Below are 57,671 nucleotides of genomic sequence, written 5' to 3' on the forward strand. Positions count from 1 at the left end.
TATATAATATGATTTGATTATATCCCATTTACAAATTTAGTACTTTTGTATCATATCAATCTTAATGATATGATCAATATCTGTGGGAATTTCATCAAAGTATAAGGTTATGCCATTCTCATTATGTTTTATCTTAATGTCTTTTCCATTAATTAGTGAAACTGCATTTTTCGCTTTGTAATCATTGATTTGCAAATGTAATGAATTACTGTTTAAGTTTAGTATATGAATATACAATGTGTTATTTTTCATAGTAGTAACACCCCAATCTTGAGGAGGAATTATTCCAGCTGTTGTACCATAAACCGATTCTCCATATTTGCCCAACCATTCGCCAATCTCTTTTAAACGAGAAGCAGCCTCTTCTGGAAAACTTCCGTCAGGACCAGGACCAACATTAAGTAATAGGTTTGCACCCATACCAACATTTCTTAAAAGGAAGTGAATAATATCTTTAGTTGATTTATAGTTGTCATCAACAATATTATACCCCCAGGTATTGTTCATAGTCTGGCACGACTCTAAAGGTAGTTTGCTAACTTGTTGACCTTCAGAATAACCTGCAGTATTTTCTCCAGGAAGATCGCGTTCAAAAATCTGAAAATCTTCACCCTCTTTAATCTCTTTATGATGATTATTAGCAATTAAACAGTGAGGTTGAATTGAGTGAATAAGTCTGTATTGCTCCTCTAATTGCCAATCAAAGTCTGGTTTATCCCATACCCCATCAAACCAAATAGCACCAATTTCTCCATAGTTAGTCAATAACTCAGTTAATTGGTTATTCATAAAAGAGTAGTAACTACTCCAATTCTCTTTTGATTTATCTCTACCACTTTTCTGACCAGTGCCTCCTACAGGGAAATCATCTCTTCCCCAATCAATATGCGAGTAATATAGATGAAGTTTTATTCCTTGTCTATTACACTCCTCTGCAAGTTCTTTAAGAATATCCCTTTTAAAAGGCGTTGCATCAACAATATTGTAATCGGTAAAGTCAGAGTGAAACATCGAAAAGCCATCATGGTGTCTCGAAGTAAAGCATAAATATTTTGCTCCAGACCCCTTTATAATATCAATCCACTCTTTGGCATTAAATTTTGAGGGATAAAAACCTGCGGCAAGTTGCGAATATCTTTTATGTTTAATATCCTGATTTGTCATAACCCACTCTCCGTCGCCCATCATACTATAAATACCCCAATGGATAAAAATTCCAAATTTAGCATCAGCAAACTCTTTTCTGCGTTCTAAATTCTCAGGAGTAGGGGAGTATGGTAACTCTTCGGCTGTAATGTTTAATGATATTATAGCAACTATAAAAAAAACAAATCTTTTAATCATTATTTCTGATTTATATATTTAACCTTATCACAAAGGTACTAATAAGCAACCGAAAAATAAGAAACTTATTCCAATATTTTTTGTGGAAAGTACACATTATAACAGGTTCATATTGGCATAACTTAAAAAAGAATAGTCCACCTCTAATACTTGCCGATACTGGTTGGGACGAGCGTTGATGTTACTTTAAATATAAAAAATGGAGATGAATTACTTCACCTCCATTTTCAGTAATAGTATATCAACTCTATTTTACAATAACTTTATTTACGGTTGAGAAATCATCCTCAATAACTTTTACAATATATATACCGTTTTCAATATCAATAGATGTTGTTCCAATTACCGTAATCGAATTTAATAGTTTGCCCGAAGTTGGAGCATATATATATGCAATACCATTCTCTATGCCTGTAACAACTATTTTATTATCTGTCCCAAATACAGTAACATTAGAGCCCTCAGTATCTTTAATAGAAGTAGAATTGTTGTAAACATTCAACATAAAATCAACAATACCACCACCATTATCCAATATGTTATTAGAATCATCAAAACGGCCACAAGGATCTGTGCTATCCCAATCTAATTTATAACGAATCCTATACAAACCTCCAGCGTCAGCAGGAACAGTAAATGCACCTAAAGCACTTGTACCTTGGTTTGAGCCAGTTGCACCACTGCTTGTAACGCCATTAATGTAGTTGAACGAAACAAGTTCCTCCCAATTACCACTACTACCTACATTAAAAACATAGTTTCTGTCCCAATCAACATATACATATTTGTGCATCCATGAACCATTAAACGAGAGAGTAGGGGTAAGAACATCACCAGCGTAGCAGTTTAGAACTTGGTCTGTGTGGTTCTCATAGATAATGCGATGGGGATCTTGAGATAAACCACTAACACTTATCGAAGAAGAACCAGGATAAGTTGAACCTCTTAAAGAGACCTCAGTAAGGTACCTGTTATCATTGCTTCCATCAGTTCTGTCAGTTCTTCTCAAAGTCTCTGTCGGCTCGCAATACTCTTTTTTATTAGTAGAGACAACAACTTTTGCCCCAGCACTATTTGAGGTAAATGAACCATAATAAATACCATCGTTCTCTTCCATCACAATATCAAAGCCATTCACATTTACATTGTCAAGAAGGTACTCGTCATCAATACTAACAACTATTGAGAAAGTAGCGTCACTTGCAATAATATCTTTATTTGCAAGTTCATTTCCATCCGTATCTGTTATGATAACAGAACATCCACCACCTTTCGAAATATTAAGTTTAGGCTCTGCTGCAGGAAGAGCAGTAGAATTTACTCTAAAAGTAAATAATGTACCACGTTTTCTTGCTTTGCAAGGACCACCACCTAATGAGTTGTGGGCAGGAGCCTCACCTGAGCAAATTCTTATGCCAAAGCAACCAGTTCCAACATTTTCAGGAACAATAATATCGGTTTGCTTATTAGTAACTTGAGAGCCTGGATTGTTAAATAGTTCGTATGCTTCATCACTTCCTTCGCTCCAAGTACCATCCATATTCCAGTCAATATAGGCAATACCTTGAGCCCAAGTTGTGTGCATTGCACCCGAAACAAAAATCTTTATTGTATCTCCAGGACATACGTCAGCAATACACGACTCCGAAAGGTCAGTTATAGAAGCTGATTTAGTAAAGTTAAAGGCTGTAACGCTATTCACCATTACATAACCTTCTGTAATACCATAATGATCTCCATCTCCATTATTTGGAGTGGTGCCTTCACAATATTCGGGGAATTTAGGCTCAACCTTCATTGTAAGTTCAAGATCTTGATTAAGACCTGTAATAGGTAATGGGTTATTTGATGTCATGGTTGCACCATAAGGAATACCATCTTTATACCATTGAACAAACTGATAACCACCTGCAGGTACACAAGTAATATCAACATTTGTACCAGCAGCATATTTGCCATCTGCGTCTGGGGCGGGAGATAAGGTAAATGTTGCAGCTCCAGTTACATTTGATAGAGCTGAAACAGAGAATCTTTCGTTGTCATTTGGAGCAACAGTAATCATAAGGTCATAAGCAATACCTGTACCTACAGCAGAACAAGCATCATCAGCTGTAATTGCACTATCACTTATAATAACCCTTACATATATATTACCCGAAACGGCTGTTTCAGGAACAGCAATAGAAATATTTTCACTATCTTCAATAGCTCCAATAAACTCTTCAGTCTCGAACGAGTGGTTGTTATTCCAATCGGCCCAGGCAGCAATATTTTTGTTGCTAAAGTTTGCATTAGCCTCTTTTATCGCACTTAAATTGAAAGAAGTTAGGCGTTTAGTATTAATACCACCTAAAATAGAGTAACGATAGAAGTTTGCTCCTGGGTCATTAGCCTCGGTAAAGTAATTTAAACTTGTTCCTCCTTGAGGAGTAATTGAAATAGAACTGAACCAGGCATCAGGAGTTGTTCCGGTTGGCTCGCAGAATACAAGTTCTTTAAATTTAGCAATCAAACCTATGCTGAATTCTGCGGAGAATGTAAATTCCTCGCTTTCGCTTAAAATACCACCGGTCTCTTTGCTATACCAACCATCAAACTCATAACCATTATTAGGAGAAGCCAAAGCTGTAACTTTAGTACCATTATTAACTTTAACTTCAGTGCCTTCAATACCTTTAAATCTAATAGCTCCCCATCCGCTTTGACCATCGCTACCTGATATCGTAATAATAGGTCTTTCAACATATTGCGAAATTTCCATAGGAATATTCAATACCATACCATCGGTAACATCATCGCAACTTGCAAATTCAGGTTCAGCAGGAGCATCATCAGGATTGTTAGCCTTGATTCTTATAGCACAAGACGAAACATTAGTTCCTGCAGGAACGGTAATCTCTTTTGAATATTCAATAGTTTTACCATTTACGGTTCCCTCCAAACGACCTAAATATTCGCCATCCGATACAAACTCTTTATCAGCATTGAAATCAACATAAACATCTAAAGCCCAAACTTTATTTGATCTTGAAGAAGATTTTTGAACAATATTCAATGTAAATGGAGAACCTGCTTCAGCAACAATTGCTTGAGAGTTATATTTTGTGTATATATTTTCGGGAACACCATCAAATTCGGCATTGATATTCATTGATGCACCAGTAGTAGAAACTGTCGATATATATCTTGATGTAGTTTTCGTTCCATTTACTTTGCAGTAATCAGTAACCGAGCGAGGATCTGGAGAGTTGCTAATAACAATATCATCAATATAAATATCTAAATCTCCATTGATTCTACCCAATGCACTTTCGCAATCAGGATATAAAACCAAACGGTCAATCTCTAAATTACTTCCTTTAATAGCAAATACAGCATCACTCCATGCATTTGCACGAGATTCTGATTGAGAAAGTTTCTCAAATTGCATAACTTCTGAGCCAGTATTTTTCCCTCTCAAAAGTATTCTACTTGCAACTGGTTTGTGAATAAAAATGTGTACATATTGAGTTTGAGTTGTTAAATTAAATGGACGTTCCAATTTAATTTCAACACCATTCCTATCTCCTGCATAATAGGGCCTTATTACATGTAAAACCTTTTCTGAAGAGTTCATATCATCTAAATAGGGGTTATCAATAACCATTGGGGTATTTGAACATCTACCATCATTAAAAGGAGAATCTTCCCAAGTATCAACAAACTCTATTCCCGAACTTGAGCCGTCCTCAAACGAAGACAACACTATTTGAGCATTTGCCACTGAGGCAAACATCCCTAAAAATAGGACAACTATATAATATTTAAACTTTTTCATATTTGTTATGTTGTTTCGTTATTAATATATTGAGATTCTGCTGATAAGAGGACACTCCTTACTATCAGTGATTTTAATTCTAACTTTTTGAGTAGTAATAGGAGAAGATAATGTTATAATTCTCTTATGACCTATTGTAGTTGTCTCTTCAGTTGTAGATTGTTTAGCCCAACTTGAACCATTCCAAGTATAAACTTCAAACCCTTTTACACGTTGACCTTTTCTAATATATTCACCTAAACGAATATATTTTACCTGTTTTGATGAACCAAGATCAATGTCAATATGTCCTGTTTTCTCTCCATCTTCAAGAGCCCAATATGTTTCAGGATTGTTGTCGGTAACATTAGAAGCCGCAAATTTACCAGAAACAGAACTACTTCTTTCTGCTGATGCTGTAGCGGTTTTATTTAAAGCAAGGTCAGTGCCAAAAGCGTTATCAATAAGAGTCTTGAACTGATGCATTATACTTACTGTTTGATCAGATAGACTTCCTGATTTATTTGGAGGAAAGTTTAGAATAAGATTTGCATTTCTACCCACTGTATGCATATAGATGGTAAATAGTTCTTGAGCCGATTTAAGTTGGCTGTCAGAGAATGTCCAGAACCATCCAGGTCCATTTTTAGCATCAGCCTCACCAGGTAGCCAACGCCATCCGTTTTCTTCTCCATATTCATTACCACTACCATCGCCATTATATCCGTTATCATATAAACTCCAAGAGGTTTCACCAGCCCAACCTTCTTCATTTCCAATCCAGTGGCAGTCTTGATCCCAACCCCATATAGCACAATCGGGTTGAAGATCTTTAATCATTTTAAAAGCGTTAGGAAAGTCGTAATATGTAGCAGCATCTATACTGCGACTCTCTCTTGCACCTCCATAGTATCCGTCTCCACCATTTGCACCATCAAACCACATCTCAAATATATCTCCGTAGTTTGTACAAATTTCACGAATTTGTTCATGGAAAGCCTCAACATATCCAGCACGACCATATTCTGCATGATTTCTATCCCAAGGAGAGATATATGCTCCAAATTTTAGACCCTGTTTTGCACACTCTTCCGAAAGCATTTTAGGTATATCTACATTTCCGTTTGTAGTGGTGTTGTTTTTAGTTGAGTGGTTTGTTGTGTTAGTAAACCAAGTACAGAAACCATCGTGATGTTTACATGTTAGGATAATACCCTTACAGCCTATGTTCTTAATTTCAGTTACCCACTGTTCCACGTTTATGGCAGAAGTAGGACTGAAAGTATTAATACTTTCATCTCCATATCCCCATTCTCTACCAGTAAAGGTGTTAATACCAAAGTGCATAAAGGCGTAAAATTCCATGTCATGCCATTTTAATTGAGTCTCTGTCGGAACAGGGAACACTGGTAAGGGTTCATTTACGTCCGAAGAGATATCACATAGCGTTGTCTGTTGAGCAAACGCACTTCCTGTTGTAAATGCAACAAGAAGAAGTAAAAATAATCTCTTAAAGTTCATAATTACATTTATTTAGATAATATTATTTAATAAGCATAAAAAAACCGTAAAAAACAGTTATTTGTTAGTCAAAAGTATCTTTATTTATCTCATATTCACGCTCTGACGATAAATATAACAAAAAATAAAATACAAAAAACAACCTTTAATTTTATTCACAATACTTTAAGTATTTTTTTGAAATCATCTAATAATTAGCCAACAACAGATATTTAAATAGCATGAGTAATATGTCTTACCTCATAAATATTTTTCATACCTCTTATATCCTCTTCAACGTCTTTAAGTTCGTTAATAGAGTGAACATAGAAAACAATGATACAATCAATAATATCATCTTCGGTAGTACTTTTTATACTTTCAATGCTTAACAGGTTTTTTTGCGATATTTCTGTAATCAAATCCAGTAAGAAGCCATCCCTATTTACCGCTTTAATAAATATAGTAACAGGATATGTCTTTTCAGATGGATATAAACTGACATTCTCAATAATATCGCCTTGTTGTGCGGCAACCGAAATGGCAGTAGGACAGTTACATTTATGAATAGTAACAGTATTATCATCATGTCTGAATCCAATAACCTCATCTCCGGGTAGAGGCTCACAATTAGGACATAAAATATATTGTGTACCCACTTCTCCTTTTTTTGCTTTTTCTCTTCTCAAGTATTGTTTGATATATTGTATAGCCTTGTAGGTTACAACGTGGTCTAACCAAAACTCTTTTGGATGGTGACTTGTTTCTGAACCAATTCTTACTCTGTCACCATGTTGAAGTTTAGTAAATATCGATTTTAATTTATCATTAATTATAGCATATTGAGCATGCTCTCCAATGTTAGAGTGAATTTCATAAGCAAAGTCTAATGCACTTGCACCACTTGGTAAAATAAATTGAGTACCATTTGGAGAGAAAACAACAATATCATCATTGTAGAAAGTTCTGATAACGCTCTCAATACTAAAACCGCTCTCTTTGCCATGGAACGAAATATCTTTAAGAATATCGCGGAATTTTGCAATCCATCCCTCAACACCAGTTTCTCGTTCAACAAGACATCCATAATACGATCTCTCACGCATACTGGTCGATTGAATATGCACCTCCATCCATCTGCCTTCGTTTCCCATAAGTTTGCAGTGGAGGCTATGGTAGCCATTTTCTTTAGGAGTGTCAATATAGTTATTTAAACTACCAGGTTTTTCAATATAAAGGTCGGTAAGTATAGAGTATATTCTCAAAGCCAAACGCTTTTCTGTAAGACCTAACTCTTCCCAATTTTCAAAAGTGATATTAATAACCCTAATATGTTCAACCTCTTTAAAAGATATATTTTTTGAGTGCATTTTACTCCATATAGAATAAACGGTACGTTTATCGCAGTCTATTTGAGCTTTAATGCCGTTCTCTTCAAGTCTCTCTTCAATCTTTCTAATCCATTTTCTGGCAGCAGAAGCATGAGCCTCAGCATAGTTGTCTATCTGTTTCTTTATATCTTCATATTCATGAGGCGAACGATATTGAAGACTTAAATTCTCCAACTCCGATTTAACCTTATACAAACCAAGACGATTTGCAAGTGGAGCATAAAAGTAGTCGGTTTCACCAGCAATCTTAATCTGTTTTTCAGGTTTCATTGATTTAAGCGTACGCATATTATGCAAGCGGTCAGAAAGTTTAATCAACAATGCACGAATATCGTAATGTATTGAGTTTAACATCTGTTGAAAATTATCAACCTGTTTCGAAGTCTCATACTTATCCCTCTTCTTTTTGGTAAGTACGTCAACCAAAAAGGCAATATCACTGCCAAACCCTGCTTTAATCTCCTCAATAGTATGGTTGGTATCCTCAACTACATCGTGTAGTAGGGCTGCAATAATAGGATTAACACCCAATTTCAACTCATCACAAACAATTGAAGCAACAGCCAGAGGGTGAGTAATGTATGGGTCTCCTGCTTTTCTTTTTTGGTTAATATGGGCCATCTCAGCAAATGCAAAACCTTTGCGAATAAGGCTCATCTCTTCCTCTGAAAAACGTTTAGCAGCATTGGCAAAGAATGTATCTCTTTGATTCCTTACCATATCTCTATATTTCTCGTAACATTCCATATATATAATTGTTATATTCCTATTTTGTATTAATATTGCTCTTCGTCAATTATAAAATTTAAGAAATCGTTTAGAGGTTTGGTGTAACTAAAATACTTACATACCTTATCAATCCAATCTTTTTCAAAAAAGAATTTATCTGGCATATATTTTACCACTCCAAAATCTTTAAGTTTAAGTAACTCAGGATATTCAAAACTCTTATCAAAACCCAAAGGAAGTTTTTTTAAAGAGTTCTCAAAATTCAAACCGCCAAAACATTCAATAAAATTTTTATCATTAATAATATCTCTAAATTCCTCTATATTATCGTAAATGGCACGTCTCTCGGCCTTCAAAAGAGCAGAAGAAGGAAACCATAAACCTGCACATATCATAGATTTGCCAGGTTCAATATGCAGATAGTATCCTGCTCTATCAAGTTTTTTCCCAAACTTTGTCATAAAAGCACCAAAGTTTGTTTTGTATGGAGTCTTGTCAAAAGAGAATCTCATGTCTCTATATATTCTATAAACGCAACGTTCCACCGACAAGCCTTTTAATTCATCATCAAACGCACTCATATTTGACAGAAGAACTCTTATATCATTCTCAAATTCAGTTTTAATATTAACAAATCGGTGCTTGTTTAGAGCAAACCATTCACGATTATTGTTAATAGACAATTCAGATAAAAATTTAAAAGTATCATTATTCATTCTCTTGCGTTTATATATAACTGACCGAAAATCAATCAAGTAAATAAGAGTATAATGTTAGTGCTGTTATAAAACAAAAAACATTAACCCATTTTACAAAATGTGCAGTAAAGATAAATAAAAATTTTTTTTAAAATTATTACCAACACAACATATTTTTTTGAAAATTGATTATCTTATAGTAACTTCGCACGGAATTTAATAAAAGCACTTAATTGATAGATAATTTCAGTTAATAGAAAAACACAATATGGAAGAACAATTAAAAGATTCTCTCCCTGAAAACGCGTTTAGGGAGTTAAACAAAGGCGAAGAGTATAAACCTGTAATGTCGCCTGACAAAAATTACAGAGAAGTTACTCCATGGTCAGTAACGTGGGGAATTTTAATGGCAATACTCTTTTCAGCAGCGGCTGCATATCTTGGATTAAAAGTAGGACAAGTATTTGAAGCAGCAATACCCATTGCCATAATTGCCGTAGGATTATCAAAAGCGACAAAACGTAAAAATGCTTTAGGCGAGAATGTCCTAATTCAATCAATTGGAGCATGCTCAGGAAATGTAGTAGCAGGAGCAATATTTACATTACCAGCACTCTATATGCTCGATTTGGATGCCTCTTTTATGCAAATATTCTTAAGTTCACTATTAGGAGGAATTTTAGGAATACTATTCTTAATTCCATTTAGAAAATACTTTGTTTCTGATATGCACGGAAAATATCCTTTCCCCGAAGCAACAGCAACAACACAAATATTAATCTCAGGACAAAAGAAAGGGAACCAAGCAAAACCTCTTATAATAGCGGGATTAATAGGAGGATTGTATGACTTTATATTATCAACATTTGGATGGTGGAGCGAAGTTTTGACAACTCGAGTACTGCCTTTTGGTGAGGTTATAGCAGATAAAGCAAAAGCCGTATTTAAAATAAATACAGGAGCAGCAGTATTAGGATTAGGTTACATAGTAGGACTAAAATACTGTACAATAATCTGTGCAGGTTCAATATTTGTATGGTTTATCTTGATACCTGGAATGGGATGGCTGTTTGGAGATGTAATGCTATCAACAGGAGTAGCCGAAGCGATTAAACCTTTAGGCGCAATGTCGCCAGAGGAGTTATTCTCAAACTATGCACGATACATTGGTATCGGAGGTATAGCAATGGCAGGATTAATTGGAATTATAAAATCGTGGGGAGTGATCAAAGGTGCAGTGTCATTGGCAGGTCGTGAATTAAAAGGAAAAACAACACAAGTTGCAGTTGCTGTAAAACGTACCGACCGTGACCTGTCAATGAAGTTCATTGTAATATCAGCAATAATTACTCTTATAGCAATGTTATTGTTCTTCTATTTTGGAATAATAAGCAATCCACTTCAAGCAATAATAGCCTTTATAGTGGTAGCGGTAATAGCATTCCTATTTACAACAGTAGCCGCAAATGCAATAGCCATTGTAGGAACAAACCCAGTATCAGGAATGACTTTGATGACACTTGTAATATCATCAGTAATATTGGTTGCCGTTGGTCTTAATGGCGAAAAAGGAATGTTGGCTGCCTTGATAATTGGAGGAGTAGTATGTACCGCACTATCAACTGCAGGAGGATTTGTAACTGACCTTAAAATAGGATATTGGTTAGGCTCAACACCACGAAAGCAAGAGAGTTGGAAATTCCTTGGAACACTTGTTTCGGCTGTAACAGTAGGTGGCGTAATAATGATATTAGATAAAACATACGGATGGACAGGCGAAGGAGCATTAGTTGCACCTCAGGCAAATGCAATGAAAGCCGTAATTGAGCCAATGATGTCGGGGCAAGGAGCGCCATGGTTGCTTTATGGAATAGGAGCAGCAATAGCACTATTATTGACATTCCTTAAAGTACCAGCGTTGGCATTTGCGTTAGGAATGTTCATTCCTTTAGAGTTGAACACTCCACTTGTAGTAGGAGGATTAATAAGTTGGTTTGTAAGCACACGTTCAAAGGATAGCGAACTAAACAAAGCACGACAAGAAAGAGGAACACTGCTTGCATCAGGATTTATAGCAGGAGGAGCATTAATGGGAGTAATAAGTGCTGCAATGAAATTTGGAGGATTTGAGTACACAACACCTGTTGGCGATACACTTGCACAAATCATAGGATTAGTAGTATATATAGCACTAATTGGATACCTTATTTGGGATAGTATGCGTGCAAAAAAAGAGGAAGCATAAGCTATCAATATAAATGAATAAAGTAATAGAAAATATAAAAAAACTTTGCCCCCTCTCCGATAAAACAATATCGGAGTTGGAGGCAAAAGTTGTAAAATGCCACTTCCCTAAAAGACACAAATTAGTAGAGGCTGGAGTATTTACGCACTATGCCTACTTTATAGAAAAGGGTATGACACGTTCATATTGGATGGTTGAAGGCGATGAGATAACCACATCATTCTCTTTTGAAGGCTCAATAGTATTCAGTATGGATGAACTCTATTACGGAAAGCGAAGTGAGGAGTATGTAGAAACGCTCGAAGAGTGTGAAGCATATCGTATCTCATTAACAGACCTAATGCACCTATGGAATACAAATATGGAGTTGTGTATATGGTCGCGAATAATACACCAAAACGAATATCGCCGTCTGCATCGCAGCCATAAAGATAGATTAACATTACCTGCCAAAGAACGATATGAGTCGTTTATTAAGCAATTCCCTAATGTAATAGAGCGTACAAACCTAACATATGTAGCCTCATATTTGGGAATAACACTATCTACACTCAGCCGATTGAGAGCAAGAAAATAATTTGATTTATATCAAATTTATTCTCATATAACACTATTAATTTTGCGGTTTAAACCAAAACAAACAAAACTATGCAAACAAAAGTAGTGGCATCACAAAACTTTGCTGATACCAAACCTCATTACGAACTACTCGATGGCTTACGCGGAGTAGCAGCCATAATGGTTCTAATATATCATATATTTGAAGGCTTTGCCTTTGCCGAAGGAGTGAACGGAGCAGGAGACGGAATAATCCGCACGCTCAATCATGGGCATATAGCGGTCGATTTCTTTTTCATTCTATCAGGATTTGTAATCAGTTATGCATACGACGACCGCTGGAATAAGATGACCTTAGGCGGATTCTTTAAACGACGTTTAATACGTCTGCACCCAATGATTGTAATGGGAGCAATAATAGGAGTAGTTGCCTTTGCTTGTGAAGGATTTAAAACATGGACAGGCGAGACAACTCCAATAGGTTGGGTAATGTTAGCAATGCTCCTAACAATGTTTATGATACCAGCCGTACCGGGAGCATCGTACGAGGTTAGAGGAAACGGCGAAATGTTCCCACTCAACGGGCCCTCTTGGTCGCTATTCTTTGAGTATATAGGCAATATACTATATGCGCTCATCATTCGCCGTTTATCAACAAAACTACTAACATTATTAGTAGTGGTGTTAGGTGTTTTGCATGCATGGTTTTATGTGTTTGACATATCACAATATAACTGCGTAGGAGTAGGGTGGACAATAGATGCCATAAACTTCTGGGGCGGACTACTAAGAATGTTATTCCCTTTTACGGTTGGAATGTTACTTGCACGCACGTTCCGTCCACGTAAAATAAGAGGAGCATTTTGGATTTGTAGCATACTGTTAGTAGTAATATTTGCACTACCATTTATCGAACTAAAACCTGAACTTGTCAGCCTTAACGCGCTATACGAAGTATTATGTATAGCATTCATATTTCCCTTCATAGTATGGATGGGAGCGTGTGGAGGAACAACCGATAACTACACAGGCAAAATAAACAAATTCCTTGGCGATATATCATATCCACTCTACATAGTACACTATCCCATAATGTATGTATTCTATAAGTGGTTAATAAAAGAAGAGTACTACTCATTGCAACAAACATGGGTAATGCCATTAATAGTGGTACTCTCAAGCATAGTATTAGCGTATGCAGTCCTAAAACTGTACGATGAACCAGTTCGCCGTTGGTTATCATCAAAACTAATGAAAAAGTAGGTTGTCATTCGTTTATCAGTATCTTAGATATTTTTGTCATCTTAGTTTCACAACCGATGCCCAAATAAAATAGAGTTGCATGATTTGAAGTGCAACTCTATTTTTATATAATATGAATAATTTGCCCAATTAGTTATCCAAATCTCACTGAATTATTTTAGTAATTTACTTTTGAACTTATTTAAAAAACTACAAATAATATCGCAAGTCTCGGGAATACCCAACAGCGAAGAGTCAATAGAAAGATGATACGATTTGCCATCTCCCCAAGTCTTATCGGTAAAGAAATTATAATATGCCGCTCTCTGTTTGTCATGACGCTTAACAATAGCGGTAGCCTCACGTTCGCTAATCTTGTCACGCGACATAACACGTTCAACCCTTGCCTCCAACGGAGCATGTAAGAAAATATTGATACAGTTAGGGAAATCTCTAAGAACGTAGTCGGCACACCTGCCCACAATAACACAATTACCCTTCTCGCCAATCATCTGGATAACATCCGATTGGCATTTGAAGATATGTTCGCTCGACATAGAACTATTACCATTGTCGCCCAAACCAAACGAAAACCAGTTGCTTGTCAAAATATTGGGAATAGAAAACAGCTCCTTCTCATCAGCCTGTTCAAAACAACTACAATCCAGACCGCTAACCTTAGCAGCCTCATTCATAAGTTCCTTGTCGTAATATTCAAAACCTAAACGTTTAGCAAGCTCCTTGCCAATAACTCTGCCGCCACTACCAAACTGGCGACCTATTGTAATAATAAACTTCTCAGCCATAAAAAAGAGAATAAAAAACTAAACTAAATCACAACATTGCAGTCAAAGAAAAAAACAATGTTATAATCAACCGCTAAAATAAGAAATAAAATTCAAAACCATTCTTAAAAAGCAAAAAAAATAAGTTATCTTCGCAAATTGAATATGAATAAAAACAGAAACAAAATAGTTAGAGTTGTAAAAAGCATTATAATAATCATAATGCTCACAATTACACTGCCCGTAACAGCACAACTCAATACCGACCGAGTAATGAACATCGGTCGCAATGCACTCTATTTCGAAGATTACATATTAGCCATACAATACTTCAATCAAGTAATTAAGGTAAAGCCCTATATGGCAGAGCCATATTTCTTGCGAGGAGCAGCAAAATTAAGTCTCGAAGATTACAAAGGAGCCGAAGAAGATTGCTCAATATGTATCGATTACAACCCCTTTATAATAGGAGCATACCATGTAAGAGGAGTAGCCCGACAAAATTTAGGCAACAACCAAGGAGCAATAGAAGACTACAACAAAGCATTGGAGTATATGCCCGAAGACAAAACCTTCCTCTTGAACAAAGCCATAGCACAAGCTGAAGAGAAGCAATACACACAAGCCGACAGCACCTATGCCAAACTCATAGAGTTGCATCCCAACTATTATAACGCCTATATGAGCAGAAGCCAATATCGCGTACAAAATGCCGATACACTTGGAGCATTAGCCGATGTAGAGCGAGCACTCGAAATCGACAAATACACCTCCTATGCCTATGCACAACGAGCAATGCTTTCATTTATGATCGGAAAAGACAAAGAGGCGTCAATTGCAGATATGGATAAAGCCATAAAGATAGATCCTGCAATTCTGTCATACTACATAAATCGAGCAGTGATGCGATACCACATAAACGATTTACGAGGCTCAATGGCAGACTACAATCATGTAGTAGAAAAAGAACCATCAAACACATTGGCACTCTATAACAGAGGACTGTTAAGAATGCAAGTAGGAGAGTATAACGATGCAATAGAAGACTTCACAAGCCTGCTAAAAGTACGTCCCAACGACATATTTGCAGTATACAACCGCGCAATGTTGTACGACCGTCTATCAATGTATCGCAAAGCAGTAAAAGACTATACCGTGGTAATAGAAGAGTATCCCAACTATGCTCCAGTATATTTTGCACGTTCCGAAGCACTTCGAAAACTTGGAGATATAAAAGGCGGAAAAAAAGACTTTGACAAGGCGATGCAGTTAGAAGAGGAGGCAAAAAACAATGCCACACAAGCCGATACAACCCTGCAAGAAACCGAAAAGGTCAGACGCGAATCAGACAAAAATATAAACAAATTCAACCGACTATTAGTATCCGATGACACCACAATAAAAACTGGATACCAAAGCAACATACGCGGAAGAGTACAAGACAACAAATACAAACTAAAAATAGAACCTCAATTCACACTGACATATTACGAACAACCCTCGCAGTTAAATCTTCCAAAAAAATATTATAGAGAGCTCGATGAACTAAACCGAGCAAGAATACTACCACGACAACTAAAACTAACAAATCATGAGTCAAGTTTAGACTCCCTAAAGATAGCACGACATTTTGCATCCATTGCCGATAACACAAAACTTATCGACATAAACCCAAACAATGCCGTACCATATATGTCGCGAGCAATAGACTTTATGTTAATACAAGACTTTAATGGAGCAATAGAAGACCTGACACGCATAACCTCGGCAAGTAGCGATTTCATATTTGCCTACTTCCTGCGAGCAGTAGTACGATACAAACGCATCGAATACATGCTATCATCAAGCACACTACAAACAATGCCAGGCGCGCACATAGGCGACAATATGCTCTCTGCACCCACGTTAAACAACAAAGCCATAACATTAGAGTACGAGATGGTATTACGCGATTACGACAAAGTAATAGCCATTGATCCCACATTCCCATACTCATACTATAACAGAGCAAACATACGATGTGAACAAAAAGACTTTACAGGAGCATTAGAAGACTACACAAAAGCCATACAACTAAACCCAGACTTTGCCGAAGCCTATTTCAACAGAGCCTTGGTATATACCTATGTAGGGCAGAATGACAAAGCCATCACAGACCTAAGCAAAGCAGGCGAATTAGGAATGGTTCCGGCCTATAATGTCATAAAGTTAATATCAGAGAATTAACTATATATACTCAAAAATAAATAAACCATAAAAGAGTAGTAAAAAACTTACAAAAAACTATTGTTAATCACAAAAAAATTACTACCTTTGTCCCCGATTTTACGAAAGAGTAAAAAATTATGTTAAACCAATAAATTGTGAATGGATAATAACCGACAAACAAACAACCCAAAACCTATCAAAGGACGTCCACAAAAGAAGGACGAGTTAAAAGACGCATATCGTATAAACGAAAAGATAACAGCCAAAGAAGTCCGATTAGTTGGCGATAACGTAGAACAAGGTGTTTATTCAATTTACGATGCAAGAGCAATTGCCGAAGAGCAAGAACTCGATTTGGTTGAAATTTCGCCCAATGCAGCACCACCGGTATGTAGAGTAATAGACTTCCAAAAATTCCTCTACCAACAAAAGAAACGTGCAAAAGAGCAAAAAGCGAAAGCAGCAAAAGTTGAAATAAAAGAGATCAGATTCGGACCACAAACCGATGATCACGATTACAACTTTAAACTAAAACACGCAATGGAGTTCCTAAAAGAAGGAGCAAAAGTAAAAGCGTATGTATTCTTTAAAGGACGTTCAATCCTATTTAAGGAGCAAGGAGAAGTATTACTACTTCGTTTTGTAAACGACCTTGAAGAGTATGGAAAACTAGAGCAGATGCCACGTCTCGAAGGAAAGAGAATGATAATTATGCTCAGTCCAAAAAAGAAATAAAAAAATGCCACAAGGCAGAAAATTAATAAATAACTAAAAAACAAAACAATGCCAAAGACTAAAACTAATTCCGGTGCCAAAAAGAGGTTTGCCCTTACCGGATCAGGAAAGATCAAGAGAAAACACGCTTTCAAAAGTCACATCTTAACAAAGAAGACTAAAAAGCAAAAACGTAACCTAACACACTTCACAACAGTTGCAAAAGCTGATGAGAAGAACATCAAAAAGTTACTTTGTATCTCTTAACAAAAACAATTAATTAAACGGAGAAATCCAAATTATTAACCGAATGTATTAGCACAAAGATTATCGAAACAGGTGATAACGCTAACATTCAAAAAACAGTAGAAAATTATGCCACGTTCAGTAAATCATGTAGCATCAAGAGCAAAAAGAAAGAAAATTTTGAAATTGACCAGAGGTTATTTCGGAGCACGTAAAAACGTTTGGACAGTAGCAAAAAATACATGGGAAAAAGGTCTTACCTATGCTTACCGCGACCGTAAAGACAAAAAAGGAAACTTCCGTTCATTGTGGATACAACGTATCAACGCTGCAGCACGCCTTGAAGGAATGTCTTACTCAAAACTAATGGGAGCAATACACAAAGCAGGTATCGAAATCAACCGCAAAGTATTAGCAGACTTAGCATTGAACAATCCCGCAGCTTTCAAAGCAATTGTTGACAAAGTAAAAAACGCATAATAATTTAAAGCGTAGAACAAATAAAAACTCCTAACTTCGGTTAGGAGTTTTTTTTGTATAGTTTCAGCTATCAGTTGTTAGTTGCCTTAGTTATCCTAATAATCCTAAATAACCAATCAAAAGCAGTAGGGACGTGGTCTGCTACGTCCGTAAAGAGTACCAAAAGCAATCCATGTCCGCAGAAAAGAGTATCTAAGAAAAGTAGGGACGAGGCCTGCCACGTCCGCAAAGAGTACCAAAAGCAATCCATGTCCGCAGAAAAGAGTATCTAAGAAAAGTAGGGACGAGGCCTGCCACGTCCGCAAAGAGTATCAAAAGCAATCCATGTCCGCCGAAAAGAGTATCTAAGAAAAGTAGGGACGAGGCCTGCCACGTCCGTAAATCTTAGCCACATAGACATTCTCATTCCTAATTAAGAAACCTGTATTTCTTGATTTTGCTCACGCTCAACAATACTCAAATAAATTTGCTATTGTATTTGCTTAACTGCAAAATTCCTAATTACAAATCCCCTAATCCCTCCTCACCATACTTTGGCGAAGGTCCATATTTATTCTCAAAAAACTCGCTATCCTGACAGCAGAAAACAATAAGAACAATATGATAAATATAGGTAACAGCCGTATAAATCATAACGAAAATTGAAAATTTCAATTCATCGGTTACAAAATTATTTGTAGCTATATCATTATCACATACAGAAACATAATTATAAAAAATAACACCCCACAAACTACAAAATAAAATAAAAATACCCGCATCAAGTAAGGCACCAACGCCCCACCACCAACCACTGCGACCAGTATCGTGAAGTCGGCGAATAGTAAGCGGGATAGTAGCAAGCATAAGTAAAGGACTCAAAAATGGCAGAACAGCCGACAGCACAAAAGCAGCCAAGTACGACCACCAAAATTCCGAACGTCTTGAACGCCCTTTACAATCAAAAATCTTACTGGTAGAAGCATTAAGAGCCTCACTGAAACTAAGAGTAGGTTTAACCATAATTATATTAATCAATATTTAAAGAGTCAACACTAATCGCTTTAAGGCGAGAAACGAGCGAATCAGCAACAACATTAAACGCATCCTTGTTAGCCTTGCTGATAGGCTTTTTAGGTTGCGACTTAATAGTCAAAGGATTAATAGGCTTACCATTCTCATGAACCCTAAAATCGAGGTGAGGACCAGTAGAAACACCGGTAGAGCCCACATAACCAATCACCTGTTTCTGTTTAACATAGTCGCCAACCTTAAGACCTTTAGCAAAACCCGAAAGGTGCATATAAGTAGTAACATACACACTATTATGTCTAATTTTCACATAATTACCCCCACCACCTTTCTGGTAAGCCTTAGCAATAACCTTACCACTACCAATAGCATAAACAGGAGTTCCTTTAGGAGCAGCATAATCAACACCATGGTGTGCCCTGTAACGTTTCAGAACAGGATGAAATCGTCTATTAGTAAAACGTGAAGAGATACGATAGTAGTCAAGCGGAGCCTTCAAGAAAGCACCCTCCAAACTATTACCGTCAACATTATAGAACAACTCCTCATTATCCTGTACAAAAGGAATAGCATAAATAGTAGTATCAGCAGTCTTAAACGAAGCCGCCAAAATCCTGAAATTATTCATAGGAGCATCCCCAACAAACTCACCCTCATAAATCAGACGGTACTCGTCACCATTCTGAATACCAAAGAAATCGACCGACCACCCAAAGATATGCGACATCTCCACTGCCAATAAAGGCGAAGTGCCATTCTCCTCCAACGAAACCCACAATGACGAGTTAACCACACCAGCCACCTCACCCTCAATCCACTCCGAAGGATTACATTTGCGAGTAGCACTAAAATTATTCATAAGGTCAAACACCACGTAGTCCCTAATATTCTCCTCATAAACCAAATATCGAGGAGTAACCAACGAATCCCTATCGCAAAGCAACGAACAAACCTCACCAGGACGCAACTTACGAGCATTAAAAACCGAGTCAGGACATTGAGTCATCTTATACACGTCGCTCGCCGAAAATCCCAATCGCATAAGCATATCAGTCAAGGTCTCGTTCTGGCGTAAAGTATCGCACACAACAATAAAGTCCTCAATAGGCAAACCATGCTTAATAACCTTCTCCTTAACAGGAACATCCGACACTTGCTCATCACCCCCTTTGTTGCACGAAGCAAATCCCACAACCAAGAACAATAAAGCAACAATAAAACTATAATATCTCATACGTAATTAAATCAAAAACAATAAAACAATTTTCAACTCCACAAATTTAATAAAAATAAGTTTAATAAAGAGTAGGGGTGGAGATATAATTAAAGAGAACTAAAAGAGTAAAAATAATACATACAGTCAAGAAAATAATAAAACACATAAAAATATATATCCTCCCCCATATTACGGGCATAAAAAATATTTGCAAACAATAAAAAATGAGGTATAACACATAATTATACCCCATACTATACTAAACAATAAAGATAATATATATACTATCTTAAATTAATCCTCCTTTATATGAATCAAAGCGTTTGTTAAAATAGCAACTAACCCTCCAGTAGTAATACCAGAAGAGAATATATTGCGGATAGTCTCAGGCAATTGAGATAAAATCTCGGGAACTAATTCAACACTAAGACCAAAACTAAAACTGATAGCAATAACCAATGTAGCCTTACGATTGATGTTTTGCGAAGCAATGATACGGATACCAGCCGCAGCAACAGTACCAAACATAAGTAAAGTAGCACCACCCAAAACAGGCTCAGGCATCAATGAAAATATTAAACCAATGCCGGGGAATAATCCTAAAATTATTAACATACCTGCAATAAAATACCCCACATATCTGCTGGCAACACCAGTAAGTTGAATCATACCATTGTTTTGAGCAAAAATTGAGTTGGGAAAAGAATTGAAAATACCAGCTATCATAGAGTTAACACCATCAGCCAAAATACCCCCCGAAGCACGCTTCATAAACTTTTCACCCTCAACAGGCTGCCCCGATATAAGCGAATTTGCAGTAATATCGCCGTAAGCCTCAATAGCAGTTATCAAATAAACCAACCCCAACGAAATAATAGCAGAAAAATCAAATGTTACACCATAGCGGAAAGGAACAGGAATATTAATAGAACCAAAATCTTGAATAGCCGAAAAATTCACAATACCCAAAGCCCACGACACAACATATCCCACAACCAATCCAATAACAATAGAACTCATTCTAAGATAGTGGTTGCTACTGCGGTTAAAAAATATTATTATAACAAGAACAAGAGCCGACAATCCCACATGTTCCCATGCACCAAATGTACCAGCAACCTTTGCCGCCTCACCACCACCACAAGCAGTAATACCAACCTTAATTAGGCTCAAACCAATCAACGTTACAACAATACCTGAAACCAATGGCGTAATTATACGGCGCATATATTTAAGAACCCTGCTAACCAAAATCTCAATAACAGAGCCAGCAATAGTAGCACCAAAAATAGCAGGAAGCCCTCCAGTAAGACCTGCAGTAATAATAGGACCTATAAAAGAGAAACTTGTACCTTGAACACATAAAAGTCCACAACCAATACCACCCACTCTTCTACATTGAATAAACGTAGCAATACCCGATACAAACAATGACATAGAAACCAAAAAACCAGTAGTCTCCAAATCAATATTCAACGCCCCGGCAATAATAAGAGGAGGAGTGATTATAGCAACAAATATAGCCAATAGGTGCTGTAACGCAGCAAAAAAAGTATCGTATATAGGAGGACGATCCTCAAGTCCATAAATTAGACCATTAGGAGCATTGCTTGAAGAAGCATCAGACTGTTTCCCATCCATAACAGATATTAAATCTCTTTAAATTTAATTTCACAATTATCCAAACTTTCAATAATAGCCAACGACTCCACATGGATGCCAGTTTTACGTAGTATCTCACCACCTTTCTGAAAATCCTTTTCAATAAGGAATCCCATACCAACCAATTCAGCACCCGCCTGATTTACAAGGTCAATCATACCTTTGCCTGCATTACCATTTGCAAGAAAGTCATCAATAAATAAAACTTTGTCGCCAGGTTGTAAATAATCTTTACTAACACAAATAGTATAATTTTTATTTTTGGTGAACGAGAATACCTCTGTAACCAGCATATTCTCCATAGTAGAAGGTTTGCGTTTCTTTGCAAAAACAACCGGAAGTTCCAACAAATACCCAACCATTATAGCGGGAGCAATACCGCTGGCCTCAACCGTAAGAATTTTATTGATTTTAGTACTTGCAAAACGGCGAACAAATTCAACAGCCATAGACTTCATTAGAATAGGATCCATCTGATGATTAATAAAATTATCCACTTTCAAGATTCCACCTGGTAGGCAAAGCCCATCCTTCACTATCCTTTCTTTTAATGCTTTCATTTTGCTAAATGTGATTAATCTATTTCAAGAACTGCAAAGTTACGATTTTTTAGTGATTTTTTATAATATATTACAGCAAGAAATATCCTAATAGTCTTCTCTTGATTGTTGGCAATGGTATGATATCTACAATAGTAGAAATTATTATGTCTTAATAGACGAATAATTTTTTGCGTTTGCGATAAAACGATCTACAATAGTAGAAATTATTATGTCTTAATAGACAGGGTTGTTGTTTTCCATTGTTATTTATGTATCTACAATAGTAGAAATTATATGTCTTAATAGACATGGCTACGACAATATGAGTGATGTTGAATCTACAATAGTAGAAATTATTATGTCTTAATAGACCGAAATTCGTCAAGAATTGTATCCTGCATATCTACAATAGTAGAAATTATAATGTCTTAATAGACTTCATGGTCCTCACGAATACCCTTACGATCTACAATAGTAGAAATTATTATGTCTTAATAGACCAATTGAGGGATTGACCCTCTGTTATTTATCTACAATAGTAGAAATTATTATGTCTTAATAGACGTAACCAGTTGCCACCTCCGAAGCCACCATCTACAATAGTAGAAATTATTATGTCTTAATAGACATGCTTCGTCCTGAGCCAAAAGAAAATATCTACAATAGTAGAAATTATTATGTCTTAATAGACTTCTTTAAAGTTCCTCTTCGTATTCTATGATCTACAATAGTAGAAATTATTATGTCTTAATAGACTTCCCGCAAGTTATTTACCTCTAGAACAATCTACAATAGTAGAAATTATTATGTCTTAATAGACCGTATATAATGTTGCCTTGTCGTAGTCCTTATCTACAATAGTAGAAATTATTATGTCTTAATAGACACATAAGTTGATGATTGTATGTTTTGGCGAATCTACAATAGTAGAAATTATTATGTCTTAATAGACTAACATTGTGTCCTATCTTTATATCTAATCTACAATAGTAGAAATTATTATGTCTTAATAGACTTATGAAGGTGGTGCAGACAATTATGTATAATCTACAATAGTAGAAATTATTATGTCTTAATAGACTGCCAATTTTAACATTTATAATTATGTATTAATCTACAATAGTAGAAATTATTATGTCTTAATAGACTCTTGATGGGTATGTTTTTACTAACTACATCTACAATAGTAGAAATTATTATGTCTTAATAGACTTAGAATTATAGTAGTTTTCTAATAATATATCTACAATAGTAGAAATTATTATGTCTTAATAGACTGAGTATTATATTAAACGTGATTTTGAATCTACAATAGTAGAAATTATTATGTCTTAATAGACACTTCTCTACCTGTACCATAGTCTTGCCAATCTACAATAGTAGAAATTATTATGTCTTAATAGACCTTTATCAAAATCTATCAAACCGCTATCATCTACAATAGTAGAAATTATTATGTCTTAATAGACAACATTGAATTTAACAGAAAATGAGGTTATCTACAATAGTAGAAATTATTATGTCTTAATAGACTTGAACGCTTCCAAGGTTACAGGTCGTTTATCTACAATAGTAGAAATTATTATGTCTTAATAGACTCATAAGCATCTGTATTCGGCTCGCATAATCTACAATAGTAGAAATTATTATGTCTTAATAGACTATCAGTATTTTCTTGATAATTATGATTTTTTATCTACAATAGTAGAAATTATTATGTCTTAATAGACGAATTTAAATTAACTGTTAAACTGCTTAAATCTACAATAGTAGAAATTATTATGTCTTAATAGACAATTTATCAAGTAGTTTAACTATTAATTATCTACAATAGTAGAAATTATTATGTCTTAATAGACAAATACAACCACAATTACCAGATTTAAAATCTACAATAGTAGAAATTATTATGTCTTAATAGACTATTAAGTTCAAACTTGCTTCTCCCGCATCTACAATAGTAGAAATTATTATGTCTTAATAGACACTAAACTTTTACAAATATACATATAATACTTTATATTAACAAGTTACAATTTAAAATAATATCCTGTAATTACCTCCCCTTTTAGTGCTTATATACTTAAAGTATTGAAAGCCAGTGTGGAATTATTCTACCAATAAAAAATTTCTACTTAGGTTTGTGTTTAAATTAAAATCTATAAAAAAACAATATCTTTATCACGATGAATAGCATTGCCATATTTTGTTATAGCATTATCGTAAACATCAAATATTACAACACTATCATCTATTGAGAAATGTTTTGCATAAGCCTCTATTTTTAATTTAAGGTTATTAATTAGGCGTTTAGTATTGTTCATTTCATACACTGAGTATTGCAAACGAACAGCTCCTTGCTTAGTCAGCATTTTAGAGAATCTTGTACGTATTTTGTCATCAGCAATATCGTAACTTATTATAATCATTTTAACTTAAAAGTAGGATAGTGTTGTACGGATTTACATCCCATAAAACATCTATAATATTGTTGTATATATTTGAAGAAATTGGTTTTGTATTTAATAAGCTCATTATAAAAAACACGATAATATTCAGGACATTTCTCATGATGTAATTGGTATATGTGTTTATTTTTAATAAAATCCCTTTCCTTAAATTGTCCTCTATTGAAAGCTAATAAAATTGTGTGGTCAATAATGCATCTAAATGGTTCAATCAAATCGCAAATTAATGATTTCCTTTTAAACCATAGACGATGATATATACCTACATATAAATCAAAACCGAACATTCTTAGAAAACATTCCATATAATTAAACAAAATAGTATAGCCAATATCTAATGTTAGGTTGATTATATCACTTTTTATTCGGGGATGTCTTCCTTGCCAATTTAGAGATTGGAAATATGCAGAAAAATAGCATTTTGAGATAATACCTTCTAAACCCATTAGTTTTTCGTAGATATCTATATCATCAATTGAATTAATTGCTGCATCACACTGAGAAATTGCTTCAGTTGTTAGATTATCTTTTTTTCGTGTTTTAATTAGGTTTATACGCTGATTGATAATTTTATTACAAACAATATGTTTTGCAATGTCAATATTGTTTGTCGGATATTCAAATTGTTTCTTCCTTAATAAATAATTCGCTTCTGCAGAATTTGACCATACAAAAATAGGTCGTAAGTTACTCTTCATAACAACTAATGCAACACCATATTTTTTACATTTGTCAATAAGTGGTGTTGTAATAGATATATGTCCAATTATGAATATTGCAAGAATCTTTTGAAATGGAAATTTTGTGAGAGTCTTATGTTTTTCTTCGTTAATCTCCTCTAACATTAGTTCTCCATTGCAAACCCTTAATCTGCGTTCACTTTCAATGCAATTAATAACAAAAATTGTTCTAACCTCTATATCTTTATGAGTAAACATTATCTTCTATAGTTTTGTCGCAAAGATTTGAATATATACAATGCTGACACTTGTTTGAATTTATAGTAAATTTAGTTGTGCATGGTAAGTATGAACGAAATTTCTCAATAAAAGATATTAACTCTAGTTTATCATTATTATTTGGTAAAGGTTGATATATCATTTTATTTGTACTTATTTCGTAAAATGCAATTGAATCAACTCTATATCCCATTTCAATCATGCAATAATATTCTGCCCATAATTGATATAATTGACCTCTGAATATCCGTTTTAAATTGTTTTTTCGTTCAATTAGTAAGTGTCTATCACCTTTGTAAATATCTATTATCCCAGTTAAACCTAATTCCTCAGATATAACAGGAAGTGACATTATATCATCTTTCCGAGTAGAAGAAGTCTTATTATTAGTAGCATTATGAGCATTACTTCCAGATATTTGAGGTGTTGCTTTGTATATATCTTCATTCGTATCCATATATACAGAATGTAGATATATGGAATACGGACAAAAGATAAAGTCATTTAACATTGATATTGATATATAGTTATTCATTTGCAATTAGACATTTAGATACGGTTTGCTTTGAGCAAATTCTAACCATTCCTTGTTACTGATTGCTAACTTGATATCCTTTAAGTTGTCTGATGTTTTAATCTGTCGAACTATCCATAGTCCTTTTCTTGCAATATTGTAAGCTCCATTGGCATCGGCATTCTGTGGTAATGAATTATCACATATTTCACTATTATAAAAAGTGCCATTAATATCAGCAACAGGTGATTGTAAATAATCAATATCGCTACCTATTTTGCTATTCCTTATTTGAAGAGTTAATTTAAATAGGTGTAATAATTCTTTAAAGAATTTTGCGTCATTCTGTTTAGAAATTTCTTCTTTAATATTTGAACTTATTGAAATTCCTTTATTTTTAAACAAAATTTTAAATTCATCATTTAGAACTATTTCTCTACTACTCCAATTTGAATTCTTAGTTTTATCGCGTGTTGTTTCAATACGGTTACCAACAGAGCATATTCTCCACTGCGTGCGAGATCCTTCATACTTTAATGGGCTAAAATTACTATAGTCACAAATAAATTCGAACCAATCCATCTCTTCGTTATATTGTATCACATCAAACTTGTTGAAAAATTCTTTTGCTTTATTTATTGTTTCATAGCGTGTATCAAATAGATTAACGAAACCTGTTACTGGATCTATTTTACTAGTATTCCATGCTGGGACATAGTATATGAACCCGTTCTGTTTCCCGATTCTCTTAAAACTCTCAAATTTGTTTGTTAGTTGGTATGCATTGAGTATGCCTCCTGGTTCTTCGGCTTGTCTTTTCTTATCTGCAAGATAATTGAGTTTGTCAATGAGCTTTTTTTCAAATTGTTGATATACAGATGACTCAACCTTCTGCCTTCCTCGTTTGAATCCCTGATTAAGATCTTCAAGAACAATTATAGCATTGTACTTAATCATAAGTTCTGAAATCTTATGAATTACTTGACTCAAATATCCCTCTTTTAATTCTTTGATGTTTTCAATAGTTTGCCAACTTTGACGCGATTTAACTCTATCATCTTCGCGTTTTGTTAAAATGTTATGATAATTGGTTACATATCGGTTTCCGTTGTACTCATTGATGATTTCGTTTAGAGAATATTGTTCCTTGATATTTCCTTTAATATCTATAACTGAAAGATAAAGCAGATGACGTTCTCCACGATCTATTCCTATGATGTGTAAGTCTTCTGCCTGTTTTATATATTCATTTACTAATTGGTTAATATTGTTGTTTCCAATACTCTTAAAATTCATAGTAATTGGAACATGGAATTGGAATTTATTTACCGTATAACGTTTATTCTTAATAAGATCATATGCAAATGTGCTCTCTTTCTTTGTATTTAATTCATTTTTATTTGATATTGATTGGTTAGCAGCATGAGTAGGTCGTACACAATCAATACTTGACTTTCTAAAAAAGACTTCTGCTTCACCATTGAGTTTGTACACAACATTAGAAATATTACGTTCATCGAAGAGCATCTTCCAGTAGAGCGTATGTAAATTAGGAGTACCTTTGCTGTATGGAGAAAAGTCTTTATTGTAGATTTGAAAGAGATATATCTTTTCTTCATTGACTAAGTCATTAATATAGTCTACAGATACATTTCTGAAAGAAATATTATATAGATATAGGTTTATTTCTTTATAAAATTCATCTACTGATGTATAAGATTTAATTTTACTTTCTGAGCAAAAGGAAGAAATATCATAAACTAATGTGCTTTTATAATGTAACAAAAATCGTAGACAGAAACGGATCCAATTTGATAAAGCTTCTTTATATCCTTTTTCATCTCTTGTTTGTCTTAAGTAGCCTATCTGAAATTTCTTATTGCCATTGTACAATACGTTGTTTAAATCATACTCATCTTTGGTTATTGTAAATTCCGAACTGAAAACATCTTTTTTTATAATGTAAGGAGAGGTGTGAGTTGAAAAGTGAGTTTTTACCTCATTTAATTGTGTTGTACATTTAGGGACCATTGTTGTTAAGTCTTTGAAATATTTATATTCCAACTTCTCAAAGCATTCGCCAGTGTTAGGAGTATTTTTTACATTAAAAACCTTATTATGTTTCTTGTCCATAATAGCAAGGTAATATAATCCATCTTTACGTAGTATAATTGTAGTGTTATCTTCTTCCTTGTTTAAGTCCCAACCCTTCATAAGGGAAGAGTTTTTAAAGTTTAATTTTATTTTTTCCGTAGAGTATGGTTTTTGTGTTATATAGTTGCGGACCTTATTGTATAATGGTGTAATTTTATCAAGTTCCATCCATAATGCGGTAAACTCTCCATAAAACTTATCATCTTTCTCCGCCTCTGTACCATCACCCAATAAAGGCTTTACAAAATGTTGTAAGGCTTTGATAGTATCAAGTAGATTCTTTATTTTATCTACACTCTCTTTATCTTGAACTAATTTTTTATCTGTTGGATATGGCGTATTTAATATATCTTTTGCCTCATCATAAGCTTTCTGAATCTGTATAAATAGATTTTCCTTATGTAAGGTTTCTGTATTTACTGCTCCCATTGTAGCAAAATAGTCCTGGATATTATTACTATTATCGTTATCATATGCCTGTATACTTTGGTTTATTTGGGCAATAGATATGCTCCCTTGTGATTTAAATACTTTATCTAAACGCTCTTTATAGTTTTCATCTGTTTCTTTCTTAGTTTTCTTAGGTATAGTCCGTTTTAATTCATCCATTAAAGCTTTAGATATTAACCCATAGTCTCCAAAAATCTTTTGAGAAATATCTGTCATTTGTTGATTATTTCTAATGTATACTTTATCAAGGTTATAGTTTTCAAGAGATTGTAATAGATGCTTTAATGAATGTTCTTCCTCTTTTTGAGAATTGAGTACTTGCTCCTCCAACTCTTGATACGCTTTTTGTATTGCTTCGAGAACTTTCTCATCCGATTCGAATTGTTCGGGTAACCACGAGATAGCATTTCGGTCACTTAGGATTTGTTTATATAGAGGTTTTAATTTTGGTAAACGCATTGTCTTGTTTTTTTGTTGTTGATTGTAGAGATTAATATATTCATTTAATCCCTTAATCTTTATATTACTTTCCTCTATAGTTTTACCTCCGATAATTGCATTGTATATATCTATCTGTTTCTGTGTTAGTAATGTACTATAGTAGTCAAGTTTGAATATTTCGCATATCTTTGTTACATTGAGATATTCTTTAAACTCGCTATATAGTGTGCCGAATTGTTCTGCTATGGGAGATTCTTTTAATTTTTCAAACACAGAAATGTTATCTACGAATCTCGGTAGATTCTCATGAATAAGTCTATATGCAATAGCAGTAGACTTATTTTCTGAAGAATACATATTTTTCCTATTTTCATGAAAACCTATAAAGTATGTAGTAAAATCTTTAAACTCTTCAATAAGTTTCTTTTCTTCATCCTTAGCAAATGAAATAAGATCTGTCCTTATAAGTTCTTTCTTGTCAATACGCTTAAACCTTTCATCGGTAGTAAATCTATCAACTATTTGCTTGCGAAGGTTTTTGCATACCTCATCAAATATTTTCTTTTGTATGTCATCTTTAGATTTACATGTATATATATTATAAAATTCCTCTAAAGAATTTTTCTTACCTTCGCTATTGCATGTCAATTTAAAGTTTGTAAGAACGTCTTCAATAAATGCCTTATGGTACTCATCTAATATTTTCTTAACAGTTATATAACTATTTGCTCGATGTTGATCTTCTTCAAGAATTCCGCTTTTGATAATTGAATTTAATGTCTTGCCAACAGGAATTAACTCAAAACGTAAGGTTTTTGATAAAGGATAAACCTTTGTAAAATCTTCAAATTTTTTAAATGTTTTCATAATTATATAAGTTTATTGTTAAATATATCAACATAAGTTTAAAATACTTTTTCAAATTTAATGTTTTTATTTTATTAATATAAGATAAATTAAAAATCAAGTTATCTTTATATAATTATTTATTTCTAAATAAAATTATTGTTAAAGTTAAAAACAATCTCGGGATTTCCCGAGATTGTGAAACTGCTCTCGAGAGCAGTTTTAAAGTCAAAGTTTCATTTTCACAACTACCAGAATATATCAAAACACCTATTTATTAACTTAAGAAAATGATAAAAAGAACAATTAAAAGCAAACAAAAATATTAAACTTTGACTTTAATATATATAACTATCCTATATATTTATTTAATAAATTTCTATACATTACTATTTAGAGTATTACTTAAATCATTTGCAACAATATCAATCCTCAATTTCAGCACCTCGCATATTGCCAATAGACTTCTTAAAGAACAGAGTTTACCATGCTCAATATTAACCATACTATTTTGAGTTATCCCTGCCTTTTCAGCAACATAACTCTTTGTAAAGCCCAACTCCTTACGTCTCTTTTTTAAACAATATGCTATCCTCTCCATACATTAAACTAATAACTGATAACCGACTATTCTCCCCATCTGTCACCCCCACCGGTAATTTGTCCGAAAACATTTAGCAGAAGTACTGCTATTACAATTGCTGCAAATAACATACTATAAATCTCCTCCTTTACCTAATACAGCATCTAAAAATAAGAGTGCTAAACCAATGTAGATTAATATTTCAAACATAACTAACAACTAATAACTATTTTTAGTAGTCCATCTTACAAACTATACCAACAACACAATGAACAACTATTACTCCTACAATTGCAAATAAAGCTCCCATAATTACCTCCTTTTTAATCTGTTTAATTAACTTTTAAATATTATTTAAATATTGTTTTGTTCTCTTTTCTGATACAAAAGTAGTAGGGTGTATATGCCAAATCGTGGCACAAGTAAAAAATAAAACAAAAAAAATGAGAAAAACTTTTGTTTCCCTCATTAAATTATGAATTATTTATATTTGTTGGCAGATTTAACAAGCGAATGTTTGTTAACTAACATCTAACAACTACACATAGGGCGGTTGAGCTTACAAAGCCGACAACTAACAACTTTTCCCTTTTTTCTTAAAGAATGGTCTCTTCTTTCCTTTGTATTTATAGTTTTTAAACTTCTTGGGTTTGTTTACCGAAGGGGTATATTCAGGAACTTCGCCTAACTCTTGGGGTAGAGCAATCTTTTCAACCTCACGCTCAAGAAAACGCTCAATCTTGCCAAACTTATCTTGTTCCTCTTTCGATATAAAAGTAATAGCTTCTCCCTCGGCATTTGCTCTTGCAGTTCTACCTATACGATGAATATAATCCTCAGGATCGTGCGGAACATCGTAGTTAATAACCAATCCAATGTCTGTAATATCAATACCTCTCGAAACAATATCGGTAGCCACAAGAATTGAAACTTTCCCATTCTTAAAGTCAAGCATCACCTCATCGCGTTCGCTCTGTTCAAGGTCTGAGTGCATAGCCCTTACATTATATTTCATACGTTTAAGGCGGTGAGCAAGGTCTTTAACTTTAATCTTTGAAGATGAAAATATAATGGTTTTACTCTCAACGGGGGTAGAGAATATATGTTCAATCAATCCAATCTTTTGAGGCTCATAGCAAACGTATGCCATCTGTTTAATAGCCTCGTTAGGTTTCGAGATTGCAATATTAATTTCAGCAGGATTGTTCAGTATATTTTTTGCCAATGTTCTAATTTTAACAGGCATAGTTGCCGAAAATAACAGAGTTTGTCGCTTCTTGGGTAGGTATTTCGATATTTTCATAATATCATCATAGAACCCCATATCCAACATCCTGTCAGCCTCGTCCAATACTAAATACTCAACACTATCAAGTGATATTTTGCTATTAATAAGATGCGAAATCATTCTACCGGGAGTAGCAATTATAACATCGGCACCTTTGTTAAAAGCCCTAAGTTGTTGATCCCATTGAGCACCGTCGCCACCACCCGATACCGATAGGGTAGAAATTGGCATAAAGTACGAGAAACCTTCAAACTGCATATCAATTTGTGATGCTAATTCGCGTGTTGGAGCAATAATAATAGCCCTTACTGCATCCTTGTCTCCCTCAACCTTATGCCTCATAATTAGGTTTAACAGAGGTAGAATATATGCAGCAGTTTTTCCAGTACCAGTTTGAGCACATGCAATAATATCACGTCCCTCCAATACCACAGGAATAGTTTGCTCTTGTATAGGTGTAGCCTCAATAAAGTTCATGGCATCAAGTCCATCAAGAACTTCAGGCTCAAGGTCTAAATCCTCAAATCTCATTTTGTATATTAAATGTCAAAATAGTTATACAAACACCAAAATTACAAAAAATATCTAATATTTTTAAACTAAATATCCTGCCCAACTATATACATTCAATTAAAAATATTATTTTTGCGTAATATAAAATAATTAAAGATGAAAGTAACAGAGTTAATCACGAATAGTCCACAAACAACATTCTCGTTTGAAGTGTTACCACCATTAAAAGGTAACGGAATTGAGAAAGTGTTTAAAACAATTGATCGACTTCGTGAATTTAATCCTAAATATATCAATATAACCACTCATCGTAGTGAGTATATTTATAAGGAGGCTGAAGGTGGTTTGTTTCAGAGAATAGCAGTTCGCACACGTCCTGGAACAGTAGCCCTTGCTGCGGCCATCCAACACAAGTACGATATTACAGCAGTACCACATATAATATGTAGTGGATTTTCAAAAGCAGAAATAGAGTATTCGTTAATTGACCTAAACTTTTTAGGAATACACAACTTACTATTGTTACGTGGTGATAAGGCAAAGCACGAAGCACGTTTCATTCCTGAACCAGACGGACACTCTCACGCAATAGAGTTACAAAGTCAGGTAAACGATTTTAATAAAGGATTTTTTATTGATGGCTCACAGGCGGTAATAAATACACCTTTCTCGTACGGAGTTGCAGGTTACCCTGAAAAACACGATGAAGCACCTAATATTGATCAAGATCTTAAACGTCTAAAAGATAAGGTTGATAATGGAGCAGATTATGTAGTAACACAAATGTTCTTTGACAACTCAAAATATTTTGAGTTTGTTGAACGTTGCCGAGCAATAGGAATAACAGCACCAATCATTCCAGGAATAAAACCCATAGTATTTGCAAGTCAGTTGAATGTATTGCCAAAGGTATTCCATGTTGATTTGCCCGATGCATTAGCCGAAGAGTTAGCAAAATGCAAAGATGATGCAGCAGCAAAACAAGTAGGAGTTGAGTGGTGTACAATGCAGGCAAAAGAGTTAAAGGCAAAAGGAGTACCAAGCATACACTTCTATTCGTTAATGGCAACTGAGAGTGTGGCACAAGTAGCAAAAGCAGTATATTAAAATAAATTAGATGTTTTTTAAGGATATAATAGGACACGAGGAGATAAAGCAGCATTTGTTGCAATCGGTAGCAGAGAATAAAATACCTCATGCTCAACTCTTTTGTGGTCCCGATGGAGTAGGTAAGTTTGCAATGGCAATAGCCTATGCACGATATTTAAATTGTACAGGACGTAAGCCAGGCGATACAGATGCTTGTGGTGAGTGTCCATCGTGCCGACAAATAACCTCGATGATGCATCCCGATATCCACTATGTATTCCCTATATATAAAACATCATCACCTAAACGAGCAATATCAGACGACTATATAAAAGAGTGGCGTAGGATGGTCTCTGAAACAAAATATATCTCTATTGAGGGATGGTTAGAAGAGATAAAGGCTGAAAACTCACAACCTCAAATATATGTAGATGAAAGCCAACAGATAATACGAAAACTCTCATATAAAAGTTTTGAGTCAGAATACAAAGTAATGATAATATGGTTGCCCGAGTTGATGAATGAGCAGTGTGCAAACAAACTCTTAAAGATATTAGAGGAGCCATACGAAAAGACAATATTCTTACTTGTATCAAACCGTCCCGATAAACTGTTGACAACAATCCTGTCGCGAACACAACCAATACACTTCAAGGGATTGCCTCACAATTTAATATCGCAAACTTTGCAAGAGAGATTTTCTGTCGATGCCGAAGCCGCTGATGCAGTTACCCGATTATCATCAGGAAGTTATCTCCGAGCATTGGAGTTGATGAAGCAAACAGGCGAGAATAAACAATTCTTCGATTTCTTTGTACAGATGATGCGTTTAGCTTACGCACGTAAAATAAAGGAGATGAAGATTTGGAGCGAAGAGGTAGCAAAACTTGGACGCGAAGCAGAAAAACGCTTCTTGCAATATTGTCAGAGGATGATACGCGAGAACTATATATATAATACTCGCATACCATCAATCATATATCTAACGCCCGAAGAGCGAAACTTCTCAACACGTTTCGCCCCATTCATAAACGAGAAGAACGTAATACAGATAATGGAAGAGTTAGGAAGAGCCGAGAGCGACATATCGCGTAATGCAAGTGGAGCAATAGTGTTCTTCGACCTCTCTATAAAAATGATATTATTAATTAAACGAGCAACTTAATATAAATTAAAAATTAGAAATTAGGGATTATCCAAATAATATAAACAATTACCCATTCCTAATTCCTCATTAAATTAAAATGAACAAGGTATCGGACAACCCTTTAAAAAACCGAGATGATATAAGTGGCAGAACAATGCCATTAATAATTGTTACAGCGCTCTTTGTAACACTCTATCTCGTATCAAACATTATGGCAGTAAAAGTAATAGGTATAGCAGACCTATTCTACTTTGATGCAGGAACAATAACCTTTCCACTCGCATATATGTTAGGCGATGTGCTAACCGAAATATGGGGGTATCGTACAGCCAAACGTGTAATATGGATGACATTCTTTTGTAATATACTTATGGTGGTGTGTACCCAAATAGGAGTGTGGTTACCTGCACCTGATCATCTACAAGAGACCACAAATGCCTATAACCATATATTCTCATACGTTCCACGAATAGTATTAGCATCACTCGTTGGCTTCTTGTGTGGCGAACTCTCAAATGCTTGGTTTATGGAGCGAATAAAAAAGTGGACAAACGGGCGTTATCTATGGATACGAACAATAGGAAGTTCGGCAATAGGGTATCTATTTGATTCAGTACCATTCGTACTCATAGCATTCTTAGGAGCGGTAACCACAAGAGAACTGCTCTTGATGATTGCACTGCAATATTTCTTAAAACTATTCATCGAAGCAATATTTGCTACCCCAATGGCGTATGCAGCCATAAGTTATATAAACAAACTATACCTACGCCGATAATGCAACGCTATTCAGTAATAGAAACAAAACTGCCACGAGAATTTATATTGTTGCAGGGTAGGGGATGTGTATGGGAAAAATGCACTTTTTGCGATTATCATACCGATACATCAATAAATCCTTACACCATTAACCGTCCCATATTACAGCAAGTAACAGGCAGATACGGAGTATTAGATATAATAAACTCAGGCTCTGCACCCGAACTCGATACACAAACCATAGAACATATAAAACAGATAGTAAAAGAAAAAAACATACATACCCTATGGTTCGAAGCCCACTATCTATACCGCAACAAGTTAAAAGAGTTTGCACAGCAATTCTATCCGGCACAAGTAAAATTCCGATGTGGAGTAGAGAGTTTTAATGCACCTTTACGCCAGCAGTGGAACAAAGGAATACCATCACATATAACACCAGCAGATATAGCAAAATATTTTAATGGAGTATGTCTTTTATGTTGCACTACAAACGATACAAAAGAGCGAATATTAAATGATATTGCCCTTGCCGATAAATACTTTGAGTATGCAAGTATAAACCTTTTCTGTAATAACACAACAGCAGAACAACGTAACCAAGAACTTGCCTCTTGGTTTATTGCCGAAGTATATCCTATTTTAAAAGATAATCCTAAATTTGAAATTCTGTTAAATAATACTGATCTTGGTGTCGGGTTGTAATAACGTGTAATCTCAATCGTTACTCTCAATTTTATATTTGGTCACATACTATTTGTATGCTCTCAGCACCCTTTCCTGTGATCTTGTATCTGTCATACATATCATCATGGTAGTCGTTATCGTAATGGCTCATATTTTAATATCTTTTATATTGCAATAATACTATATGTTATATGCTAAAACAAGGCATAATTAACAAAAAAGAGACCGACTTCATAACGAAATCGGTCTCTCAAATTATTAACTTATTAAGTTTCCTTACTTAACAACAACTTTGTTTACAGTTGAGTCAACTTTTACAATGTAAATGCCTTTGCTCATTTCAATAGTTGTTTTACCTGAAATAGTTTTATTTACAAGCATAACACCGGTTGTTGAATATACCTCAACTTGTGCATCATCATTGGCCTCAATGCAGATACCATCTTCTACTGCATATATTGAGATTGATTCTACTTCATTCTCTTCAATTCCAATTCCAACAGCAAATAAGGCTTTTATATGAACAGGGCCTGTAACTGGCCACTCAATATCACCATATATGTTATAATTCTCCTCAAGATCAATAGGTTCTCCATTTATCTCTATAAATATATCACCCTTAATTGCGTATGGGAAAATATAAATATAAGAGTCGTACTCAAGGATATCATTTTGGTTATATTGTACACCCATAGGAGTCAATGGTAATTCAAGAGTTCCATTTTGTTCTGCCTCTTCATCGTATGAGTCAGATGACCACACTTCAATATATCCTTCACCCCAAGCATCTGTATCTACTTCGTAGGTCAATTTACAGATAGGATCGCCATATACTGCACTAATTGTAGTAGCCGATGTTACAGTTGTTGTATAACTATGGTTTGTGATATACTCATCGTAAACATTAGTTCCATTAACAAGAAGTTCGTAAAGTTGATTTCCTGTACTCTCTTTTACTGTGATTGTAATCTCCTCACCATTTTTAACCTTACTTCCACTTGCAACAGTGTTATCACCTTGTTTTACAGTAATAGTACCTCCTGCAACTTGATTAATGGTTACTATGTGAGCCAAATCAAAGTTTGCGACATAGGTAACATCCTCTGTTACTGTTACCACAAATGGGTTTTCAGTGCTTACTTGCTCTCCGTCTTTTGACCAATAAGCAAAAATATGAGAGTCATCAGCAGTAGCAGTAAGAGTTGATGTCTTGTTCTCAAATACATTCTCTGGTGAAGCAGTTGCTGTTCCTCCCTCTGCTGCTGTTGCAGTTACAGTATATGTTGGAGGAGCATCGCCTACGTTAAACATAAAGTCGTAGTATCCACCTTGAGTATATTCATCACAAGCTCCATCATAAATATCCATTCCCGCAGCATAGAATACACGCATCAAATACTCACCTTTAGGAGCATCGGCAGAGATTGTAAACTCTTGTGAGATAGGAGTAGTACGATTACGCTCAGCATCAGCATATATAAGCTCTGATTCATCAAGAGTGTAGTCTCCGTTTAAGTCAACAAATATGCGAGTCCAGCCCCAAACAGTATTTTTGTCTGTAATATTCAATGTAATAGTTTGTCCTGCAAATGTAGTAAACAAGTTCTTAACTCGTTTAGTATAACCATTAACATTAGCATCACCTGCAGGGTTAGTCCAGTTTGCATCAACCGAAGCACCCTCTGTCGTAAGAGTAACAATTTGTCCAACATAATTAGTAGATGTACCTTGAGTTGTGTGATTAGGTTTACAATACATCATCAAGTCAAAGTTTGCACAGAAAGTCTTATCGCCCTCTTCGTTATCAATAAATGTAGCTGATTCTGAAATTAAATTACCCTCTTCATCTGTCCAATTAACAAACTCATAGTTAGCATTAGGGGTTGCAATAAGTGTTATTTGACCTTCGGCAGTAACTCCTCCTACCACATCATTAGCTGTAACCGTACCTCCTTCAGCAGGATTTGCAATAACATTAATAGTACGTTCAGCAACAGGATCAGCCTCTTTACCAAATACCTTAAACTCTGTCATTTGGAACCAGTATTGAGAGTCGTTTGTTGAAATTCTCAAACGAACATAACGAGCTTCACTACCTTCGGCATTACAGATATAACGTTTAACATTTGAAGAACCTTCTGTAACATTTGAAATATTTGATTTTGTAAAAGTAGCAACAGAACTCCATGAACCATCTGCTCCGTTTAACGAAGTTTCAATAGTAGCCCCTGTTGGTTGGTCGCCATCAGCAAAGTATAAAGCAATCTCATCAACATTGTAAAGGTTACCCAAGTCTACCATTATATATTTATTAATATATTGAGGACCATCAGACCAGAATTTAGATGTATAACTTCCGTCAATAAGATTTGTGACATAGTATGTTTGATAAGCCGAGAAGTTAGTTGTTATATCAGCAATCTCAATTTGAGCCAATCTCTCTTCTGCAACTTCAAAATTAGCAACCAATTCTAAATCCTCTGTTACATTAATAGTGTATGGGTTCATAGTTGAAACAGTAGAACCATCTTTAGTCCAGCCAATAAACTCATAACCTTCGGCAGCCTCAGCAGTGAAAGTTACAGCTGTTCCTGCAACAACATCAGTAGCCGATACAGTAGCAGTGCCAAATTCTGCATTATTTACACTTGCAGTAATTGAATATGTTTGTGCTTGAGAACCCTCTGTAACATTAATTCCAAAGTTGTGCATTGAACCAGCATAACCAATAACACCAGTTCCGTGAGTACCACACATAGGAGTATCCTCATTCCACGATGTAGCACAATCTACACCATCAGAGATTATACGAACCATTGAAAGACCTAATGCTGCATTTGAAGGAACAGCAATTGTGATAGAACCCTCATCTTCGTTTCCTCCAACACGACCTTCACCGGCATAAACCGCTCTTACATCTTCAAAATCTCCATCACGATTCCAGTCAAAACCAATCCAAACGTTTTTGCTCCATGCTCCATTAGTAAATGAGAAAGTAATCTCTTCTCCTTGAGCAGCACTAAATTGTTTGCTCTCTTGCAAACGGTTGAATGTAGTTGTAGTTGCACTTTGAGTAAGAACCTCGCTACCAGCAACAGAAATAGATAAACCTTGTAAAGAGTGAGAGTGAACGTTATCAACGTTGCTTATCTCGCAATTCTCATTGGTTTTCGAGGTTATATCGCAATACCCTTCAGGGAACTCATTAGCAGGAGTTATATCTCCAGTTGCAGTATATGTAACTGATGTTGAGGTACTCATTAATCTTATACCCTCTTGTGCTGCCACTTTAATCTCGTAATCTCCTGCAGTGTTAGGAGTAAATTTAATTTGTCCGTTAACTGCTTTTTCTGACTCCTCAGTTGGCTGCTCTCCATTAATAGTATAATATAAGTTGTGCCATTCAGGAGCATTAACATTTACAGTAACCTCTGATCCGGTAGCCACGTTACCACCTTCCGAAGTGATAGTAGGAGCAACAGTTACAGCCTCCTCAGAGTGAGTTACAGTACGATATGAGATGTATGGAGTTAAATCCTTTTTAACGGTAATTCCATTAGCATAAGCATCACCAGAATCATCTCCGTAGTTTTTCATCTTCAACTCAACACGGTCAGTATATACATATACCATTAGGGCTTGTATAATACGACGGTCGGCCAATTGTCCATTTTCAAATGAGTTCTCGTAGTAACGCATCGATCCCATAAATGCCGAGAAGAAACTCTTCTCAACAGAAGTTGCATCAGGCTCTTCAGTCTCAACGCTCTTGTCAACAAAAGTCCACATTATATCAGCATCACCACTATATGTAATAGTAGAGTTAGATATAGTTACTTGAGTACCAATCATACGTTGGCCTGTAGAATTTCCTGAATATAACTCATCAGTCAAAGCATAATATAAACCACTCTTTTCTCCAACCATCAAGTAAGTTTTTCCACTTGTAATTGTAGTTACTTGAGTAGCAGTAATATTTGAAGCAGTTGGGTCGGCAACCTCAAATATACGAATTTGCTGACTGCTTGCAGTGTTATCAGTATTACCAGAGAAACGACCATTAGAACCACAGTGAACATACGATTGAGTACCAGTATCATCAGTTGTGGCATTTGATAAATGGAACACAAAAGCACCACTTGTTACTGTAGATGGAGTTATAGTTGCATCCGATGATTGAGTATCGGTAGTAGCAAGGTTAAAAGTGTTGTATCCCAAATATTTTGAAGTGGTGTAATTTTGAATAGAGTAAAGAGGTGTAGATGTGCTTGAGTCAGTACCACCTGAACTTGTACCAGTCCATTTATTACCATCAGTACCATATACTGTAACACGCTCATCTGTTGAAGTGCGGATATATGCCGAGTCAGTTCCGTGGTCGTGACCATACAACATTATAAGATTAGGATATTTCGCTAATGTATTCTTCAACTTTACAGCAAATTCAGGTGTAGTTGAAGAGTATCGGTCCATACCTTTGTTTTTGTTACTTAATCTGTTTGAGTCAGAGAATGGAATGTGAACAAGGAAGAATACTGTTTTGTCTTTGTCTGTTGCATAAATCTCCTCAAGTTTGTTGGCAACCCAATCCACAGACTCAACCGAGTATGCGTATGATGAAGCAGTTTCAAATAGGTATTTACCACCATTCAATACAACAAAGTCAAAACCATTTACCACATAGTGATATGCAGCCAAAAGTTCAAATCCCTCGCCAGTTCCGTTTATTGCTGTTTCATAGAAACAATCCTCAGCAGGCAACGCACCTATATCAGTTTTCATTGGAACATCATAGTAGTCACCAGCATTGTAAGGTTTAGGAATAGCATCGTAGTTTGCAACCTCATACTCGTGGTTACCATTAACATAGATAACAGGAGTTTTTGTGCCGTTAAATGCTCCACGTGAAGCCTCAATTAGCAAATCTTTTGTTACTTGCCAACTTGATTGGGGAATTGTGTTGTTACTTGTGTAGTCTCCTCCAAGAACTATCAAATCAACATTCTCTTCAGTTTTTATCTTGCTAAGAGTTTTTGTTGCAGACTCACGAATACGAATGTTGTTGGGGTCTGTAATAAAGTCTTGTTGAGCGTGTAGGTCAGATACACAAGCAAATGAGAATATAGGCTCCTCTTGTGCCTGAACATTCTCAAAAGGAATTAATGTCAATAATGACATAAAAATTCCCAAAAGTAAAAATCTCTTCATGTTAATTATTAATTGGTTAAAATTGTGGTTATTTTTCTTAAACTATCTATTTTGCAGATATAAAAGATTTGCAAAAATATATAAAATATATGAAAGCATATTTGTTGTTTACCTAAAATCTTTGAATAAATAATTTAAAGAAGTTGGTATTATAAAAAGAGAGAGTATATCAAAAAATTCCGATATACTCTCTCTTATAATGTTTGTGGAGCTGGAGGGGATTGAACCCTCGTCCATACAGGGAAACAATAGGCTTTCTACATGCTTATCTTTGCTTAAATTGTAGGGTACAGACAAGACCAAAGCTACCAATCATATACCTTAGCCTTTAAGATTTCATTTGAGGTGCAAGGCTCACCACAAACTATTTCCGATATAATAGCACCGCTTAAGGGGATAGCTTCGGAACAACAGCATCCGAGCGATGTCTTGTTTCACTACCTTGTAGCGAAATTAAGCCAATCTACTGTACTTCGATTAGGCAGCAAGAGCGTAGTTATTCTCGCCAGTTATAATTTCAAAGGCTCAGATTAAAGAGCAAACCTAAGGAGGCTCTGCATGCTTACATATCACTTCTGCCCGCTGTCAAATCCAGTCAGCCCCGCATTGTATATGTTCATTTCATTGTGCAATTAACATCGCTATGTCAATTGGGGATGCAAAGATATAATAAAATTTCTTATCCCAACAATAGTTGACAATTAAAACTCATTAAATTAGAAAATCCCTAATTAAAGAACTTATGTTCTTTGATTTTGCTCCTACTCTGCAAAGTTTAAATATTCTTATTTTGCTCTCGCTTTTTTGCAGAATTTTTAATTGATGCAAAGCAATTAACTAACAACTCCTCTTCCTATACAACTGCCAACTGTTGAAAATGTTTTGCCAAAGAACGTAACTGCCAGGGGCAACAGAAGAGAGGGGGTTAAGATAGGTGCAGGCTAACCAAATGGCGAGGACGGTGTTTTTTTGTCCTATTGCTTGTCCTGCACTAATTTGGCTATTGTACTTGCTTCCAATATATCTGCCAAAGGCAAATTGAATGACACAGGTAACGAGTCCTGCAAATGCAACGGATAGTTTAATTATTGCATCAGCATCGCTGTTTGCTATCCATCGTATTGTTTGAGAAGTTACTATTGCCAATGCAATAGCCCATATATAAAATGAATATCCGCTATATTTTAATAATTGTGAGTGTACTCTCTTAAAGTATTTGCGTAATACCATTGCCAATATAAATGGTATTATAAGCAGAGGAAATACTTTACTCAATATTTTGCTAAATGCTGGTAAAAACGATAACCCTTCGTGAGGTTCAACAAGAGGGAAGAGGAGGGGTATGATAATTGCTGCCACAATATTTATAATCATTGTGTATGTAACCAATTGACCGGCGTTGCCTCCAAGTTTGCTTGTAATAACCACAGCAGCGGTTGCAGTGGGGCAAATAAGGCATATCATAGCACCTTGCAGTACAATGTTTATCTCCCAACTAAAAATATCCCAAATCAAAAGCAGTGCAATAATTGTACAACTTACACTCTGAAACATTGCAAGTATCATGTGCCACTTATTTGGTATTAACTCTTTGGGATTAGCTTTACAGAACGATAGCAAAAGTTGAATAAATATAAGAGTAGGCATAAGAACTTCCACTGCACTATTAGCCATAGGTTTTAGTGGAGCCATAAACTCTGCTTTTGCAAACAGAAGATACATTCCTGTACCAACAATCATAGCAATAGGCAGAGTCCAATTTTTTATAAATCTTATAATCCTATCCATCTTGAGTAGTATCTCTTAAAAACGAAAGAGAATGATGCAAAATTAATTTTGACTCACTCTCTTTCTAATACATTGTATTATAGTCGTTCTAACAACTAATCTTCTTTCATATTATGGAATACGTTTTGAACATCATCATCTTCTTCAAAACGCTCAATAAGTTTCTCAATAACCTCGCGTTGTTCGTCAGTAACCTCTTTAGTGTCGTTAGGAATTCTCTCAAACTCTGCGCTCTCAATTTCAAAACCGTTGTCCTCTAAATATTTTTGAATATTGTTGAACTCCTCAAAAGGTCCGTAAATCATTATTGAACCTTCATCGCTATCCATCTCATCAACACCAAAGTCGATAAGTTCAAGTTCAAGTTCATCCATCTCAACACCCTCTTTCTCTTTTACTTTGAAAACACTCTTGTGTTCAAACAAGAAAGAAAGAGAACCAGATGTACCAAGAGAACCTCCTGCTTTGTTAAAGTAACTGCGAACATTAGCAACTGTACGAGTAGTGTTGTCTGTTGCAGTCTCAACAACTATTGCAACACCAAAAGGAGCATATCCCTCATATACAACCTCTTTATAGTTGCCCTCATCTTTAGATATTGCTTTTTTAATAGCACGTTCAACATTCTCTTTAGGCATATTTGCAGCCTTTGCATTTTGTATTAATGCACGAAGGCGTGAGTTGGCATCCGGATCAGGACCACCTGCTTTAACAGCCATAGTAATCTCTTTTCCAATTTTGGTAAATGTTCTTGACATATTACCCCAACGTTTCATTTTTCGTGCTTTTCTGTATTCAAACGCTCTTCCCATAGTAGTATTTAATTTAATATTTATCTTAGTTTGGCACCAACTTTGTTTTCAAGGTTGGTAATTATTTTATTCATTACAGCATCAATTTGTTTGTCAGCAAGAGTCTTTTCAGTGTCTTGCAATATAAATGAAACTGCATACGATTTTTTGCCTGCTTCAAGGTTTTTACCCTCATATACATCAAACAACGAAACCTCTTTCAAAAGTTTGCGTTCGCTTTCACGAGCAATCTTTTCAATCTCGCAGAACTTAACCGAAGCATCTACAAGTAGAGCAAGGTCGCGTTTTACGGGAGGGAATTTTGAAAGTTCGCTATAAGTTGTCTTTGTTTTAACGCTCTCTTTGCACAACATAGCAAAGTTGAACTCAGCAAAATAGACCTCGTTGTCAATATCAAATTTGCGAAGAATATTTTTACTTACTATACCTGCTTTACCAAACTCTTTACCTCCTCGAGTTTTATAAACAAGAACAGCAGAGAAAATATCATCGCTTGTTTGCTCGGTAGTATATTTACCGCTTGTCATACCAAGACGAGTTAAAACATTCTCAACATATCCTTTAAGCATAAAGAATGATGTTTGAATATCTTTTTGAGCCCAACTGTTAGCAACCTCATAACCTGTTAGCCACATACCAAGTCGGTAGTTTTCAGAGTAGGGGGCAAGAACTCCTTTCTCCATATCAGCCTCAGGGTTGTATGAGTAGCAATTACCAAACTCATAGAATTTAAGATCTCCGTTACGGCGGTTAATGTTGTAAGCAACACTCTCCAATCCACCAAATAATAGAGTTTGACGCATAACGCCAAGATCAGAACTCAATGGGTTCATAACCTTAACGCAGTTGCTTTCGGGGTATGAAGTTAAATCTTTATAGTAACTTGTTTTTGTTAGAGAGTTATTCAAAATCTCGTTAAAACCACAACCTGTAAGTTCGTTGGCAATAGTGTTGTATCTGATGTGTTGCTCATCAGCAACAGATTTATTTGATAGGTTTGAGTGAACACTCTCGGTTATCTCAACATTGTTATAACCATATATTCTTAGAATATCCTCAATAACATCGCAGTCGCGGCGAACATCAACGCGATATGTAGGAACTTTCAATTCCAATACGCCATTCTCCTCGCTTACAATCTCAATTTCAAGAGAAGATAAAATCTCTTTTACAACACTCTCCTCAATCTCTTTACCAATTAAAGAATTTATGCGATTGTAACTTAATGTTACAGGATAAGTCTCAACTTTATCAGGATATATATCTATAATATCACCAACAATCTCACCCCCTGCAAGTTCTTTAATAAGCATTGCCGCACGTTTTAGAACATATACAGTTGTATTTGGGTCAATACCACGCTCAAAGCGGAATGAAGCGTCTGTATTCAATCCATGTCTGCGAGCGCTCTTTCTAATCCATGTTGGATTAAAATATGCCGATTCAAGGAATACATCAGTTGTTGCCTCTGTAACACCAGATTTCAAACCTCCAAATACACCAGCAATACACATACCCTCGTTTTGGTTGCAAATCATCAAATCTTTTTCCGATAGTTTGCGTTCAACACCATCAAGAGTTACAAACGGAGTACTTTCTGCAAGAGTTTTAACTATCACTGTACCACCAGTAATCTCATTTACATCAAAGCAGTGTAGAGGTTGTCCTGTTTCGTGAAGAATATAGTTTGTTATATCTACTATATTGTTAATTGGACGCACTCCAATAGCATTCAAGCGTTGTTTCATCCAATCAGGGCTCTCTTTTACCGTAACTCCTTTAATTGTCAATCCAGCATAACGTGGAGCAGCCTCAGAGTTCTCAACAACAACCTTGACAGCATCGCCATTAACGTTGTCAATAGCAAAATCATCAACCGAAGGTTTTGTTAAAGAGTAGTTATATCCGTTACGTTTTAGGTATGCAGCAAGGTCTCTGGCAACACCATAGTGCGAAGCAGCATCAATTCTGTTAGGAGTGATATCAACTTCAATAACATAGTCGCTCTTAATACCAAAGTAATCTGCTGCAGGAGTTCCTGGAGTAGGAGTGTCTTTAAGAACTATAATACCATCGTGGCTTGTTCCAATCCCAATCTCATCTTCGGCACAAATCATACCAAATGATTCAACGCCTCTAATTTTTGATTTCTTAATAGTAAAACTCTCCTCGCCATCATATAAAACAGTACCAACAGTAGCAACAATAACATATTGACCTGCATCTACATTAGGAGCACCACATACAATTTGAACAGGTTCGCCAGTACCAAGATCGCATGTTGTGATATGAAGGTGATCTGAATTTGGGTGTTCAACGCAAGTCAAAACTTTACCAGTAACAATACCTTTAAGTCCACCTTTAATTGATTGAACCTCTTCAACTCCGCCTGTTTCAAGACCTATCGATGTTAAAGCATCGGCAGTTTGTTGAGGATCTAACGGAAGCTCAATAAACTCTTTGAGCCAATTGTAAGATATATTCATAGTAAATTATAAATTCTTCTTTGACGTAATTTTTACGTGCTAATTTTTAAACGACTGCAAAAATAATAATTTTATTTTGCTTTAAGAAACATTTGTTTCTCGATTTTGCTCAATCACTCTATTATTAAACCAAAATTTGATTAGTTATCGAGTAACCTTAACAAATTGAGGAGGAATAGGTGTCTCAAACAACATATCCTGACGTGTGATAGGATGAACAAATCTCAACCGGAATGCATGTAAAGATAACCTTCCAAGAGGATTCTCTTTTGAACCATAACGTTTATCTCCAGCAATGGGGTGTCCGCTCTCCGACATATGAACACGAATTTGATTCTTCCTTCCAGTTGCCAGTTGTACCTCCACAAGAGATAATCTGCTATTTTTTTGTAAAGTTTTATATTTGGTTAATGCAAATTGACCATTTTCTTTATCAGATGTAGAGTAAACGTGATGCACGCTATTTTCTGCCAAATACGAAGATATTTCACCCTCAGCAGGATCAATATGCCCACTTATAACAGCCACGTATCTGCGATCAAGAACCATCTCATTCCATGAGCGTTGTAGCTTAAATTGCACCTCTTCTGATTTAGCAAACATAATCAGACCTGAGGTGTCGCGGTCTAAACGGTGAATAACAAAAAGCTTAGCCGATGGATTATCCTCTTTTAGATAGTCACTCAAAATATGATAAGCAGTCTTCTCTTTAATTCTATCCGAAGATACAGAGAGTAAACCATAACCTTTGTTAGCAACTATAATATATTCATCTTCATAGACAATTTTGATTCTGTTGTTTTTGAATACTTTAAATCCCTTCTCAAAGTTAATTAAAACCCTGTCGCCGGGAGCAAGAGGAGCATCAAATGCAGTTTCGGGGTTACCGTTAATTGCAACTTGTCGGTGCGACAACCAACTTTTTACAGTAGTTTTACTTTTGTCAGAATAAGTCTTAAATAGGTAACTAAGTAACGAATCAACCTCTGTTACAATTGTTGTGTTAGTTGTATTCTTAGGTTTTGCACCCTTATTCCTTTTTATTCTCATTATATGAAAATTATAATTAAAAATTCAGTAGATTTTAAAGTTTTCTCCTGCCAAATGCAAACAGGGAGCATAACTAAACTTGTTTGAGTTATGCCGAGGTGTTGTCTATTTTCGCAGAAGTTATCTTCTGCAAAATTACAAAAAAATATGATAAGAGTAGTAAAAAATATATACTACATTAAAGATATCTACTATAACTTTATTAATAGCATATTGTGATAATTTATTACTAAGCAAAAGTTGTTAAAATCAAATTTAAATTTTAAATATTTTTTTCAAAAATAGTTTCTTGTTGACAATTTAAAAAAAAATTATTACTTTTGTTTTTGATATATATATTTACGACTAAGAGGTTTGTCCCTTTTATTAAGTAAATATATTTGTATAAACTGAAATTAACACAGAAATATGAGAGTAAAAATTCATAAAATTCATCGAGAAGGTAGGGGAATTTTAATAACATTGTTTTTGATATTGGCACTATTAAATGTTGCGTCTTATTATGTTATACAAACCCAGTGGATATTCATATTTCTTTTATCGTTTTCGGTATTGTTATTCTTAGTAGTTCTAAATTTCTTTCGATCTCCGCGAAGAGTATATCCGGGATATTTCAACGAAGAACGCGATGTAATAGCATCTGCCGATGGTGTTATTGTTGCAGTTGAGGAGGTAATGGAAAATGAATATTTCAAGGATAAAAGAATTCAAGTTTCAATTTTTATGAACTTGTTTAATGTTCATGCCAATTGGTTCCCTGTAGCAGGAAAAGTATTGCATGTAGGACATCAAAATGGCCGATTTATGTCAGCATACCTACCAAAGTCAAGTACTGAGAATGAACGTTCAACAATCGTGATAGAGATGCCAAATGGCGAACAGGTATTAGCACGTCAAATAGCAGGTGCATGTGCAAGACGCATTGTTACATACGCCGAAGTTGGAGATGAGTGTTCAATAGATGAACACATGGGATTTATTAAATTTGGCTCAAGAGTAGATCTATTTCTCCCATTAAATACTGAGGTCTTTGTTAAAATAGGAGACAAGACAGTAGGAGGTATCACCAAAATAGCACAATTACCCTTTGTAGAATAATTCTTTAAAATATGATTTCGATAAAAAAACATATACCCAATAGTATTACATGCTTAAATCTATTGAGTGGTTGTTTGGCATGTATGTTTGCATTTAAAGGATATGCAAACGCTCAATATGTATATCTTGCAGGAATGTTAATTTGTGCCGCAGCAGTATTTGACTTTTTAGATGGATTTGCTGCAAGATTACTAAAAGCATACTCTCCAATGGGCAAAGAACTTGACTCTTTGGCAGACTTAATAAGTTTTGGATTTGCACCGGGAGTAATATCAATGCAAATAGCAAATATTATCATTCCTCCCACATATACCGAATGGTGGTTTGAGGCATTACCATATTTTGCATTTGCTATACCGGTTTTTGCAGGATTGCGATTAGCAAAATTTAATATTGATACTCGCCAAACAACTTCGTTTATAGGTTTGCCAGTACCTGCAAATGCACTATTTTGGATCGGATTATACACCCTAACTGCAAAATACGAATGGATGGAGTGTATATATTTATGGGTAGCAATGGTTATCTTGTTCTCGTATATGATGATTTCAGAGATACCGATGTTCTCACTTAAATTTTCAAACTTAAAGTTAAAAGAGAATCTCGTTAGATATATACTTATAGTAGCTACAATATTATTTGTCGTATTTATGGGTTATGCAGGTTTGGCGCCAACAATTCTCTTCTATATCATCCTATCAATAGTCCAAAACAGTATATCAAAGAGACAAACTGCTATATAATCACAGGCATACTTTTTGAATAATATTTTGTGGATTGATTAAACGGAAAAATTTCGTTAACATAAAGTTGAAAAGAGATGCATATATTATTATTGTGGATACTAATACCAATCCTTATCGTTCTTTTTATTGTATTAATGATCGCAGGGAATGTAATAAGGTTTATATTTAGTGGATTCAGATTTAAAAGAAAAAATAAGAATACAAATAACCCAGAAGGAAGAACATATACCTCCTTTGAAAAGAGATCAAAAGTCTTTGGAGCAAATGAAGGAGAGTATGTCGATTTTGAAGAGATTAAAGATAAATAACCTCTTATAGTTGATGAAACTGACATAATGTCATATTGTAAATATAATACTATATAATTATTTATAAAAAGGATATATAATTAAAATAATTTACTTATCTTTGCAAAAGATTAATAATGATAATGAAATTGACACAAATACATACACATCATCACCATCTTAACTCATAAATGAGGTAAGCTCTATGGTATGTGTATATATACTAATAAAACAGATAGGCTTACTTAGGTAAGCCTATTTTATTATCAGATAAATGAAAATAAAATTAATTAAATACATACAGATATGTTAAGAATTGCAGTACAATCAAAAGGACGTCTTTATGACGAAACAATGGAGCTATTAGCGGAATCAGGAATAAAATTCTCATCATCAAAAAGAACATTGTTAGTTCCATCTCGTAAATTTCCAATGGAGGCACTTTTCCTTCGTGACGATGATATCCCAGAGTCAGTAGCATCAGGAATAGCAGATATAGGAATTGTAGGATTAAATGAATATTTAGAGAAGGCAAAAGATGCTGATATAGTAAAGAATTTAGGATTTAGTAAATGCCGTTTGTCATTGGCAATACCCAAAGATGTTGATTATAAAGGTATCGAGTGGTTTAATGGAAAGAAAATAGCAACATCATACCCGGTAATACTACAAAAGTTCTTAAACGAAAAAGGCATTACAGCCGATATTCATGTTATTACAGGATCGGTTGAAATTGCACCGGGTATCGGATTAGCAGATGCAATATTTGATATAGTAAGTTCAGGAAGCACATTGGTAAGCAATCATCTAAAAGAGGTAGAGATTATAATTGAATCTGATGCAGTATTAATTGCCAACAAGAAACTTTCAGCCGAGAAGAGAGAGATTCTTGATGAGTTATTGTTCCGTATTGAGGCAGTACAAGCAGCAGAAGACAAAAAATATGTATTAATGAACGTACCAAATGCCTCATTAGATAAAGTATTAGAGGTATTACCCGGAATAAAAAGTCCAACAGTTACACCACTTGCAAACTCAGAGTGGAGTTCAGTAAGTACAGTATTACCCGAGAAAATATTCTGGGAGATAATAAACAAACTAAAAGCATCGGGAGCAGAAGGAATACTTGTTCTTGATATAGAAAAAATGGTATTATAATTATGAAGATTATAAACAACCCACCCCGCCAAGATTGGAAAGAGTTGACTCGCCGTCCAGAGTTGGACACAATAAGCCTTCATGGAATTGTTGGGGAGATATTATCCGAAATTAAGAAACAAGGTAATAGTGCAGTACGCAAATATGTTGCTAAGTTTCAGGGAGTAGAACTTGATGATTTTGCTGTAACCAGAGAAGAGTTTGAGGAGGCAGAGCAACAAGTTGCACCCGAACTCAAAGCCGCTATATTAAAGGCAAAAGAGAATATCGAACATTTTCACGCTGCACAAAAATTTGGTGGAGTAAAAGTTGAGACAACACCAGGCGTTGTGTGTTGGCAAAAGAGTGTGCCTATTGATAGAGTAGGACTATATGTTCCTGGAGGAACAGCACCACTATTCTCAACAGTATTGATGTTGGCACTACCCGCAAAAATAGCAGGATGCGAAAATATAATAATGTGTTCGCCTTGTAATAAAGAGGGTAAAGTAAATCCGGCAACACTCTATGCCGCAAAAGTTGCAGGAGTAACTAATTTCTATAAATTAGGAGGAGTACAGGCCATAGGAGCAATGGCATACGGAACAGAAACAATACCAAATGTATATAAGATATTCGGTCCGGGAAATCAATATGTAACTGCTGCTAAGCAATTGGTAAGTCTAAGTGGAGTAGGAATAGATATGCCGGCAGGACCATCAGAGGTTGAGATACTTGCCGATGAAACAGCAAATCCACAATATGTAGCATCCGACTTCTTATCACAAGCCGAGCATGGAGTTGATAGTCAATCAATCTTGGTAACAACCGATAATACTTTGGCAGAAAAAGTATTAGTTGCAATAGAGGAGCAAAAAGAGTTGTTGCCACGTAAAGATATTGTAGAACAATCACTTCAAAACAGTTTGGTATTTGTTTTTGATAATATTACAGATGCAATTGATTTTACAAACGAGTATGCACCTGAACACCTTATAATCTCTTGTAAAGATTATAATGCAATAGGCGAAAAGATTAAAAATGCAGGCTCTGTATTTTTAGGACCATATACCCCTGAGAGCGCAGGAGACTATGCCTCAGGAACAAACCACACACTGCCAACAAGTGGTTATGCAAAAGGATATAACGGAGTAAATTTAGATAGTTTTAATCGTAAGATAACCTATCAAGAGATTACACAAGAAGGCCTAAAGAACTTAGGAGCAACCATTGAGATTATGGCAGCAAACGAAAGTTTGGATGCTCATAAAAATGCTGTATCAATAAGGTTAAAAGATTAAGCAATGAAAGAACTAAAAACATTAGTACGCAAGAATATATATAGTTTAAAGCCCTATTCATCTGCACGAAACGAGTTTAAGGGAGAGGCTTCAATATTTATCGATGCCAACGAAAATCCATACGATACACCATATAACAGATACCCCGATCCATTACAACTGCAAGTAAAGGATAAGATCTCAAAATTAAAAGGAGTAGCAGTTGAAAATATATTCTTGGGAGTAGGAAGTGACGAGCCAATCGATTTGTTATATCGTATCTTTTGTGAGCCACAAACCGACAATGTAGTATCACTTGAACCAACTTACGGAATGTATTCAGTATGTGCCGATATAAACAACGTAGAGTATCGCAAAGTATCACTAAAAGCAGACTATCAATTTAGTGCTGAAGATTTACTATCAGCCACCGATGAAAATAGCAAGATAATATGGCTATGCTCTCCAAACAATCCAACAGGAAATGCACTAAACCCAATAGAGGTAGAAAAAGTATTGCAAAACTTTCAAGGTATAGTAGTATTAGATGAAGCGTACATCGATTTCTCATCGCAACCATCCTATCTGCAAAAACTAAAAGAGTACCCCAATATGGTTGTGTTACAAACATTCTCAAAAGCGTGGGGCAGTGCAGGAGTACGTTTGGGAATGGCATTTGCATCACCCGATATAATATCAATATTCAACAAAGTAAAATACCCATATAACGTAAACATATTAACACAACGTTATGCCATAAAATTGTTGGATAATTTTGCATCAGTTGAAAAAAAGGTAAACGAGATACTTAAGAACAGAGATAAACTTGTAAAATCACTCTCAAAAGTAAAGTGTATAACAGAGATATACCCAACCGATGCAAACTTTGTGCTCGTAAAAACAACCGATGCCGATGCAATATACAACTATCTTATAAATAAAGGAATAGTAGCCCGTAATCGTAATGGAATAACCTTATGCGATAACTGTATAAGAATAACAGTCGGGACAGCCGTAGAGAACAAGCAAGTAATATCGGCATTAAAATCATACAAAAAATAGACACCCTATATGAAGAAAGCACTATTCATTGATCGCGACGGAACATTAGTAGTAGAGCCACCCGTTGATTATCAATTAGACTCGCTCGAGAAACTTGAGTTTATGCCCAAAGTATTTCGTAATCTGTCGTTAATCAGAGAACGATTAGATTATGAATTTGTAATAGTCTCAAACCAAGACGGATTAGGAACAGACTCATTCCCAACAGAAACATTCCTGCCCCCACAAAATAAAATGTTACAAGCATTTAAAAATGAAGGAGTAGAGTTTGAAGATATATTAATAGACCCCTCGTTCCCACATGAAAACAAACCAACCCGAAAACCCGGAACAGGAATGATGGGAAAATATATGACAGGAGAGTACAACCTTGCTGAGTCTTATGTAATAGGTGATAGAGTAACAGATGTAATGCTTGCCAAAAATCTTGGAGCAAAAGCAATACTATTAGCACCAACAAAAGAGGAGGGAGAAGTAAAACTAAAAGAGAAAAATCTCGAGGAGGTATGTTCACTTGTAGCAACATCGTGGGATCAAATATCAGCCTACCTGATAGCAGGAGAGCGAGTAGTAGAAGTCTCTCGAAAAACATCTGAAACAGACATATATGTAAAGATAAATCTTGATGGAACAGGCAAGAGTAGTGTATCAACAGGACTATCATTCTTTGACCATATGCTCGACCAACTCGGACGCCATTCAGGAATGGATGTAACCATAGTTACAAAAGGAGATTTGAATGTAGATGAACACCACACAATTGAAGATACAGGAATAGCAATAGGAGAGGCACTTCGCAAAGCACTTGGCGATAAACGAGGAATAAACCGCTATGGCTTTTATCTCCCAATGGACGACTCATTATGTAGTGTAGCCCTCGATTTTGGCGGACGTGCTTGGCTAGTATGGAATGCCGAATTTAAACGCGAGTATGTAGGGGATATGCCAACCGAGATGTTTATGCACTTCTTCAAATCCTTGTCCGATTCAGCCGCAATGAACCTCAACATAAAAGCCGAAGGAGTAAACGAACATCACAAAATAGAGGGAATCTTCAAAGCCTTTGCACGAGCAATAAAAATGGCAATCACTCGTGATGTATTAAACGGAGTAATCCCCTCATCAAAAGGAGTGATTTAGGATTTATAAGATATATACTATTAAAATAATGAATGGGCTTACATCATTGTAAGCCCATTCATATTATATAAATTAAATTATCAATGTTAGAACAATATTTTACAAAATTACTTTTTGAGCATTATTTTCAGTTACTACAATGTATATACCTTTAGGTAAAGTTATTTGAGTAGAGCCATCTACATATATATCTTTAATAACTTGTCCCGAAAGATTTACAATGCGTAAATTGCCATAGTAATCGTTCATCTCTATTTTGTTACCAGCAATAACCTTAATGTTGTTAGTTGATATTTTCTCCTCTTCAACTCCTGTAAAATCACACTCTATAAAGTTAGTAAAGGTTTTCCATCCATAGGCAGATTTATAAGCATTAATTGAACCAATAGGTATGTATACGGGAATAGATTTATTTACGTTATAAAATACATTTTCATCTTTAATTACTGGAGGTAAAGAGGATAATAGACTTATTTCTTTTAAATTTTTACAATAATAAAATGCGCCTGTATCTATTAATGATATTGATTTGCCTATTATTATTGAGTTTAAAGATGAGTTAAATTCCCATTTATTAATAATTGTATCACTATTTGAAATAATATGATTGTATGGTAAAGCTAAAGCCCCACTCAACAAGTTTGCCATACGTTGAAATCCCCTCTCGTTTAGATGCAATCCATCGAGGGTATATATTCCTCGATTTACAAGTGTGGGTCTTCCTGTTGCCGTGTTGTAATCAAAATCTTGATTATAGTATGGTTCTTTGTCCCAATCAATGCCTAACTCCGAGAACATATCGATACAGGGCAAATTGTTTTTATTGGCACACTCTACTATGGCGTTGCGTTTATTAAGCCAATTCTGCGGGTTGTTATACTCTGTAAACTGCCAACCCTCTCGATGTTGCGAGGGGAATGTCCCTACCACTATATAGGGGAAACGTTTATCCTCTTTTCTAGAGTTATTTACATTGTAATACTCCGATTTGAGCTTTCGCAATACATAATCGAGCGATTGTATAAAGAGGTAATCTTTACTGCTGGCTTCGCTATTGCTCCACTCTTCGCTTAATGGAATCTCCTCTACTAATGGTTGGCTTGATACAGCTCCGAATGTTCCTACATTATCTCCCTTGTCGTTGCCACCAACCATTATATATATAATATCGGCATTGAGAGATTTTATCTTATTATAGTAATCGGTACTGGCTAATTGTTTTGCATTCCAACCAGGATTGCCTGCGTTTAGCACCTCTGCTCCTGTATATCTCTCTAACCACTCTTTAAACCATGGATAGCTATCGGAACATAGGCTTGCTCCATATAGGGCAATTCTATTCTCGGGAGTTAAATTGAATGTGGCTTTTGCTTCAATCTTTATTGGCAGACTACTCTCTTTCTCCTTTATATACTCTTTTATTTGTGGCGAAGAGTTAATATCGTATGCCGACTGCAAAACATTTCGTGGATAGAAATTTATACTTGTGCCTTGCGTCATCAATTCCCAATCGATTACTGCATATAGTTTTAGCTTGTAATTAAAAGATTTATACTCTACTCCGTTCTCCTCATAAAGGACATTGGTTAGTGTTAATGTTTCATCTATAACACCGTTCTTCTCCTCCGATAGGGTAAAAAAGAGAATTGAATCTTTTGTATATTGAACATTACCTGCTGCATCGCGAATAATATAGTTCTTTCCATCGCGTGTTTCGTATAATGGAGTGTTTATATAAAAGACCAAATTCCAAAAGTTTTGACCTGTTGCTGATGATACCCTATTACGAGTGATAGACATTATTCTTAAATTCACACTATTGGCAGGTATATCTTCTAAATAGGTATTTACATTTTTGCCCTCTTGCAATTGGTAGATTTTATTCTCAAAAGAGGAGATATACAACTCTTTAAACAGATTTGAATTCTTATTTGAGTCAATGAATTTTATTGGTTCTAATGCATTTAAATTATAGGAAATAATAAAAAGCGATATAATAAATATTCTTCTCATATCATTATTTTAAAATATAGTAGCTTATTCATGTCCTATATATAAATCTGATATTATGATAAACAACTACATTCTCAAATACTATTTAAGAAGTATATTTGTTTTATTCTTTTCAGTCTTATTTATTAAGTCGGCAAACTTTAGATATAACAGAATAAAGACTACAATGTTCATATTAACTACTTATAAATCTATAAATGAATTGTGCACAAAAAAATACGGACTTCTGATTTATTTCCCATATCTAGGTGTTTGCCGCAACCCGACCGATAGAAATAACCAAAAGCCCGTACGAAATAGTACGAGCATCTTCGCTATTATTCATATCGGTCAATTAAGTCGGCAAACTTTAGATATGGATAGAATAAATGCTAAAACGCTTTATTTTAAATATGTATTATGTGCTTCAAAAATACTTTAATATATCATAGGCAAATTTTATTTAAATATTAGTAAAAGCTTAATAATGAGTTATTTATAATAAATATATCTGACTAATTATATATTTACGATGCAAATTTATTAAAAATTGGCAAATAATATTAATAAAATATTTATGTAATATAATTTTTTTTACACCACCCCTTTAGGATACTGCATAGTAATGCAATGCAATGAGCCATGTTGTTTAATTAGAGCAACGCAATCAATGCCAACAACTTCGTAACCTATGAATGCCTTTGAAATTGCCTCAATAGCCGCTTTGTCATTCTCTGGTTGGTTATATGTTGGCATAAGAACAGTGTTGTTCATTATTAAAAAGTTTGCATACGAAGCAGGGAGTCTTTCTCCATCAAAAATAATTTCATCAGCCATAGGTAATGCAATTAAATTATAAGGTTGTCCGTCATTGTTTTTGGCATTTATCAACTCCTCTTCCATAGCCTTTAATTCGGTATAATGTTCATCATCAGAGTTGTTGCACTTAACGTATGCAATGGTGTTGTTAGGGCAATATCTTGCAAGGGTATCAATATGGCTGTCGGTGTCATCACCTGCCAAATAACCATTATCAATCCAAACTATATTGTTTACACCAAAACTCTCTTTTAGTATATCCTCAATCTCCTCTCTGTTGTACTGAGGGTTCCGGAATTTTGACATTAAGCAATGTGTGGTAGTCATTAACGAGCCATTACCATCAACCTCAATAGAACCACCCTCTAATATAAAGTCGTTCATATTTCTGTAATCGGCATTGAATAACTCTTTTTTGTAACAGTTAAATGTTATTTGGTTATCTAAAGATGCCTCAAACTTTTGACCCCAGCCATTAAACCCAAAATCGGTTATAACATA

At 35.0% G+C, this 57,671-nt stretch carries 41 protein-coding genes, 1 other RNA gene and 1 CRISPR repeat array (1 of these 43 running past the window's edge); of the genes, 18 read left to right on the forward strand and 24 right to left on the reverse strand.

The genetic code is table 11. The features are described from left to right. Positions 1-36 precede the first annotated feature (36 nt). The 5 genes from IKK64_03840 to IKK64_03860 form a co-directional block, all read right to left on the reverse strand. Complete coding sequence (locus IKK64_03840) at positions 37-1,344, reverse strand: alpha-L-fucosidase (protein MBR4119192.1); 1,308 nt, start codon at positions 1,342-1,344, stop codon at positions 37-39. 247 nt (positions 1,345-1,591) lie between these two features. After that, positions 1,592-5,161 (reverse strand): InlB B-repeat-containing protein, encoded by a 3,570-nt coding sequence (locus tag IKK64_03845; GenBank protein ID MBR4119193.1) that lies wholly within the window; start codon positions 5,159-5,161, stop codon positions 1,592-1,594. Positions 5,162-5,182: 21 nt separating this feature from the next. Beyond that, complete coding sequence (locus IKK64_03850; protein ID MBR4119194.1) at positions 5,183-6,661, reverse strand: alpha-L-fucosidase; 1,479 nt, start codon at positions 6,659-6,661, stop codon at positions 5,183-5,185. Between the two features lie 212 nt (positions 6,662-6,873). After that, positions 6,874-8,751, reverse strand: a complete 1,878-nt coding sequence (locus IKK64_03855; protein ID MBR4119195.1) for a bifunctional (p)ppGpp synthetase/guanosine-3',5'-bis(diphosphate) 3'-pyrophosphohydrolase — start codon at positions 8,749-8,751, stop codon at positions 6,874-6,876. Positions 8,752-8,807: 56 nt separating this feature from the next. Further along, the gene (locus tag IKK64_03860) at positions 8,808-9,476 is read right to left on the reverse strand and encodes a DUF2461 domain-containing protein (protein ID MBR4119196.1); all 669 of its coding nucleotides are present in this window, start codon (positions 9,474-9,476) and stop codon (positions 8,808-8,810) included. A gap of 250 nt (positions 9,477-9,726) precedes the next feature. Between IKK64_03860 and IKK64_03865 the strand changes: the two genes are divergently transcribed. From IKK64_03865 to IKK64_03875, 3 genes are all read left to right on the forward strand, one after another. Beyond that, positions 9,727-11,703 carry an oligopeptide transporter, OPT family gene (locus IKK64_03865; GenBank protein MBR4119197.1) on the forward strand — a complete coding sequence of 659 codons (1,977 nt, stop codon included), beginning with the start codon at positions 9,727-9,729 and terminating at the stop codon, positions 11,701-11,703. A 13-nt stretch (positions 11,704-11,716) separates the two neighbouring features. After that, on the forward strand, positions 11,717-12,280 hold the full coding sequence (locus tag IKK64_03870; GenBank protein MBR4119198.1) for a Crp/Fnr family transcriptional regulator: 564 nt from the start codon (positions 11,717-11,719) through the stop codon (positions 12,278-12,280). A gap of 71 nt (positions 12,281-12,351) precedes the next feature. Further along, positions 12,352-13,524 (forward strand): acyltransferase, encoded by a 1,173-nt coding sequence (locus IKK64_03875; GenBank protein ID MBR4119199.1) that lies wholly within the window; start codon positions 12,352-12,354, stop codon positions 13,522-13,524. 152 nt (positions 13,525-13,676) lie between these two features. On the opposite strand, the gene IKK64_03880 is transcribed toward IKK64_03875, so the two are convergent. Next, entirely contained in the window at positions 13,677-14,309 is a 633-nt protein-coding gene (locus IKK64_03880; protein ID MBR4119200.1) for a cytidylate kinase-like family protein, read from the reverse strand. 144 nt (positions 14,310-14,453) lie between these two features. Between IKK64_03880 and IKK64_03885 the strand changes: the two genes are divergently transcribed. The 4 genes from IKK64_03885 (at position 14,454) to rplT (ending at position 17,936) form a co-directional block, all read left to right on the forward strand. Then, positions 14,454-16,514 (forward strand): tetratricopeptide repeat protein, encoded by a 2,061-nt coding sequence (locus IKK64_03885; protein MBR4119201.1) that lies wholly within the window; start codon positions 14,454-14,456, stop codon positions 16,512-16,514. A gap of 141 nt (positions 16,515-16,655) precedes the next feature. Beyond that, the gene (infC, locus tag IKK64_03890) at positions 16,656-17,231 is read left to right on the forward strand and encodes a translation initiation factor IF-3 (GenBank protein MBR4119202.1); all 576 of its coding nucleotides are present in this window, start codon (positions 16,656-16,658) and stop codon (positions 17,229-17,231) included. Between the two features lie 48 nt (positions 17,232-17,279). Then, the gene (rpmI, locus tag IKK64_03895) at positions 17,280-17,477 is read left to right on the forward strand and encodes a 50S ribosomal protein L35 (protein MBR4119203.1); all 198 of its coding nucleotides are present in this window, start codon (positions 17,280-17,282) and stop codon (positions 17,475-17,477) included. A gap of 108 nt (positions 17,478-17,585) precedes the next feature. Continuing rightward, entirely contained in the window at positions 17,586-17,936 is a 351-nt protein-coding gene (gene rplT, locus IKK64_03900; protein ID MBR4119204.1) for a 50S ribosomal protein L20, read from the forward strand. A 501-nt stretch (positions 17,937-18,437) separates the two neighbouring features. On the opposite strand, the gene IKK64_03905 is transcribed toward rplT, so the two are convergent. The 10 genes from IKK64_03905 to IKK64_03950 all read right to left on the reverse strand — a co-directional run bounded on the left by IKK64_03905 (position 18,438) and on the right by IKK64_03950 (position 32,601). Beyond that, positions 18,438-18,938, reverse strand: a complete 501-nt coding sequence (locus tag IKK64_03905; GenBank protein ID MBR4119205.1) for a DUF805 domain-containing protein — start codon at positions 18,936-18,938, stop codon at positions 18,438-18,440. Positions 18,939-18,945: 7 nt separating this feature from the next. Continuing rightward, on the reverse strand, positions 18,946-20,181 hold the full coding sequence (locus tag IKK64_03910) for a M23 family metallopeptidase (GenBank protein MBR4119206.1): 1,236 nt from the start codon (positions 20,179-20,181) through the stop codon (positions 18,946-18,948). Positions 20,182-20,457: 276 nt separating this feature from the next. Further along, a complete protein-coding gene (locus tag IKK64_03915; GenBank protein ID MBR4119207.1) occupies positions 20,458-21,804 on the reverse strand; it encodes a purine permease in 1,347 nt (448 codons plus the stop codon). An 8-nt stretch (positions 21,805-21,812) separates the two neighbouring features. Continuing rightward, positions 21,813-22,385 carry a xanthine phosphoribosyltransferase gene (gene xpt / locus IKK64_03920; GenBank protein MBR4119208.1) on the reverse strand — a complete coding sequence of 191 codons (573 nt, stop codon included), beginning with the start codon at positions 22,383-22,385 and terminating at the stop codon, positions 21,813-21,815. 124 nt (positions 22,386-22,509) lie between these two features. Further along, a CRISPR array of direct repeats spans positions 22,510-24,353; the repeat unit is 36 nt; unit sequence ATCTACAATAGTAGAAATTATTATGTCTTAATAGAC. Between the two features lie 173 nt (positions 24,354-24,526). Then, positions 24,527-24,796, reverse strand: a complete 270-nt coding sequence (gene cas2, locus IKK64_03925; GenBank protein MBR4119209.1) for a CRISPR-associated endonuclease Cas2 — start codon at positions 24,794-24,796, stop codon at positions 24,527-24,529. Further along, positions 24,793-25,773 (reverse strand): type V CRISPR-associated endonuclease Cas1, encoded by a 981-nt coding sequence (gene cas1, locus IKK64_03930; protein MBR4119210.1) that lies wholly within the window; start codon positions 25,771-25,773, stop codon positions 24,793-24,795. The genes cas2 and cas1 overlap by 4 nt, the downstream gene beginning before the upstream one ends. Further along, entirely contained in the window at positions 25,760-26,329 is a 570-nt protein-coding gene (gene cas4 / locus IKK64_03935) for a type V CRISPR-associated protein Cas4 (GenBank protein MBR4119211.1), read from the reverse strand. The genes cas1 and cas4 overlap by 14 nt, the downstream gene beginning before the upstream one ends. Positions 26,330-26,335: 6 nt before the next feature. Further along, entirely contained in the window at positions 26,336-30,220 is a 3,885-nt protein-coding gene (gene cas12a, locus IKK64_03940; GenBank protein ID MBR4119212.1) for a type V CRISPR-associated protein Cas12a/Cpf1, read from the reverse strand. Positions 30,221-30,578: 358 nt separating this feature from the next. Next, the gene (locus IKK64_03945) at positions 30,579-30,800 is read right to left on the reverse strand and encodes a helix-turn-helix transcriptional regulator (protein MBR4119213.1); all 222 of its coding nucleotides are present in this window, start codon (positions 30,798-30,800) and stop codon (positions 30,579-30,581) included. A 556-nt stretch (positions 30,801-31,356) separates the two neighbouring features. Next, entirely contained in the window at positions 31,357-32,601 is a 1,245-nt protein-coding gene (locus tag IKK64_03950) for a DEAD/DEAH box helicase (protein ID MBR4119214.1), read from the reverse strand. A 138-nt stretch (positions 32,602-32,739) separates the two neighbouring features. Here IKK64_03950 and metF point away from each other — a divergent pair, with 138 nt between their 5' ends. The 4 genes from metF to IKK64_03970 all read left to right on the forward strand — a co-directional run bounded on the left by metF (position 32,740) and on the right by IKK64_03970 (position 36,283). After that, entirely contained in the window at positions 32,740-33,690 is a 951-nt protein-coding gene (gene metF / locus IKK64_03955) for a methylenetetrahydrofolate reductase [NAD(P)H] (protein MBR4119215.1), read from the forward strand. A gap of 10 nt (positions 33,691-33,700) precedes the next feature. Further along, on the forward strand, positions 33,701-34,837 hold the full coding sequence (holB, locus tag IKK64_03960; protein MBR4119216.1) for a DNA polymerase III subunit delta': 1,137 nt from the start codon (positions 33,701-33,703) through the stop codon (positions 34,835-34,837). 79 nt (positions 34,838-34,916) lie between these two features. Beyond that, a complete protein-coding gene (locus IKK64_03965; protein MBR4119217.1) occupies positions 34,917-35,597 on the forward strand; it encodes a queuosine precursor transporter in 681 nt (226 codons plus the stop codon). Continuing rightward, positions 35,597-36,283 (forward strand): hypothetical protein, encoded by a 687-nt coding sequence (locus IKK64_03970; protein MBR4119218.1) that lies wholly within the window; start codon positions 35,597-35,599, stop codon positions 36,281-36,283. Before IKK64_03965 ends, IKK64_03970 begins: the two co-directional genes overlap by 1 nt. A gap of 258 nt (positions 36,284-36,541) precedes the next feature. Here IKK64_03970 and IKK64_03975 read toward each other — a convergent pair whose 3' ends face one another. The 6 genes from IKK64_03975 to IKK64_04000 all read right to left on the reverse strand — a co-directional run bounded on the left by IKK64_03975 (position 36,542) and on the right by IKK64_04000 (position 47,609). After that, positions 36,542-41,473, reverse strand: a complete 4,932-nt coding sequence (locus IKK64_03975; GenBank protein MBR4119219.1) for a metallophosphoesterase — start codon at positions 41,471-41,473, stop codon at positions 36,542-36,544. 203 nt (positions 41,474-41,676) lie between these two features. Continuing rightward, positions 41,677-42,076: a transfer-messenger RNA gene (gene ssrA, locus IKK64_03980) on the reverse strand. A 234-nt stretch (positions 42,077-42,310) separates the two neighbouring features. Continuing rightward, positions 42,311-43,261 carry a bile acid:sodium symporter gene (locus tag IKK64_03985; GenBank protein ID MBR4119220.1) on the reverse strand — a complete coding sequence of 317 codons (951 nt, stop codon included), beginning with the start codon at positions 43,259-43,261 and terminating at the stop codon, positions 42,311-42,313. Between the two features lie 95 nt (positions 43,262-43,356). Further along, positions 43,357-44,073 (reverse strand): YebC/PmpR family DNA-binding transcriptional regulator, encoded by a 717-nt coding sequence (locus IKK64_03990; GenBank protein ID MBR4119221.1) that lies wholly within the window; start codon positions 44,071-44,073, stop codon positions 43,357-43,359. A gap of 20 nt (positions 44,074-44,093) precedes the next feature. Continuing rightward, entirely contained in the window at positions 44,094-46,559 is a 2,466-nt protein-coding gene (locus IKK64_03995) for a phenylalanine--tRNA ligase subunit beta (GenBank protein MBR4119222.1), read from the reverse strand. A 144-nt stretch (positions 46,560-46,703) separates the two neighbouring features. Beyond that, complete coding sequence (locus IKK64_04000) at positions 46,704-47,609, reverse strand: RluA family pseudouridine synthase (GenBank protein ID MBR4119223.1); 906 nt, start codon at positions 47,607-47,609, stop codon at positions 46,704-46,706. 408 nt (positions 47,610-48,017) lie between these two features. On the opposite strand from IKK64_04000, the gene IKK64_04005 reads away from it, so the two are divergent. From IKK64_04005 to hisB, 7 genes are all read left to right on the forward strand, one after another. Further along, positions 48,018-48,707, forward strand: coding sequence for a phosphatidylserine decarboxylase family protein (locus tag IKK64_04005; protein ID MBR4119224.1), 690 nt, complete (start codon positions 48,018-48,020; stop codon positions 48,705-48,707). Positions 48,708-48,718: 11 nt separating this feature from the next. Beyond that, entirely contained in the window at positions 48,719-49,450 is a 732-nt protein-coding gene (gene pssA, locus IKK64_04010) for a CDP-diacylglycerol--serine O-phosphatidyltransferase (GenBank protein ID MBR4119225.1), read from the forward strand. 77 nt (positions 49,451-49,527) lie between these two features. After that, complete coding sequence (locus IKK64_04015) at positions 49,528-49,761, forward strand: DUF4834 family protein (protein MBR4119226.1); 234 nt, start codon at positions 49,528-49,530, stop codon at positions 49,759-49,761. A 285-nt stretch (positions 49,762-50,046) separates the two neighbouring features. Continuing rightward, entirely contained in the window at positions 50,047-50,898 is an 852-nt protein-coding gene (locus IKK64_04020; protein MBR4119227.1) for an ATP phosphoribosyltransferase, read from the forward strand. 2 nt (positions 50,899-50,900) lie between these two features. Beyond that, a complete protein-coding gene (gene hisD, locus IKK64_04025; GenBank protein ID MBR4119228.1) occupies positions 50,901-52,178 on the forward strand; it encodes a histidinol dehydrogenase in 1,278 nt (425 codons plus the stop codon). A 3-nt stretch (positions 52,179-52,181) separates the two neighbouring features. Next, the gene (gene hisC, locus IKK64_04030) at positions 52,182-53,219 is read left to right on the forward strand and encodes a histidinol-phosphate transaminase (GenBank protein ID MBR4119229.1); all 1,038 of its coding nucleotides are present in this window, start codon (positions 52,182-52,184) and stop codon (positions 53,217-53,219) included. 9 nt (positions 53,220-53,228) lie between these two features. Continuing rightward, the gene (gene hisB, locus IKK64_04035; protein MBR4119230.1) at positions 53,229-54,359 is read left to right on the forward strand and encodes a bifunctional histidinol-phosphatase/imidazoleglycerol-phosphate dehydratase HisB; all 1,131 of its coding nucleotides are present in this window, start codon (positions 53,229-53,231) and stop codon (positions 54,357-54,359) included. Positions 54,360-54,458: 99 nt separating this feature from the next. Here hisB and IKK64_04040 read toward each other — a convergent pair whose 3' ends face one another. Beyond that, positions 54,459-56,372, reverse strand: coding sequence for a hypothetical protein (locus IKK64_04040; protein MBR4119231.1), 1,914 nt, complete (start codon positions 56,370-56,372; stop codon positions 54,459-54,461). Between the two features lie 573 nt (positions 56,373-56,945). Continuing rightward, a protein-coding gene (locus IKK64_04045; protein ID MBR4119232.1) for an agmatine deiminase family protein crosses the window boundary here: on the reverse strand, positions 56,946-57,671 show its 3' portion. It continues 303 nt past the right edge of the window; only the last 726 of its 1,029 coding nucleotides appear in the window; its start codon lies off the right edge, out of view; the stop codon is at positions 56,946-56,948.

The sequence above is a fragment of the Bacteroidales bacterium genome (genome assembly GCA_017521245.1).
Classification (GTDB): Bacteria; Bacteroidota; Bacteroidia; order Bacteroidales; family G3-4614; genus Caccoplasma_A.

What these genes read in the sequence shown, in the direction of transcription:
- IKK64_03840 (MBR4119192.1), bottom strand. Translation starts at nt 1,344, where the DNA reads ATGATTAAAAGATTTGTTTTTTTTATAGTTGCTATAATATCATTAAAC.
- IKK64_03845 (MBR4119193.1), bottom strand. Translation starts at nt 5,161, where the DNA reads ATGAAAAAGTTTAAATATTATATAGTTGTCCTATTTTTAGGGATGTTT.
- IKK64_03850 (MBR4119194.1), bottom strand. Translation starts at nt 6,661, where the DNA reads ATGAACTTTAAGAGATTATTTTTACTTCTTCTTGTTGCATTTACAACA.
- IKK64_03855 (MBR4119195.1), bottom strand. Translation starts at nt 8,751, where the DNA reads ATGGTAAGGAATCAAAGAGATACATTCTTTGCCAATGCTGCTAAACGT.
- IKK64_03860 (MBR4119196.1), bottom strand. Translation starts at nt 9,476, where the DNA reads ATGAATAATGATACTTTTAAATTTTTATCTGAATTGTCTATTAACAAT.
- IKK64_03865 (MBR4119197.1), top strand. Translation starts at nt 9,727, where the DNA reads ATGGAAGAACAATTAAAAGATTCTCTCCCTGAAAACGCGTTTAGGGAG.
- IKK64_03870 (MBR4119198.1), top strand. Translation starts at nt 11,717, where the DNA reads ATGAATAAAGTAATAGAAAATATAAAAAAACTTTGCCCCCTCTCCGAT.
- IKK64_03875 (MBR4119199.1), top strand. Translation starts at nt 12,352, where the DNA reads ATGCAAACAAAAGTAGTGGCATCACAAAACTTTGCTGATACCAAACCT.
- IKK64_03880 (MBR4119200.1), bottom strand. Translation starts at nt 14,309, where the DNA reads ATGGCTGAGAAGTTTATTATTACAATAGGTCGCCAGTTTGGTAGTGGC.
- IKK64_03885 (MBR4119201.1), top strand. Translation starts at nt 14,454, where the DNA reads ATGAATAAAAACAGAAACAAAATAGTTAGAGTTGTAAAAAGCATTATA.
- infC (MBR4119202.1), top strand. Translation starts at nt 16,656, where the DNA reads ATGGATAATAACCGACAAACAAACAACCCAAAACCTATCAAAGGACGT.
- rpmI (MBR4119203.1), top strand. Translation starts at nt 17,280, where the DNA reads ATGCCAAAGACTAAAACTAATTCCGGTGCCAAAAAGAGGTTTGCCCTT.
- rplT (MBR4119204.1), top strand. Translation starts at nt 17,586, where the DNA reads ATGCCACGTTCAGTAAATCATGTAGCATCAAGAGCAAAAAGAAAGAAA.
- IKK64_03905 (MBR4119205.1), bottom strand. Translation starts at nt 18,938, where the DNA reads ATGGTTAAACCTACTCTTAGTTTCAGTGAGGCTCTTAATGCTTCTACC.
- IKK64_03910 (MBR4119206.1), bottom strand. Translation starts at nt 20,181, where the DNA reads ATGAGATATTATAGTTTTATTGTTGCTTTATTGTTCTTGGTTGTGGGA.
- IKK64_03915 (MBR4119207.1), bottom strand. Translation starts at nt 21,804, where the DNA reads ATGGATGGGAAACAGTCTGATGCTTCTTCAAGCAATGCTCCTAATGGT.
- xpt (MBR4119208.1), bottom strand. Translation starts at nt 22,385, where the DNA reads ATGAAAGCATTAAAAGAAAGGATAGTGAAGGATGGGCTTTGCCTACCA.
- cas2 (MBR4119209.1), bottom strand. Translation starts at nt 24,796, where the DNA reads ATGATTATAATAAGTTACGATATTGCTGATGACAAAATACGTACAAGA.
- cas1 (MBR4119210.1), bottom strand. Translation starts at nt 25,773, where the DNA reads ATGTTTACTCATAAAGATATAGAGGTTAGAACAATTTTTGTTATTAAT.
- cas4 (MBR4119211.1), bottom strand. Translation starts at nt 26,329, where the DNA reads ATGAATAACTATATATCAATATCAATGTTAAATGACTTTATCTTTTGT.
- cas12a (MBR4119212.1), bottom strand. Translation starts at nt 30,220, where the DNA reads ATGAAAACATTTAAAAAATTTGAAGATTTTACAAAGGTTTATCCTTTA.
- IKK64_03945 (MBR4119213.1), bottom strand. Translation starts at nt 30,800, where the DNA reads ATGGAGAGGATAGCATATTGTTTAAAAAAGAGACGTAAGGAGTTGGGC.
- IKK64_03950 (MBR4119214.1), bottom strand. Translation starts at nt 32,601, where the DNA reads ATGAGATTTGAGGATTTAGACCTTGAGCCTGAAGTTCTTGATGGACTT.
- metF (MBR4119215.1), top strand. Translation starts at nt 32,740, where the DNA reads ATGAAAGTAACAGAGTTAATCACGAATAGTCCACAAACAACATTCTCG.
- holB (MBR4119216.1), top strand. Translation starts at nt 33,701, where the DNA reads ATGTTTTTTAAGGATATAATAGGACACGAGGAGATAAAGCAGCATTTG.
- IKK64_03965 (MBR4119217.1), top strand. Translation starts at nt 34,917, where the DNA reads ATGAACAAGGTATCGGACAACCCTTTAAAAAACCGAGATGATATAAGT.
- IKK64_03970 (MBR4119218.1), top strand. Translation starts at nt 35,597, where the DNA reads ATGCAACGCTATTCAGTAATAGAAACAAAACTGCCACGAGAATTTATA.
- IKK64_03975 (MBR4119219.1), bottom strand. Translation starts at nt 41,473, where the DNA reads ATGAAGAGATTTTTACTTTTGGGAATTTTTATGTCATTATTGACATTA.
- IKK64_03985 (MBR4119220.1), bottom strand. Translation starts at nt 43,261, where the DNA reads ATGGATAGGATTATAAGATTTATAAAAAATTGGACTCTGCCTATTGCT.
- IKK64_03990 (MBR4119221.1), bottom strand. Translation starts at nt 44,073, where the DNA reads ATGGGAAGAGCGTTTGAATACAGAAAAGCACGAAAAATGAAACGTTGG.
- IKK64_03995 (MBR4119222.1), bottom strand. Translation starts at nt 46,559, where the DNA reads ATGAATATATCTTACAATTGGCTCAAAGAGTTTATTGAGCTTCCGTTA.
- IKK64_04000 (MBR4119223.1), bottom strand. Translation starts at nt 47,609, where the DNA reads ATGAGAATAAAAAGGAATAAGGGTGCAAAACCTAAGAATACAACTAAC.
- IKK64_04005 (MBR4119224.1), top strand. Translation starts at nt 48,018, where the DNA reads ATGAGAGTAAAAATTCATAAAATTCATCGAGAAGGTAGGGGAATTTTA.
- pssA (MBR4119225.1), top strand. Translation starts at nt 48,719, where the DNA reads ATGATTTCGATAAAAAAACATATACCCAATAGTATTACATGCTTAAAT.
- IKK64_04015 (MBR4119226.1), top strand. Translation starts at nt 49,528, where the DNA reads ATGCATATATTATTATTGTGGATACTAATACCAATCCTTATCGTTCTT.
- IKK64_04020 (MBR4119227.1), top strand. Translation starts at nt 50,047, where the DNA reads ATGTTAAGAATTGCAGTACAATCAAAAGGACGTCTTTATGACGAAACA.
- hisD (MBR4119228.1), top strand. Translation starts at nt 50,901, where the DNA reads ATGAAGATTATAAACAACCCACCCCGCCAAGATTGGAAAGAGTTGACT.
- hisC (MBR4119229.1), top strand. Translation starts at nt 52,182, where the DNA reads ATGAAAGAACTAAAAACATTAGTACGCAAGAATATATATAGTTTAAAG.
- hisB (MBR4119230.1), top strand. Translation starts at nt 53,229, where the DNA reads ATGAAGAAAGCACTATTCATTGATCGCGACGGAACATTAGTAGTAGAG.
- IKK64_04040 (MBR4119231.1), bottom strand. Translation starts at nt 56,372, where the DNA reads ATGAGAAGAATATTTATTATATCGCTTTTTATTATTTCCTATAATTTA.